58 protein-coding genes (1 of these 58 only partly in view) are annotated in these 56,001 nt (G+C 67.3%); 25 read left to right on the top strand and 33 right to left on the bottom strand.

Going from position 1 to position 56,001, the window contains the following annotated elements:
* Nucleotides 1-194: 194 nt before the first annotated feature.
* A complete protein-coding gene (locus ACFXKN_RS17095; RefSeq protein ID WP_378940580.1) occupies nucleotides 195-485 on the top strand; it encodes a hypothetical protein in 291 nt (96 codons plus the stop codon).
* Here ACFXKN_RS17095 and ACFXKN_RS17090 read toward each other — a convergent pair.
* On the bottom strand, nucleotides 482-805 hold the full coding sequence (locus ACFXKN_RS17090) for a hypothetical protein (protein WP_378940579.1): 324 nt from the start codon (nucleotides 803-805) through the stop codon (nucleotides 482-484). The genes ACFXKN_RS17095 and ACFXKN_RS17090 overlap by 4 nt on opposite strands.
* A 19-nt stretch (nucleotides 806-824) precedes the next feature.
* Complete coding sequence (locus tag ACFXKN_RS17085; RefSeq protein WP_378940578.1) at nucleotides 825-1,310, bottom strand: MarR family winged helix-turn-helix transcriptional regulator; 486 nt, start codon at nucleotides 1,308-1,310, stop codon at nucleotides 825-827.
* Nucleotides 1,311-1,378: 68 nt separating this feature from the next.
* Between ACFXKN_RS17085 and ACFXKN_RS17080 the strand changes: the two genes are divergently transcribed.
* Entirely contained in the window at nucleotides 1,379-2,815 is a 1,437-nt protein-coding gene (locus ACFXKN_RS17080; RefSeq protein WP_378943062.1) for an MFS transporter, read from the top strand.
* On the opposite strand, the gene ACFXKN_RS17075 is transcribed toward ACFXKN_RS17080, so the two are convergent.
* On the bottom strand, nucleotides 2,812-3,552 hold the full coding sequence (locus ACFXKN_RS17075) for a helix-turn-helix domain-containing protein (protein WP_379433347.1): 741 nt from the start codon (nucleotides 3,550-3,552) through the stop codon (nucleotides 2,812-2,814). The two genes, ACFXKN_RS17080 and ACFXKN_RS17075, sit on opposite strands and share 4 nt — an antisense overlap.
* 395 nt (nucleotides 3,553-3,947) lie before the next feature.
* Between ACFXKN_RS17075 and ACFXKN_RS17070 the strand changes: the two genes are divergently transcribed.
* From ACFXKN_RS17070 to ACFXKN_RS17060, 3 genes are all read left to right on the top strand, one after another.
* Entirely contained in the window at nucleotides 3,948-4,532 is a 585-nt protein-coding gene (locus tag ACFXKN_RS17070; protein WP_378940576.1) for a CHAP domain-containing protein, read from the top strand.
* A 188-nt stretch (nucleotides 4,533-4,720) separates the two neighbouring features.
* Nucleotides 4,721-5,869 carry a hypothetical protein gene (locus ACFXKN_RS17065; RefSeq protein ID WP_378940575.1) on the top strand — a complete coding sequence of 383 codons (1,149 nt, stop codon included), beginning with the start codon at nucleotides 4,721-4,723 and terminating at the stop codon, nucleotides 5,867-5,869.
* A 162-nt stretch (nucleotides 5,870-6,031) separates the two neighbouring features.
* Complete coding sequence (locus ACFXKN_RS17060) at nucleotides 6,032-6,742, top strand: DUF1906 domain-containing protein (RefSeq protein WP_378940574.1); 711 nt, start codon at nucleotides 6,032-6,034, stop codon at nucleotides 6,740-6,742.
* A gap of 1 nt (nucleotide 6,743) precedes the next feature.
* On the opposite strand, the gene ACFXKN_RS17055 is transcribed toward ACFXKN_RS17060, so the two are convergent.
* On the bottom strand, nucleotides 6,744-7,094 hold the full coding sequence (locus tag ACFXKN_RS17055) for a hypothetical protein (protein ID WP_378940573.1): 351 nt from the start codon (nucleotides 7,092-7,094) through the stop codon (nucleotides 6,744-6,746).
* A gap of 99 nt (nucleotides 7,095-7,193) precedes the next feature.
* On the bottom strand, nucleotides 7,194-7,913 hold the full coding sequence (locus ACFXKN_RS17050) for a hypothetical protein (RefSeq protein ID WP_378940572.1): 720 nt from the start codon (nucleotides 7,911-7,913) through the stop codon (nucleotides 7,194-7,196).
* Between the two features lie 324 nt (nucleotides 7,914-8,237).
* On the opposite strand from ACFXKN_RS17050, the gene ACFXKN_RS17045 reads away from it, so the two are divergent.
* A complete protein-coding gene (locus ACFXKN_RS17045; RefSeq protein WP_378940571.1) occupies nucleotides 8,238-9,494 on the top strand; it encodes a mannosyltransferase in 1,257 nt (418 codons plus the stop codon).
* A 3-nt stretch (nucleotides 9,495-9,497) separates the two neighbouring features.
* Here the strand turns inward: ACFXKN_RS17045 and ACFXKN_RS17040 are convergent, their stop codons facing one another.
* Both ACFXKN_RS17040 and ACFXKN_RS17035 read right to left on the bottom strand, forming a co-directional pair.
* Nucleotides 9,498-9,785 (bottom strand): 4a-hydroxytetrahydrobiopterin dehydratase, encoded by a 288-nt coding sequence (locus ACFXKN_RS17040; protein ID WP_378940570.1) that lies wholly within the window; start codon nucleotides 9,783-9,785, stop codon nucleotides 9,498-9,500.
* A gap of 20 nt (nucleotides 9,786-9,805) precedes the next feature.
* Complete coding sequence (locus ACFXKN_RS17035; protein WP_378940569.1) at nucleotides 9,806-9,982, bottom strand: hypothetical protein; 177 nt, start codon at nucleotides 9,980-9,982, stop codon at nucleotides 9,806-9,808.
* Nucleotides 9,983-10,107: 125 nt separating this feature from the next.
* Between ACFXKN_RS17035 and typA the strand changes: the two genes are divergently transcribed.
* The 4 genes from typA (at nucleotide 10,108) to ACFXKN_RS17015 (ending at nucleotide 15,336) form a co-directional block, all read left to right on the top strand.
* Entirely contained in the window at nucleotides 10,108-12,009 is a 1,902-nt protein-coding gene (typA, locus tag ACFXKN_RS17030; protein ID WP_378940568.1) for a translational GTPase TypA, read from the top strand.
* Between the two features lie 229 nt (nucleotides 12,010-12,238).
* Nucleotides 12,239-13,972, top strand: coding sequence for an ABC transporter family substrate-binding protein (locus ACFXKN_RS17025; protein ID WP_378943055.1), 1,734 nt, complete (start codon nucleotides 12,239-12,241; stop codon nucleotides 13,970-13,972).
* A complete protein-coding gene (gene mshB / locus ACFXKN_RS17020; protein ID WP_379433346.1) occupies nucleotides 13,969-14,850 on the top strand; it encodes an N-acetyl-1-D-myo-inositol-2-amino-2-deoxy-alpha-D-glucopyranoside deacetylase in 882 nt (293 codons plus the stop codon). Before ACFXKN_RS17025 ends, mshB begins: the two co-directional genes overlap by 4 nt.
* Nucleotides 14,851-14,916: 66 nt before the next feature.
* Entirely contained in the window at nucleotides 14,917-15,336 is a 420-nt protein-coding gene (locus ACFXKN_RS17015) for a hypothetical protein (protein ID WP_379433345.1), read from the top strand.
* On the opposite strand, the gene ACFXKN_RS17010 is transcribed toward ACFXKN_RS17015, so the two are convergent.
* Nucleotides 15,326-15,679: a DUF1622 domain-containing protein gene (locus tag ACFXKN_RS17010; RefSeq protein ID WP_379433344.1), complete on the bottom strand. Its 354-nt coding sequence runs from the start codon at nucleotides 15,677-15,679 to the stop codon at nucleotides 15,326-15,328. The two genes, ACFXKN_RS17015 and ACFXKN_RS17010, sit on opposite strands and share 11 nt — an antisense overlap.
* 69 nt (nucleotides 15,680-15,748) lie before the next feature.
* Nucleotides 15,749-16,489, bottom strand: a complete 741-nt coding sequence (locus tag ACFXKN_RS17005) for a TetR/AcrR family transcriptional regulator (protein ID WP_379433343.1) — start codon at nucleotides 16,487-16,489, stop codon at nucleotides 15,749-15,751.
* 165 nt (nucleotides 16,490-16,654) lie between these two features.
* Here ACFXKN_RS17005 and ACFXKN_RS17000 point away from each other — a divergent pair, with 165 nt between their 5' ends.
* On the top strand, nucleotides 16,655-18,172 hold the full coding sequence (locus tag ACFXKN_RS17000) for an MFS transporter (protein ID WP_379433342.1): 1,518 nt from the start codon (nucleotides 16,655-16,657) through the stop codon (nucleotides 18,170-18,172).
* Nucleotides 18,173-18,217: 45 nt separating this feature from the next.
* Here the strand turns inward: ACFXKN_RS17000 and ACFXKN_RS16995 are convergent, their stop codons facing one another.
* Nucleotides 18,218-20,047 carry a PH domain-containing protein gene (locus ACFXKN_RS16995; protein WP_379433341.1) on the bottom strand — a complete coding sequence of 610 codons (1,830 nt, stop codon included), beginning with the start codon at nucleotides 20,045-20,047 and terminating at the stop codon, nucleotides 18,218-18,220.
* Entirely contained in the window at nucleotides 20,044-20,544 is a 501-nt protein-coding gene (locus ACFXKN_RS16990; RefSeq protein ID WP_379433340.1) for a PH domain-containing protein, read from the bottom strand. Before ACFXKN_RS16990 ends, ACFXKN_RS16995 begins: the two co-directional genes overlap by 4 nt.
* 149 nt (nucleotides 20,545-20,693) lie before the next feature.
* On the opposite strand from ACFXKN_RS16990, the gene ACFXKN_RS16985 reads away from it, so the two are divergent.
* Nucleotides 20,694-23,294, top strand: a complete 2,601-nt coding sequence (locus ACFXKN_RS16985) for a bifunctional FO biosynthesis protein CofGH (protein WP_379433339.1) — start codon at nucleotides 20,694-20,696, stop codon at nucleotides 23,292-23,294.
* A gap of 2 nt (nucleotides 23,295-23,296) precedes the next feature.
* On the opposite strand, the gene ACFXKN_RS16980 is transcribed toward ACFXKN_RS16985, so the two are convergent.
* From ACFXKN_RS16980 to ACFXKN_RS16970, 3 genes are read right to left on the bottom strand one after another with little or no spacing between them, the layout of a single operon-like run.
* Complete coding sequence (locus ACFXKN_RS16980; protein ID WP_379433338.1) at nucleotides 23,297-23,641, bottom strand: thiocyanate hydrolase; 345 nt, start codon at nucleotides 23,639-23,641, stop codon at nucleotides 23,297-23,299.
* Nucleotides 23,642-23,648: 7 nt separating this feature from the next.
* Nucleotides 23,649-24,356: a thiocyanate hydrolase subunit gamma gene (gene scnC, locus ACFXKN_RS16975; protein WP_378940558.1), complete on the bottom strand. Its 708-nt coding sequence runs from the start codon at nucleotides 24,354-24,356 to the stop codon at nucleotides 23,649-23,651.
* Nucleotides 24,357-24,385: 29 nt separating this feature from the next.
* Nucleotides 24,386-25,225, bottom strand: coding sequence for an SH3-like domain-containing protein (locus tag ACFXKN_RS16970; RefSeq protein WP_378940557.1), 840 nt, complete (start codon nucleotides 25,223-25,225; stop codon nucleotides 24,386-24,388).
* 282 nt (nucleotides 25,226-25,507) lie between these two features.
* On the opposite strand from ACFXKN_RS16970, the gene fdxA reads away from it, so the two are divergent.
* From fdxA to ACFXKN_RS16955, 3 genes are all read left to right on the top strand, one after another.
* The gene (gene fdxA / locus ACFXKN_RS16965; protein WP_056813450.1) at nucleotides 25,508-25,831 is read left to right on the top strand and encodes a ferredoxin; all 324 of its coding nucleotides are present in this window, start codon (nucleotides 25,508-25,510) and stop codon (nucleotides 25,829-25,831) included.
* A gap of 26 nt (nucleotides 25,832-25,857) precedes the next feature.
* Nucleotides 25,858-26,943 (top strand): succinyldiaminopimelate transaminase, encoded by a 1,086-nt coding sequence (gene dapC / locus ACFXKN_RS16960; RefSeq protein ID WP_378940556.1) that lies wholly within the window; start codon nucleotides 25,858-25,860, stop codon nucleotides 26,941-26,943.
* Between the two features lie 197 nt (nucleotides 26,944-27,140).
* Nucleotides 27,141-28,718 (top strand): serine/threonine-protein kinase, encoded by a 1,578-nt coding sequence (locus ACFXKN_RS16955; protein ID WP_378940555.1) that lies wholly within the window; start codon nucleotides 27,141-27,143, stop codon nucleotides 28,716-28,718.
* Nucleotides 28,719-28,738: 20 nt separating this feature from the next.
* Here the strand turns inward: ACFXKN_RS16955 and ACFXKN_RS16950 are convergent, their stop codons facing one another.
* Entirely contained in the window at nucleotides 28,739-29,449 is a 711-nt protein-coding gene (locus ACFXKN_RS16950; RefSeq protein ID WP_378940554.1) for a hypothetical protein, read from the bottom strand.
* 345 nt (nucleotides 29,450-29,794) lie between these two features.
* On the opposite strand from ACFXKN_RS16950, the gene ACFXKN_RS16945 reads away from it, so the two are divergent.
* The gene (locus tag ACFXKN_RS16945) at nucleotides 29,795-31,345 is read left to right on the top strand and encodes a GMC oxidoreductase (protein ID WP_378943050.1); all 1,551 of its coding nucleotides are present in this window, start codon (nucleotides 29,795-29,797) and stop codon (nucleotides 31,343-31,345) included.
* A gap of 50 nt (nucleotides 31,346-31,395) precedes the next feature.
* On the opposite strand, the gene ACFXKN_RS16940 is transcribed toward ACFXKN_RS16945, so the two are convergent.
* Nucleotides 31,396-32,247 carry an oxygenase MpaB family protein gene (locus tag ACFXKN_RS16940; protein WP_378940553.1) on the bottom strand — a complete coding sequence of 284 codons (852 nt, stop codon included), beginning with the start codon at nucleotides 32,245-32,247 and terminating at the stop codon, nucleotides 31,396-31,398.
* A gap of 125 nt (nucleotides 32,248-32,372) precedes the next feature.
* Here ACFXKN_RS16940 and ACFXKN_RS16935 point away from each other — a divergent pair, with 125 nt between their 5' ends.
* Entirely contained in the window at nucleotides 32,373-33,800 is a 1,428-nt protein-coding gene (locus ACFXKN_RS16935) for an acyl-CoA synthetase (protein WP_379433337.1), read from the top strand.
* A 45-nt stretch (nucleotides 33,801-33,845) separates the two neighbouring features.
* Here ACFXKN_RS16935 and ACFXKN_RS16930 read toward each other — a convergent pair whose 3' ends face one another.
* The 7 genes from ACFXKN_RS16930 to dapD form a co-directional block, all read right to left on the bottom strand.
* Nucleotides 33,846-34,517: a molybdopterin-dependent oxidoreductase gene (locus ACFXKN_RS16930; RefSeq protein WP_378940551.1), complete on the bottom strand. Its 672-nt coding sequence runs from the start codon at nucleotides 34,515-34,517 to the stop codon at nucleotides 33,846-33,848.
* A 143-nt stretch (nucleotides 34,518-34,660) separates the two neighbouring features.
* Nucleotides 34,661-35,548: an RNA polymerase sigma-70 factor gene (locus tag ACFXKN_RS16925; protein WP_379433336.1), complete on the bottom strand. Its 888-nt coding sequence runs from the start codon at nucleotides 35,546-35,548 to the stop codon at nucleotides 34,661-34,663.
* On the bottom strand, nucleotides 35,545-36,624 hold the full coding sequence (locus tag ACFXKN_RS16920; RefSeq protein WP_379433335.1) for an NAD(P)/FAD-dependent oxidoreductase: 1,080 nt from the start codon (nucleotides 36,622-36,624) through the stop codon (nucleotides 35,545-35,547). The genes ACFXKN_RS16925 and ACFXKN_RS16920 overlap by 4 nt, the downstream gene beginning before the upstream one ends.
* A 129-nt stretch (nucleotides 36,625-36,753) precedes the next feature.
* A complete protein-coding gene (locus ACFXKN_RS16915; protein ID WP_378940548.1) occupies nucleotides 36,754-37,410 on the bottom strand; it encodes a hypothetical protein in 657 nt (218 codons plus the stop codon).
* Nucleotides 37,407-38,042, bottom strand: coding sequence for a hypothetical protein (locus ACFXKN_RS16910; protein WP_378940547.1), 636 nt, complete (start codon nucleotides 38,040-38,042; stop codon nucleotides 37,407-37,409). The genes ACFXKN_RS16915 and ACFXKN_RS16910 overlap by 4 nt, the downstream gene beginning before the upstream one ends.
* A 401-nt stretch (nucleotides 38,043-38,443) precedes the next feature.
* Entirely contained in the window at nucleotides 38,444-39,022 is a 579-nt protein-coding gene (locus ACFXKN_RS16905) for a hypothetical protein (protein WP_378940546.1), read from the bottom strand.
* 112 nt (nucleotides 39,023-39,134) lie between these two features.
* Nucleotides 39,135-40,085, bottom strand: a complete 951-nt coding sequence (gene dapD, locus ACFXKN_RS16900; protein ID WP_378940545.1) for a 2,3,4,5-tetrahydropyridine-2,6-dicarboxylate N-succinyltransferase — start codon at nucleotides 40,083-40,085, stop codon at nucleotides 39,135-39,137.
* Between the two features lie 118 nt (nucleotides 40,086-40,203).
* On the opposite strand from dapD, the gene dapE reads away from it, so the two are divergent.
* The 7 genes from dapE (at nucleotide 40,204) to ACFXKN_RS16865 (ending at nucleotide 47,625) form a co-directional block, all read left to right on the top strand.
* The gene (gene dapE, locus ACFXKN_RS16895; RefSeq protein WP_378940544.1) at nucleotides 40,204-41,298 is read left to right on the top strand and encodes a succinyl-diaminopimelate desuccinylase; all 1,095 of its coding nucleotides are present in this window, start codon (nucleotides 40,204-40,206) and stop codon (nucleotides 41,296-41,298) included.
* Between the two features lie 237 nt (nucleotides 41,299-41,535).
* The gene (locus tag ACFXKN_RS16890) at nucleotides 41,536-42,357 is read left to right on the top strand and encodes a TIGR02452 family protein (RefSeq protein ID WP_378940543.1); all 822 of its coding nucleotides are present in this window, start codon (nucleotides 41,536-41,538) and stop codon (nucleotides 42,355-42,357) included.
* A 107-nt stretch (nucleotides 42,358-42,464) separates the two neighbouring features.
* Nucleotides 42,465-43,256 (top strand): TIGR00730 family Rossman fold protein, encoded by a 792-nt coding sequence (locus ACFXKN_RS16885; RefSeq protein ID WP_378940542.1) that lies wholly within the window; start codon nucleotides 42,465-42,467, stop codon nucleotides 43,254-43,256.
* Complete coding sequence (locus ACFXKN_RS16880) at nucleotides 43,253-43,804, top strand: TIGR00730 family Rossman fold protein (protein ID WP_378940541.1); 552 nt, start codon at nucleotides 43,253-43,255, stop codon at nucleotides 43,802-43,804. The genes ACFXKN_RS16885 and ACFXKN_RS16880 overlap by 4 nt, the downstream gene beginning before the upstream one ends.
* An 11-nt stretch (nucleotides 43,805-43,815) precedes the next feature.
* On the top strand, nucleotides 43,816-45,582 hold the full coding sequence (locus ACFXKN_RS16875) for a long-chain-acyl-CoA synthetase (protein WP_378940540.1): 1,767 nt from the start codon (nucleotides 43,816-43,818) through the stop codon (nucleotides 45,580-45,582).
* A gap of 139 nt (nucleotides 45,583-45,721) precedes the next feature.
* The gene (folP, locus tag ACFXKN_RS16870; RefSeq protein WP_378940539.1) at nucleotides 45,722-46,690 is read left to right on the top strand and encodes a dihydropteroate synthase; all 969 of its coding nucleotides are present in this window, start codon (nucleotides 45,722-45,724) and stop codon (nucleotides 46,688-46,690) included.
* Nucleotides 46,687-47,625: a glucosyl-3-phosphoglycerate synthase gene (locus tag ACFXKN_RS16865; RefSeq protein WP_378940538.1), complete on the top strand. Its 939-nt coding sequence runs from the start codon at nucleotides 46,687-46,689 to the stop codon at nucleotides 47,623-47,625. Before folP ends, ACFXKN_RS16865 begins: the two co-directional genes overlap by 4 nt.
* 52 nt (nucleotides 47,626-47,677) lie before the next feature.
* Here ACFXKN_RS16865 and ACFXKN_RS16860 read toward each other — a convergent pair whose 3' ends face one another.
* From ACFXKN_RS16860 to sigE, 9 genes are all read right to left on the bottom strand, one after another.
* On the bottom strand, nucleotides 47,678-48,130 hold the full coding sequence (locus ACFXKN_RS16860; RefSeq protein ID WP_378940537.1) for a DUF6640 family protein: 453 nt from the start codon (nucleotides 48,128-48,130) through the stop codon (nucleotides 47,678-47,680).
* Between the two features lies 1 nt (nucleotide 48,131).
* A complete protein-coding gene (locus tag ACFXKN_RS16855) occupies nucleotides 48,132-48,725 on the bottom strand; it encodes a TetR/AcrR family transcriptional regulator (RefSeq protein WP_378940536.1) in 594 nt (197 codons plus the stop codon).
* Nucleotides 48,726-48,877: 152 nt separating this feature from the next.
* Nucleotides 48,878-49,969 (bottom strand): XdhC family protein, encoded by a 1,092-nt coding sequence (locus tag ACFXKN_RS16850; RefSeq protein WP_378940535.1) that lies wholly within the window; start codon nucleotides 49,967-49,969, stop codon nucleotides 48,878-48,880.
* Nucleotides 49,970-50,060: 91 nt separating this feature from the next.
* The gene (locus ACFXKN_RS16845) at nucleotides 50,061-50,627 is read right to left on the bottom strand and encodes a hypothetical protein (RefSeq protein ID WP_378940534.1); all 567 of its coding nucleotides are present in this window, start codon (nucleotides 50,625-50,627) and stop codon (nucleotides 50,061-50,063) included.
* Between the two features lie 116 nt (nucleotides 50,628-50,743).
* On the bottom strand, nucleotides 50,744-51,601 hold the full coding sequence (locus ACFXKN_RS16840; RefSeq protein WP_056813397.1) for a hypothetical protein: 858 nt from the start codon (nucleotides 51,599-51,601) through the stop codon (nucleotides 50,744-50,746).
* Nucleotides 51,602-51,783: 182 nt separating this feature from the next.
* Nucleotides 51,784-52,203 (bottom strand): Sec-independent protein translocase protein TatB, encoded by a 420-nt coding sequence (tatB, locus tag ACFXKN_RS16835; RefSeq protein ID WP_378940533.1) that lies wholly within the window; start codon nucleotides 52,201-52,203, stop codon nucleotides 51,784-51,786.
* Nucleotides 52,204-52,236: 33 nt separating this feature from the next.
* Complete coding sequence (locus tag ACFXKN_RS16830) at nucleotides 52,237-53,769, bottom strand: trypsin-like peptidase domain-containing protein (RefSeq protein WP_378940532.1); 1,533 nt, start codon at nucleotides 53,767-53,769, stop codon at nucleotides 52,237-52,239.
* Nucleotides 53,770-53,779: 10 nt separating this feature from the next.
* On the bottom strand, nucleotides 53,780-54,148 hold the full coding sequence (locus ACFXKN_RS16825) for a hypothetical protein (protein WP_378940531.1): 369 nt from the start codon (nucleotides 54,146-54,148) through the stop codon (nucleotides 53,780-53,782).
* 139 nt (nucleotides 54,149-54,287) lie between these two features.
* Nucleotides 54,288-54,950 (bottom strand): RNA polymerase sigma factor SigE, encoded by a 663-nt coding sequence (gene sigE / locus ACFXKN_RS16820; RefSeq protein WP_378940530.1) that lies wholly within the window; start codon nucleotides 54,948-54,950, stop codon nucleotides 54,288-54,290.
* Nucleotides 54,951-55,326: 376 nt separating this feature from the next.
* On the opposite strand from sigE, the gene ACFXKN_RS16815 reads away from it, so the two are divergent.
* The gene (locus ACFXKN_RS16815; RefSeq protein ID WP_378940529.1) at nucleotides 55,327-55,959 is read left to right on the top strand and encodes an O-methyltransferase; all 633 of its coding nucleotides are present in this window, start codon (nucleotides 55,327-55,329) and stop codon (nucleotides 55,957-55,959) included.
* 19 nt (nucleotides 55,960-55,978) lie between these two features.
* Here the strand turns inward: ACFXKN_RS16815 and glgC are convergent, their stop codons facing one another.
* A protein-coding gene (gene glgC / locus ACFXKN_RS16810) for a glucose-1-phosphate adenylyltransferase (protein WP_378940528.1) crosses the window boundary here: on the bottom strand, nucleotides 55,979-56,001 show its final stretch. It continues 1,195 nt past the right edge of the window; only the last 23 of its 1,218 coding nucleotides appear in the window; the start codon falls outside the window, past its right edge; the stop codon is at nucleotides 55,979-55,981.

The following is a 56,001-nucleotide window of genomic DNA, read 5'->3' as shown; positions in this document are numbered from 1 at the left end:
CGCGGATGCCCCGACAATCGTGGTCTGGTGCGCCGATCTGGTTGTGGCGCACCATAGACACGGGGTCGGGCAAACCGACGGACTCACCGCGCAGGCCGATATTCGGAGCAATCCGGGCGAATTCGGTTTGGCGGTGAGTTCTGGTGTGAATACTGGGCATTCGCAATATATTTCGACAGAGTGGGATCCATCTGATGTTGTCCGGTCGTGAAACGTCCAAGCCGTATGCCGTTCGAGTAGCAGTGGTGGGAGCGGCGGTGCTGGTCGGACTGCTCGGTTCAGCGGGAACCGCCGCGGCACTTCCGGGTTCGGGCTCGGCATCGGGTTCGGCCAGTGGCTCCGCGGACCTGGCATCGGGTTCGGCGTCCGGTTCGGCGTCGGTCGGTCCGGCGACGGCGGCCGGTGCCTACCTCACGTGGCAGTCGGCGCAGTTCATCCACAACACCCTGCGCATGCTGCTGTCTGTCCCGATGCGCAACATCTAGTTCCAGGTCTTTTCCCAGCGCTCGGCCGCCCAGTCGCGCACCTCGCCGCTGAGCAGAATCGCGGGAAGCAGTAGCGCGAAGCCGATCAGCAGGATCGCCAGCCGCACCCACACGCTGAGTTCGCCGAGCGCGCGCAGCAGCGCGGGCAAGACGCAGACCACGGCGAGCACGACGAGGACGATCGCCGCGAGATTGTGTCCGGGCCCGGCGATCAGCGCGGCGCAGATGCCGAAGCACAGACCGAGGACCAGTCCGCCGACGCCGACGAAGTAGTTGTCCCAGGAAAGCCAGCTCGGGCGGGTAGACCGGTGAGTGACCACGCCGCGCAGCCTAGCGCGATCAGCCTTCGCTGTGCGGCGGTCTGGGCCACGGGTTTTGCTCCAGCTGTTCGACCGACCGATTGAACTTGCGCATCAGCCTGCTGAGCTCGGTGACATCGCCATCGTCCCAGTCGGCGACGACCTTGCCGATGTCGCTGCTGCGGTGCCGCCGGTCCGCCGCGAGCGCGGCCTTGCCGTCGGCGGTGGTCTGGATCTTGCGCGCGACGCCGCCGTCCGGATCGGGCACCCGTTGCACCAGTTCCTGTTTCAGCATCGCGCCGACCTGCCGGTTGATGGTGGAGATGTCGAGCTGGAACGACTCCGACAGCTCGCGCAGGCTCAGCGGTTCGCCGAGATCGAGCCGGGTCAGGATGAGAAACGCCGAACGGTCGAGCAGGAAACCGGGGCGCCTGCGGGTGGTCGTGGGGAAGTACCGCGAGATCAGGTTCAGCTCGAACACCAGGCGGGTGAACGGGGTGTCGTCGGCGGCGCCGGAATCGGACATGTGCCAACTATGTCGCGTGGGTCACCCCGGAGCCAAATTGTGTACTATGCACATGCTGTGTACCGTCCATATTCGTGTCTGTCACTGCCGCCGACGTCTCCCCGGCCACCCCCGAAACCCGCCGCCCGGCCCCCGCCGTGCTGATCGCGGTGCTCAGCACGGTCGGCATCGTCGTCTCGCTCATGCAGACGCTGGTCATCCCGATCATTCCGTCGCTGCCGACCCTGCTGAACACCTCGGCGTCCAATGCCTCCTGGGTGGTCACCGCCACCCTGCTGGCGGGTGCGGTCTCGACGCCGATCGCCGGACGACTCGGCGACATGTTCGGCAAACGGCGCATCCTCGTCATCAATCTCGGCTTCATGATCGTCGGCTCGGTGGTCTGCGCGCTCGCGAACTCGCTGCTGCCCGAGGTGATCGGCCGGTCGCTGCAGGGCGTCGCGGTGGGCGCGATCCCGCTGGGGATCAGCATCATGCGCGACGAACTACGGCCCGAGAAGGTCGGCGGCGCGATGGCCGTGATGAGTGCGACCCTCGGTGTCGGCGGTGCCATCGGCCTGCCGTTCTCGGCGCTGATCGCGCAGAACGCGAACTGGCACGTGCTGTTCTGGACCGCGGCCGGGCTCGGCGTGCTGTGCGCGGTGCTGGTGTTGGTGTTCGTGCCGGAGTCGCCGGTGCGCACGCCGTCGCGCTTCGATTTCGGTGGTGCGGTCGGGTTGTCGATCGCCCTGCTCACCTTGCTGATCGGCATCACCAAGGGCGCCGACTGGGGCTGGGCGAGTGGCTCGATCCTCGCGCTGTTCGGTCTGTCGCTGGTGAGTTTCCTCGGCTGGGGCGCCTATGAACTGCGCCGGTCCTCGCCACTGGTCGACCTGCGCGTGTCGGCTCGCCCGCGCGTGCTGTTCACCAATATGGCCTCGATCGCGGTCGGCTTCTCGCTCTACGGCATGTCCCTGACCTTCCCGCAGTTGCTGATGGCGCCCGAGGAAACCGGCTACGGTTTCGGGCTGTCGATGGTGGTCGCGGGCCTGGCGATGGCGCCGACCGGTCTGGTGATGATGCTGCTGTCCCCGGTCTCGGCGCGGCTGTCGGCGAAGAAGGGGCCGAAGTTCACGCTGGCGCTCGGCTCGGCGGTGATCGCGCTCGGCTACCTGTGCGCGGTCGTCATGATGGACACCGTGTGGCAGATCGTGCTGTCGGCGGTCATCGTCGCGGGCGGTGTCGGCCTGGCATACGCGGCCATGCCCGCGCTGATCATGGGTGCGGTGCCGCTGAGCGAGACCGGCGCCGCCAACGGCCTCAACTCGCTGATGCGTTCCATCGGCACCTCGACGTCGGCGGCCGTGATGGGTGTGGTGCTCGCGCACATGACGATCAACCTCGGCCCGCACGTGCTGCCGTCGCGAGAGGGTTTCCACACCGCCTTCTTCATCGCGATGGCCGGTGCGGTGGCCGCGATCGTGCTGACCGCCTGCATTCCGCTGGGCAAGGCCGACAAGAACTAGATCTCCTCGGTCGCCGGGCAGAACGTGATCAGCGACCACTCCCGGCGCGGGTGCGCGAACTCGAAATTGAGCATGGACATGAGGGTCGGCGCCCCGGTGCCGGGATCGCGCAGCGTCAGGACCGGGCTGTCGATGTCGTGCGGTTGTTGCGGCTCGGTAGTCCACAGGTGCTCCCACTCCGGTGCTGCCGAGCACGCCGCGACGAGCTCGTCGATCCGCTGCTGCGGCACCACGCCCGGGCTCATCACCCGGAACCCGTAGACACTCAGATGGATCTGCTTGGCCCACTCGATGACCACCGTGCGGGAGATCGGGTCGAGCAGCATCCATTCGAGCAAGGTGGTGCCGGGGACCAGCCCGGGAAAGAACCGCTCCCACGCCGCGTTCACGGCGAGCACATCGAAGGTCGGGTACACCTGGACGCTGGCTGGGTGGGGCAGGCTGTGCAGCAGAACCAGATCCGCCGCGGGCAGGTCGTTGAGCTGGGTGGGCGCCGGTTCGTCGTAGCGATGCGACAGCGACAGCGCGACGAGGTGGTTGCGGAACACGTCGGGCACGTCCAGCGCGTCGAACAGCGCGGTCAGCGCCTCCAAAGTCGGTACGCGCGTGCCCTGTTCGATCTTCTGGATGAGCGCGGGCGAGATGCCTGCCGCCTCGCTCAGCGCCGCCCTGGTCAGTCCCGACGATTCGCGGCGTTCACGCAGATACCGCGCAATCGGCGCGTGCGGGTCTTCCACGTGGTGTTCCTCTTTTCGGTTGCCGGTACAAATTGGGACAGTCGCCCAGCTTGACCGAGGGTAAAGGTTTCGCAAAACTCATCACAGCCGGGCGGGACAGCGCGTGGTTGTTCGACCAACGCGCACCGGCCGATTTTCGGTTCAGTGCTGGTCGGGCCAGTGTGTTCCGGAGCGGATAGTGTTCGATTCCACCTCTGCGCGGACGAATTATCGCCGGAGGGGACGGCGCGCGCTCGGTTGTGCGCGCCGAGAGCGATTGCCGGGCTGAAAACCCGGGTGGCGCAGGGGTCCATCCGGTCCTCGCCCCGTCCGCTTCGGAAAACACTCGTGATCGGGAACCGAAAGCGCTCGTGATTCGTCCAATAGGTCAGAAGGATGAACGAGAGTGGGGGGCGATGACGCAGATTCAAGCCGAACGACCTGGACGACGCACGTCCTGGATCGCCGGAATCTCCGGGCTGCTGGCGGCGGCGACAGTGGTGGCCGTCGGGCTGGTGTGGTGGCAGCACGATTGGGGCGATCAGTTCCCCGCACTCGACAGCGAACACCTCGACGAACAGCAGATCGTGCTCGTCGACGTCTTGCGCCGCGAGCACGAGCAGCCCGGTGACGGCCCGAAGTACGCCGAGGGTGTTCAGGAGGCCTGGTGCGCCGACTTCGTCAGCTGGACGATGCGCGAGGCGGGCAGGCCGCTGGCCAACCCGAACTCCGGTTCCTGGCGCATTCCCGGCGTCTACACGCTGCAGGAGTACTACCAGCAGGTGGGCCGCTTCACCCGACCCGACGTCGGCTACCGGCCGCGCACCGGCGACGTGGTGCTCTACGGGCCCGACAGCCCGCTCGGTCAGCACACCAACATCGTGTTGAAGGCCGAGGGCGACACGATCACCACCATCGGCGGCAACGAGATGGGCGGGGTTCGGGTTCGCACGATCACACCGGCTGAGACCGCCGATCTGGTCGGTTATGGAAGATTCTGAAATCGATTGGCGCTCAAGACAACTGCGGTGATCCTGGACGGCGGTACCACGCCGATACCCGTACGATGGATGTCGCGGCGCCCGGCAGCGCCGTTGCCGGCTCCTCCGTCCTGCTTCCCCCTCATCGGCAGGACGGGGGAGTTGTGCCACCAGCAGGGGGTTCGCGGTCGTCACGTACCGTGTTCGATGTGCGTGTGAAGGTGGGCGAGAAGCCACGTCGTGACCCGATGTGGATCGAGTACGCCGATTTCGGTGAACGGTTCGTCACCTACGCGGTGACCGAGGAGCGCATCACCGCCGCGGTGTCGGGGATGACCGGGCGTGGCGTGAAGATCGGGCCGTTCTCCCTCGGGCCCGCCGGACTGGCCGGTTTCGTCGCCGAGGGCACGCTCGGAACCCCCGTGGTCACCCGCACGCCCGGCGACGCGCTGAGCTTCGGCGTGCGGATCCCGCTGACCCTGGCCGTGAACCTCGTCCTCGGTGGACGCAAACTGCGCCTGGCCGCCGTGGTGGAGATCGGGCTCACGCTGCATGCCCGCACCGCCGCGCCGCTGCTGGTCGTGATCGATGTCGCACCGGTGATGGCCAAGGATGTCAGCTTCACGCTGCGCGCCGAGGCCATCGACAGTGCGTGGGAGATGCTGCTCGACCCGATCGCGGGCCTGGTGCAGCGCGAGGTCGCCAACCGGGTCAACGCCATCGTCGGCGATCCGAAGGTTCGCTCGGAGCGGGTCTTCGATATCGAGGCGATCCTGGACGGCTACCGCTCGCCGCACCGCAACGACACCGTCTTCGAGTGGATCGACTACCGCGAATTCGGTCTGCGCTTCTTCACCACCATCGTCACCAGGGATCGCGTGCACGGTGTGGTCGGCCAGCTGGCGGGCAGTGCGATCGAGATCGGACCGCTGGCCGAGGGTCCGCGCGGCGCGGCCACGGTGACCGTGCGCGGCGCGATCGAGCAGCCGCGCGTGGTCGATCGCGGCCTCGGCGCGCCGGGTGACCCGCGGATCTTCGACATGACATTGCCGGTCGGGCTCGACATCACCGTCGACGTGCTCAAAGCCAACCACTACCGCGCCGACCTGGAGATTCCGCTGGTCCTCACGGCCAGGGCCGCCGAGCCGTTGCAGATCGTGATCGAGGTGCCGCCACCCGCGATCGAGGACATCTCGATGGAATTCAGCGCGAAGGGCCTGCGCGCGGCGACCCTGGCCCGGCTGGCCGGGATCAAGCGGCAGATCGTCGGGCAGGTTGTCGCGGTGGTCAGCACCGAGTTGGCCGATCCGACCGGTCGCACCATCGACGTGGGCGCGGCGATCGACGGCGCGACCTGAGTCTGTGACTCGTGGGGCGAATGTTGCCGTTGGTTCTGGCGGTTCCCCTGGGGTTGTGGTGCAATGAATCGCACGTTCTAGACTCCCGGCGCGCGATTTTCGGGGAAGGCGCGCCGGGTTCGCTTGCCGGTTGAAGGTCGGGTTGCGCGAAGGAGTCCTGCGATGCGTTCTGTTCCGGTGACCAGGCGGAAGTTCTTCGGCTTCGCCGCCGCCGCGGCCACGATCGGGGCCGGCCTCGCCGCCGCGCCCGCCCGCGCCCAATCCTTCGGCACCATGGTCGACTACGCCGCGGGGGTTCCCTCCGCCGCGTCGATCGCCTCCGAAGGCCACATCGGCGTCATCCGCTACGTCTCCGAGCGCAGGCCGGGCGCGGAGTGGATGGCGGGTAAACCGCTGTTGGCCGCCGAGGTCGAAGACCTGTGGGCCAACGGTCTGTCGATCGTGTCGAACTACCAGTTCGGCAAGGGCCCGACGGCCGACTGGCGCGGGGGCCTCGAAGCGGGCAAGGAACACGCCGAGCGCGGCTGGGCCATCCATGTCGCCGCGGGCGGACCCGACACCGCGCCGATCTACGCCTCCATCGACGACAACCCTTCGGTCGAGGAGTTCGACGAGATGATCGCGCCCTATATCGAGGGCTGGCAGTCGGTGCTCGGACCCGAACTCGTCGGCATCTACGCCAACGCGCCGACCATCGACCGCGCACTCGACGCGGGCCTCGGTTCCTGGTTCTGGCAACACAACTGGGGTACCGAGCGAGGTTTCGTGCACGGCTCCGCGCACCTGCACCAATTCGAGATCGACAAGCGCGCGATCGACGGCATCGGCGTCGACCTGAACCGGGTACTGGCCGAGGACTACGGCCAGTGGTGAACTAGGTCTGGCAGTGGCAGGTCGCTCCGCAGCGAATATCTGGCTCGTCGTCGGGCATCACGCGCAGCGCGGGCCTCATCTCGGGTTCGGCGAGCACCCCGCGCCACGACATCAGCGACCACCGCGACAGACCCGACAGCGCCGACCCGATACTGGCGAACGACAGCGACGAGATCGCCGACCCGAACGACCCGATCGACCCGACGGACAGCACCGACCCGACACTGCCGATGGACAGCACCGAATAGGCCGATCCGATCGACAGGATCGACCCTTCGGACCGATAAGACAGGATCGACCGGCTGCTCCGAATCGACCGAACGTTCCGGGAAGAACCATGCGTGGTCGCCATCGTCTCGGTTTACCACATCGCGATGCCCGCGGGAACAGCCGAAAATAACTGAGCCCGATCCGTTCTCGAGGAACGAATCGGGCTCAGTGTGCGTCGTGCTCAGACGGTGAAGAAGCCCAGGGTCGGCAAGAACGTGCAGGTGCGCGGTGCGGCGCCCTCGGCGGCGGTGGTGAGCGAACCCGAGATCACCGCGACGACGCGGCCGTGACCGGTGTTCGCGACGGCCGACAGGGTGGCCGGACCACCGGGGTTGATCTTGGCCTCGTCGGTCAGCGTCTGGATCGCGGACTGGCGGGTGTCGAGGTTGAGCCACTGCACCGTCATCGGCGGGTTCTGCTCGCCGGTCGGCGCCTTGGTGCCGAGTGCGGTGAACACGAAACCGGCCTGCCCGGCGGCGGGGCCGGGCGGGGGCAGCTGCGCCGGACCGGCGACCGCGAGCGCGGTGCCGACCGAATCGGCGCCGTCGCCGATGCAGCCCTTGCCGATCGTCGGGTAGAGGAACTGCGCGATGGCCGGGCCGTCCTGCGGGAGTTCGGGACCGCCGCCGCCGCTGCCGTCGAGGAAGGTGATGATCCGCTCGAGGGTGGCCTTGATGGCGGGCGGCAGGTTCAGCGTGGCCAGCAGTACGCGCGCCTGATCGAGCAGGGCGGTCTGCGGGCTGGCGATGTCGGCCGGGCCCGCGACCAGTCCGGCCACCGCGGGGGCGAAGGCGGCTAGCGCGTCGACCGGGACGCCTTCGGGCACCATCGGGACACTGATCGGCGCCGCCTGCGGGGCGGGCGCGGGCGCGGCGACGGTCGATGCCGGCGCAGCCAGCATGGCGCCTGCCGCAAGGGCGAGAGCGGTCGTTACGATCCGCGATCCTCGGCTACGAAGCACTTGTCCAGCCGTCCTTACCTCGATGGAGCGATGGGCGAGGGTTGTCGAGCCCAGCATGTCGGGGGTCACTCTAAGGACAACGCCGCCGTGTTGTACAGCCGCCGGGCCCAACGCGGCGCACCAGCCGAAACCATGTTCATCGACGTTAGTCCCGCATGCTGTTACACCTGGGGATGTTGATGTAAATGTTACCCATGGTGTCGTCGTGGCCGGTGGTCGCGGGGGACCGGTCGGCGCCTGGTTAAAGTAGCGGAGCACCGCGAAATGGCGCGCGACGCCTCCCATCCGACCGAAAGCCTGGCCTTGAACAGACACCTCCGATGGGCTCTCGCGCTGCTCGGACTGTCCGTGCTCGCCCGGCTGGCCTGGATGCTCTTCGCCCCGAACGGGCTCAATGTGGTCGATCTGCACGTCTACGTGGACGGCTCGGCCGCGCTGCTCACCGATCGGCTCTACGACTTCACCTACTCGGAGGTGACGCCGGACTTCCCGCTGCCGTTCACCTATCCCCCCTTCGCCGCGCTCGTGTTCTTCCCGCTGCACTATCTGCCGTTCACCCTCGTGGCGGTCGGCTGGATGCTGGCCACGGTCGCCGCCCTCTACGGCGTGATCCGGATCAGCTTCGAACTGCTGCTCGGCGCGGAGAAGGCCAAGCGGACGCCGTGGATCACCGCGGCCGTCGGCTGGACCGCGCTCGGCGTGTGGCTCGAGCCGGTGCGAACCACGATCGACTACGGCCAGGTCAATGTGTTCCTGGTGCTCGGCGCGATGCTGGCCGTGCGCAGTGCGCGCTGGTGGATCTCGGGCACCCTCGTCGGCGTGATCGCCGGGATCAAGCTGACCCCGGCCATCACCGGCCTGTATTTCGTGGCGCGGCGGCGCTGGGCGACGGTGCTGTGGTCGGCGGCGGCCTTCGGGCTGACCGTCGCTGTGAGCTTTCTCATCAATGCCCACGAGGCGAAGCGCTATTTCGGCACCTTGCTCGGCGATGCCGACCGGATCGGCCCGGTGGGCTCGGTGTGGAACCAGTCGCTGCGCGGTGCGCTGAGCCGCATCCTCGGTCACGACGTGCAGTCGGGGCCGTGGTGGCTCGCCGCGGTCGCGGTCACGGCCGTGCTGGCGTTGTGCGCGTGGCGCACCCTCGACTCCGACGACCGGCTCGGCACCCTGGTGCTGGTGCAGCTGTTCGGGCTGATGATCTCGCCGATCTCCTGGTCGCACCACTGGGTATGGCTGATCCCGACCGCGCTGTGGCTGCTCTACGGCCCGCTGCGGGCCGAGCGGGTCGCGCGGATCATCGCCGGGTTCTGGGTGTTGACGATGCTGGTCGGCGTGCCGTGGGTGCTCTCGTTCGCGCAGCCGACGATCTGGACCATCCCGCGCCCGTGGCCGCTGGCCTGGCTCGGCGCGGTCGATGTGATCGGCGTGTTCGTCCTGTTCGGCTGGCTGATCTGGCACGGCCGCGACACCCTGCGCGCGCAACTCCCCGGCCGTCGCACGGCCGAGGTGCCCGCTGGCTGAGGCTCAGCCGACGATGTCGTCGATGGTGTGCGCCATCGCCGTATCGAGCGAGGTCAGCCCGCCCGCCGAATGCGTACTCAGCGTGAAACGCAGTGTGCGCCAACGGATATCGATATCGGGATGATGATCGGCCGCCTCGGCCGCCGTGGCGACCTTGCGCACCGTCTCGATTCCGGCGAGGAAGCTCGGTGCCTGCACCGTGCGGGTGATCGCGTCACCGTCGCGCGACCACTCCGGCAGGGTAGCCAGCGCGATGGTGAGTTCGGGAGCGGAGAGCAACGAAGTACCCATACTTCGGTTGTACGCCTCACTCACTTCGCGCGCGCCGACTTCAAGGCCTTTTTGAGATCTTTACCGCACGTTCCGGCGGCCTCGGCCTTCTTCATTCGCATGATGACGACGGGGCATTTGAAGCAGCGCGTCTTCTTCCTGCAGCACTTTTTCTTCGGCTTCAGGCTCGAGACCTTCTTTGCCTTCACCTTGCCCATGGGAGTTAGCGTAGCCTAAGTACAAAGCCTGACACGAGACTGCCACTGGAGTACCGGTAGGATGTAACAGGCCGCGATGCCAGATGAATGCGCGCCAAATACCCCAACAGCAGGAGGATCCAGGCGTGTCGTCTTCACGCGATTTTCGCAACGTCGCCATCGTGGCCCACGTCGACCACGGCAAGACGACGCTGGTGGACGCCATGCTTCGTCAGTCGGGCGCGTTCGCTGAGCGAGCCGAACTGGTCGACCGAGTCATGGACTCCGGTGATCTGGAGCGCGAGAAGGGCATCACCATTCTCGCAAAGAACACCGCGGTTCATCGCCATAATGCCGACGGTTCGCTCACCGTCATCAATGTGATCGATACCCCCGGCCACGCCGACTTCGGTGGCGAGGTCGAGCGCGGCCTGTCCATGGTCGACGGTGTCGTGCTGCTCGTCGACGCGTCCGAGGGCCCGCTGCCCCAGACCCGCTTCGTGCTGCGCAAGGCCCTCGCGGCCAAGCTGCCGGTCATCCTGGTCGTCAACAAGACCGACCGCCCCGACGCTCGCATCGCCGAGGTCGTCTCCGAGTCGCACGACTTGCTGCTCGACCTGGCCTCCGACCTCGACGACGAGGCCGCCGAAGCCGCCGAGCTGGCGCTGGACCTGCCGGTCCTCTACGCCTCGGGCCGTGAGGGCAAGGCGTCCAAGGAGCAGCCGGAAAACGGTTCCGCTCCCGACGCCGAGAACCTCGACGCCCTGTTCGAGGTGCTGATGGACTACATCCCGGCACCGAAGAGCAACAAGGACGCGCCGCTGCAGGCCCACGTCACCAACCTCGACGCGTCGGCGTTCCTCGGCCGTCTGGCCCTGGTCCGCATCTACGCGGGCGAGCTGCGCAAGGGTCAGAACGTCACCTGGATCAACGCCGACGGCGCCAAGACGGTCAAGATCACCGAGCTGCTGCAGACGATCGGTGTCGAGCGTCAGCCCGGCGAGGTCGCCGAGGCCGGCGACATCGTCGCCATCGCCGGTATCCCCGACATCATGATCGGCGACACCCTCGCCGATCCGGAGAACCCGGTCGCGCTGCCGCGCATCACCGTCGACGAGCCCGCCATCTCGGTGGTCATCGGCACCAACACCTCGCCGCTGGTCGGCCGGGTGCAGGGCCACAAGCTCACCGCCCGCATGCTCAAGTCGCGCCTGGATTCCGAGCTCATCGGTAACGTGTCGCTGCGCGTGCTCGACATCGGCCGTCCCGACGCCTGGGAGGTGCAGGGTCGTGGTGAGCTGGCGCTGGCCATCCTGGTCGAGCAGATGCGTCGCGAAGGCTTCGAGCTGACCGTCGGCAAGCCGCAGGTGGTTACCAAGCAGGTCGACGGCAAGACCCACGAGCCGTTCGAAGAGCTGACCATCGACTGCCCCGATGAGTACCTGGGCGCGATCACCCAGCTGCTGGCCGCCCGCAAGGGCAAGATGGTGCAGATGAGCAACCACGCCGCCGGTTGGGTGCGCATGGAGTTCATCGTCCCGTCGCGTGGCCTGATCGGCTTCCGCACCGTGTTCCTCACCGAGACCCGCGGCACCGGCATCGCCAACGCCGTCTCCCACGGTTACGCGCCGTGGGCCGGTGAGATCCGCGCTCGCCACACCGGTTCGCTGGTGTCCGACCGCGCGGGCAGCGTCACCCCGTTCGCGATGATCCAGCTGGCCGACCGTGGTCAGTTCTTCGTCGAGCCGGGTGCCGACACCTACGAGGGCATGGTCGTCGGCATCAACCCGCGTGCCGAGGATCTCGATATCAACGTGACCCGCGAGAAGAAGCTGACCAACATGCGCAGCGCCAACGCGGACACCTTCGAGACCATGGCCAAGCCGTTGCAGCTCGACCTCGAGCTGGCGATGGAGTTCTGCACCGAAGACGAGTGCGTCGAGGTCACCCCCGAGGTGGTTCGCGTGCGCAAGCTGGTGCTCGGCGCCAACGAGCGGGCCCGCGACCTGTCGCGTCGCAAGGCCCGTGACAAGGCCGCCGCGAACTAAGGCGTAGACGAAAAGTGGGGCGGTGCTACGGCACCGCCCCACTTCGCGTTTGTCAGCGCCCAGCGGGGGTTGGCCCGCCTCGGTCTGGACTGAGTAGAGGGTGCGACGAAGGAGTACCCGGAGGGAGGGAAGACCGAGGTTACGAGGGCCCAACCCAGCGGCGCCAGCCGCGAATTGACGCGGTAGAGTGCGCAGAGTGAGTTCGGGGCGGCGCGCAGGGTGGCGGGCGATGGTGCTGGCGATGATTGCCTCGACGGCGGTCGTGGCCGGTTGCACGGCGAATCCGCCACCACCGATCGAGTCTTCCGATTCTCCCAAGACCACCCAGGCCAAGCCGGGCAAGAACACTGTGGTCGTCGCGATCGACGACATCGGGATCGGTTTCAATCCGCATCTGCGCTCGGATCAGTCGCCGGTGACCAGTGCGGTGAGTTCGATGGTGCTGCCGAGTCCGTTCCGCGCCGCGCCGAGCCCCGTGCATCCCGGCCTGGTCGACTGGGTGCCGGATTCCTCGCTGATCGTGTCGGCCGATGTGACGGCGCAGGAGCCCTTCACCATCACCTACACCCTGCGCAACCAGGCCAACTGGTCCGATGGCGCCCCGATCGCGGCCGAGGACTTCCGGTTCCTCTGGCAGCAGATGATCAGCCAGCCCGGTGTGGTCGATCCGGCCGGCTACCGGCTCATCTCGGATGTGGCGTCCTCGGGTGGCGGCAAAACGGTCACGGTCACCATGACCCAGCCCTATCCCGCCTGGCGTGAACTGTTCTCGAACCTGTTGCCCTCGCATCTGGTGAAGGATTCGCCGGGTGGGTTCACCAGCGGCCTGGTCGACAAGATCCCGGTCTCGGGCGGCAGTTTCACCATCAAATCGGTCGATCGCGGACGCGACGAGATCCTGCTCGAACGCAACGACCGCTTCTGGGGCACGCCCGCCTCACCCGATCAGATCCAGTTCCGTCGTGGCGGCACGCCCTCGCAGCTGGCCGAATCGCTGCGCACCGGCGACGCCCAGATGGCGCTCGTGCACGGCGGCGTGGCGACGCAGGCGCAACTGGCCGCGATCCCGTCGGTGCGGACCACGATCATGCCGCAGGCCCGGGAACTGCAACTCGCGCTCAACGGCCGCTCCGGCGACCTCGCCGATGCCAGGGTCCGCAAGGCGGTGCTCGCGCTGCTCGACCCCGCCCTGTTGGCAACCGTCGGCGCGCAAACCGGCGGCTGGGTGGAACCGGCACGCGCACAAGTGCTTTCGCCGTCGAGCCCCAGCTACGTGCCGACCGCGCCGCCGCGGATGACCGCCGACGAAGCGTTCGCATTGCTGGCCGAGGCCGGTTACGGCCGCGCACCGGAGACGCCACAGACCGGCTCGCCCACCTCGCCCGCGCCGCGTCCGCGCTCGGTGGCGCGCAACGGTAAGGGGCTGTCGGTGCGGATCGGCGCCGTCACCGAGGACGCGACGGCGCTGGCTGTCGCCAACACCGCAGCCGACCAATTGCGCAGTGCCGGAATCGATGCCAGTGTTCGCGGCTTGGCCGCCGACGAGCTGTACGGCAAGGACCTGATCGAATCCTCGATCGACGCCATCGTCGGCTGGGAGATGGCAGGCGGCGACCCGGCCACCGCGCTGGCCTCGCGCTACGGCTGCGCGCCGGTCGCACCGGCCGGTGCCGAAGGTCCGGTACTGGCCGCGGCCGAGGCTTATCGCCAGGCACCGAGCAACATCGGCGGGGTGTGCGACCCGACCATCCAGCCGTCGATCGATGAAGCCCTGCGTGGGTTCGAGGTGCCGCGGATCCTGGCCGAAGCCGAGCCCCGGCTGTGGGAACTGGCGACTGTGTTGCCGATCGTGCAGGACAACGTCGTCGCGGCGGCCGGTCCGCGCGTCGACGGTGTGTCGCTCTCGGGTGCCATCCAGGTCGGCATCTTCGGCGATACGGCCCAGTGGCGGAGGATCCCGTGACCGATACCGGCGGACTGCTCCTCGTCCACGCGCATCCTGACGACGAAACCCTCACTACGGGCGGCACAATCGCGCATTATCGCCGCCGTGGCATCCCGGTGACCGTGGTGACCTGCACGCTCGGCGAGGAGGGCGAGGTCATCGGCGAACGGTGGTCGCGCCTGATCGCCGCCGAAGCCGACCAGCTCGGCGGTTATCGCATCGCCGAACTCACCGCCGCGTTGTCGGCCCTGGACGTGGGCGAGCCGTGGTTCCTCGGCGGCCCCGGCCGGTGGCGCGATTCCGGTATGGCGGGCACGCCGTCGGCCGCGAATCCACGCGCCTTCGTGAATTCCGGTGACGCCGCCGTCGACGAGCTCGTCGCGGTGATCCTCGAACTACGGCCCCGCGTGGTCGTCACCTACGACCCGCGCGGCGGCTACGGCCATCCCGACCACATTCGCGCGCACGAGATCACCACCGCGGCCGTCGCGGCCGCCGCGGAACAGGGCTGGGATGTCCCGAAGTTCTACTGGACCGTCACCGATGGCGACCTGCTGCGCCAGCACACCGCCGCGCTGGCTCGCCGCACCGTCGACGAACTGCCGGGCGCGCTGCCCGCGGGGTGGCGTCTGCCGATCGAGCCCGAACTGGCCGCCATGTCCACGAGCGGGGTGACCACCGTGGTCGACGTCTCCGATATGGTCTCGGCCAAGCGAGCCGCCATGCGCGCGCACGCCACGCAGGTCACCGTCGCGCCGAGTGGCCGGGAATTCGCGCTGTCGAACAACATCGCGCTGCCGGTGCTGCCGGAGGAACACTTCACGTTGGTGCGCGGCACGCGTGGGCAGGTGGGTGCCGACGGGTTCGAGCACGACCTGTTCGCCGGTCTCGATTGAATAGCCGATCGCGGGCGATCAACTCGGTGCGGCTGCCGGTGGGCTCGGCCGAATAGACTCACGCCCATGGTGACCGATCACGATCAGCCCACCGCCGTGCTGCGGTCCTCGCGCCTTCCCGGTCTGCCGGATCCGCTGATCTCGGGACTCATCGTCGTGCTGCTGTTCGTCGCAGCGCTGATCACCTTGGCCGTCGAAGTGCTTTTCCTGCCCCTGTATATCGGCTCACTGGCCTTTCCGGTGGTGGCGCTGCTGGCCGCACCGATCAACATCGCCCTGGTCTACGGCATGGAATCGGTGACGGATCGGGTCGGCTTCACCTTCGCCCCGATTGTGGTGTGGGTCTTCGGGTTCCTGGTGTGCGCCTCACGCGGTCCCGGCGGCGACATCATGCTCGGCAGCGACGGCCGCACCCTGCTGCTGTTCGCGTGCGGTGTGCTCGCACCCGCGGGGTACATGTATTACCGCTCGAACGTCAGTCGCTAGATTTCGTCCGCTGCCACGGCCACTGCCCGGTCAATTCGAGTTCGAGCGAGTAGCTGAGGAACGTTCGTACTCCCACGATCAGCGCAAGCACGCCGACACTGGTGAATGTCGGTGAGATCGCGACCGTGCGGATGATGTCGGCCGCGACCAGGAATTCCAGTCCGAGCAGGATCGCCCGGCCGAGCCCGCGCCGGTAGGTGCGATAGGCGAGGTCGAACTCTTGGTGCGCGGCCAACTGCCGCAGGAACCGGATCGTGCCGACCAACCCGCCGATGACGATGGCCGCGACACCCGCCGCGTCCAGCCCCTGGCCTGCGGTCTCGACAACCTCGGTGAACTGCACGCACAACCCCTAGCGTCAGCGGCACGGCGATCGAATCGAACGCTACCCGCGTCGACCTCGCCTGCGCTGCTATCGGGCGTGGCGGGTTTCCGCGCCGTCCAGGATCAGGTCGATGGCGTGGGTGAATCGGCTGATCACGCCGTTGGCCGCTTCCTCGACCACCTGCGGACGCTGCTCGACATAGCGCCGGTGCAGGCGCGGATACTGCTGTGAGGCGGCCTCGCTCGCCGCCATCACCTGGTCCACCCACTGCTGTGTCGACAGGCCGCTGCGCGCGACCGTCATCATCATCGCGGCCTCGTTGCCGCACGAGCCGGCAATGAACTGGAATACGGCGTTGGTCGCGATATCGACTACCTCGTCGTCGAAGCCGCCTGCTTCCACGATGGCGACCATCGAGTCGGTCAGCCGCATCATGTTGGGCCCGAGGTAGGTCAGCGCCGCGCTGCTCAGCACCACGGTGATCCATGGGTGCGCCAGGATCGTCGCGCGCAATCCATTCGCCTGTTCGTGCATCACCGCGCGCCAGCGTTCGGGATCGGGCGCCGGCGTCGGCGTTTCGCCGATGACCTGGTCGACGACGAGTTCGAGCAGTTCGTCCTTGTTCGCCACATGGGTGTACAGCGAGGTCGCGCCCGCGCCGAGGCGGGCGCCGAGCTTGCGCATGCTCAATGCGTCGAAGCCTTCGGCGTCGAGCAGGGCGATGGCCTCGGCGACGATCTGGTCGCGGCTCAGCGTGGGTTGGTCGCGCCGTTCCCGCGCGGGCCTGGTCCACACCGAGGTGATCTCCGTCGAGCCGGTGCTCGTCATCCGCTGCCTCCTCGCGTCTACGACTTCGCCGATCAGCACAGCATAGCCCCGCTTGAACACTGTACGGAGGCCGAACGCCGCTCCTATTGCGAACAGTGTGCGGTGACCGTACAGTGTTCGACATGACCGCACAACGTGCGGATGGCGCTTCGAAAGGGGAGCAAGATGCTCACAACGACTCCGCCGGATCAGACGGTCCGCAACCCACGCCGGTGGCTGATCCTGATCGTGCTGTGCCTGAGTTCGCTGGTGCTGGTAGTGGACAACATGGTCCTCACCGTGGCCATCCCGCAGATCGCCACCGATCTGGGTGCGGGCGCGCAGGACATCCAATGGATCATCGACGCCTACCTGCTGGTCTTCGCCGGCCTGCTGCTCACCTCGGGCAGCCTCTCGGACCGGTTCGGCCGCAGGCTGGTGATGGTGATCGGCCTGGTCGTCTTCGGCGCCGCGTCGCTGCTGGCCGCCTACGCGGGTAGCGCGGAGATGCTCATCGCCGGGCGCGTGCTGATGGGCATCGGTGGGGTGCTGATCATGCCGAGCACCCTGTCGATCCTGATCACCGTCTTCGACGACGACGAACGGCCCAAGGCGATCGGCGCGTGGAGTGCGGTGGCGACCGTCGGCATGGTCGGCGGCCCGGTGGTCGGTGGTGTACTGCTCGAGCATTTCTGGTGGGGCGCGGTGTTCGTGCTGAACGTGCCGATCGTGGTGGTCGCCATCGTGGCGGCGCTGGTGCTGATGCCCGAATCCAAGGGCCCGTGGCGCAAGCCCGACTTCCCCGGCATGCTCACCTCGATCATCGGCATGACCGCGCTGGTGTGGACCATCATCTCGGTGCCGCACGCGGGCTGGACCGACGCCGGTGTGCTGGGTGGTTTCGCCGTGACGGTGATCGCCTTGTCCGCCTTCGTGCTTCGTGAACTGCGCACCGACTCACCGATGGTGCCGCTGCAGTTGTTCCGCGACCGCACCTTCACCGGCTCCAGTTTCTCCCTGGTCCTGGTCACCTTCGCCAACGGTGGTTTGGTCCTCGTGCTCACCCAGTACCTGCAGTTCGTCCTCGAGTACTCGCCGATCAGCACCGCGCTGGCCTTCACTCCGATGGCGGTCACGCTGCTGATCGCCAATGGCATCGGCGCGGTGCTCGTCGGCAAACTCGGGCCCCGCATCGTCACCATCGCGGGTCTGATCGTGATCGCCGCAGGCTTCGCGGTACTGGCCACCCTCGACGCGGGCGCCGGGTTCACCCTGCCCGCCGTCGCGATGGCACTGCTCGGGGCCGGTGCCGGTCTGGCCATGCCCGCCGCGATCGGTGCGTTGATGAGTGCGGTTCCCGGCGAGCACGCCGGCGTCGGCTCCGCGCTCAACGACACCATTCAGCAGGCGGGCGCGGCACTGGGCGTCGCGGTGCTCGGCGCGATCCTGGCGGGCACCTTCGCGGGGGCGATGCCGGATTCGGTGCCGTCGGCGGCGCGGGAGTCCATCACGGGGGCGCTCGGTACCGGCGAGGCGACGGTCATCGGGCTGGCGCGGGATGCGTTCTGTACCGGAATGCAGGTGACGTTCGGGGTGGGTGCGCTGTGCGCGCTGGCCGCCGCGGTGTTGGCGGTGGTGCTGATGCGTGATGCGAAAACCGTTGTGGGCGAGGCTGATCTGGCGAAGGAATCGGTAAACGCCTAAGCTGACGACGCGGAATGGCCGGGAGTCCAAGGGCGCCCGGCCATTTCAGCGTTCACCTAGCCGGCCCGGGGTCACTGCCTCGATCAGCGCGGCGGCCTGATCGATCGGGATATCGACCACCAGGTATGCCTTCTTGCCCGCCGCGGTGGCCGCGACGACGGTAGCGAGTCCGGCTCGGCGCTGCCAGAAGGTCTGTCGCACAGTCCATCCGATGATGCCCGGCGCTTCGAGGCAGTCGCGATTGCGGTCGAGGCTGCCACGGCGGGTGATCAGCCAGGTCGGGCCGGTGGTGCCGGGGAGTACACGGTGGCCCAGGCCGCGGTACCGGTCTTCGGCGAGGATGGCCATCACGAGGGCGAGGACCACCGGTATCGTCCAGGTCCACGGTGGTAGGTGACCGCCCGTGAGCACGATGGCGAGCATCGCGACGACCACGGCACCGACGGGCCACGCGGCCCGGGTATAGCGGCGACGGCGGGCGGCGGGTCCGTGTCTGTGCAGCTCGACGGCGCCGAGTGCGGAACCGGTGATCGGTTGCGGCGCAATCGAATCCGCGAGCACGGCGTTCGACCCACCTTTGGTGAGGGAGGTCGCGACCGGGCGCTCGGTGTCGCCGGTTTCGGTGAAGGCGGACGCCGAGCTCGATTCGTCGCGTCGGGCCCAGGTCGAGTCCGGTGCGGGGGCGGTCGATTCGTCGTGCCGGGCCAGGGTCGAGTCCGGTGCGGGGACGGTCGGTTCGTTGTGGCGGGGCACGGTCGAGTCCGGTGCAGGGACGGTCGGTTCGTCGTGGCGGGCCCAGGCCGAGTCACCTACGGGGACTGTCGATGCGTCGGCGTGTGGGCGTCGGCGGGTGCGGAGGAGTTCGTCGAGGGTGCGTTCGACGGCGGTGCGTGGGGCCTGCGGGAGGATCTTCTGGCGTGGGTTCTCGCCCGTCATGATCATTTCGAGCTGGGCGGCTTTGGCGGCGCGCAGCAGGAGTGGTTCGCTGAGGGTGGCGCCGCGGAACCGCGCCAGGTCCAGGGTGATCTGCCGGGCGGTGAACAGGCCGTGGCGCAGGTGCAGGGTGGCGCCGTTGTCGAGCACCCGCAGGCCGAACCAGGTGGCGAGGTACTGGGCGCACGCGGCCAGACTCACCAGCACCAGCGACAACACGGTCAACCCGGTGATGACGATGACGACGATCATCGCGGTGTCATCGTCGAGATGTTGCACGACAGCACTTTCCGACAGCACATCGATGAGCCCGTACTGCGCGCCGAGCCCGGCGATCGGCGCGACGACGGCCAGCCCGGTCAGCGACAACGGCGCGTACCGCACCCACGCCGCCTGCCAGTGCCCGATCTCGACCCCGGAATCCGCGTGGGCATCGGGTTGCGAGACATGCGGCGCCCCCGCGCTATCGAGGTGGGCGGGTGCGTGTTGACCGGTGTGCGCGAGCAATTCGGCACGCAACGCCGGGATCTGACTCGTGTCGAGGGCGTCGAGCTTGAATTCCTCACCCTTGTCGGTCTGCTTGCCGGTTCCGATGGCCAGCACCGCCAGGCCGAGCGCCCGGTGCAGCAGATCGGCTTCCACGTCCACCGATCGAATCCGTGGGCGCGGCACCGATAACGTCCGGCGCGCCACGATCCCGCTGCGCAGCTGCACGTGATCGGCATCGATCCGATACGACGTGGTGAACCACCGCGCGACGCCGAACGCCGCGACGAGCGTCACCGGAATCAAACTCCACAGCGGATTGCCACTGGTCGTGCCGACGATGATCGAACCGAGCAGCACCGGAATGTATTTCATGATCTCGTTGACCGGATACACCAGCAGCATGCGCGGGTCAAGGCGCTGCCAGTCATTTTCGGTCCGCGCGGGTGCGGTCATGTGGCGTCTCCGCGATGCTGCGCGGCGATGGCGGTCAATCGCAGCACTGTTTCCTCGGCGACCGGCAGGTCCAGTGCACTGATCTTCACCGCCCCCGCCGACGACGCGGTGGTGACGGTGACCGTCGCCAGTCCCAGGATCCGTTCCAGCGGCCCACGCTCGGTGTCCACGGTCTGCACCCGCGAAATCGGCGCGACCCGAGACTCCTGGTCCAGCCACCCCACCCGCGTGTACACGGCATCATCGGTGACCTCCCACCGATGCACCGCGTACCGCCACACGGGAATCACCACGACCGCGACCACCGCGAGCACCACGAGCACCAACCCGGTGAGCACCTGCCAGCCACGACGGTCCCCGTCGAACACCGCCCACACCGCGAGCGCCACGAACAACACGACCACCCCGATCGCGTTCTCCGAAGCCCACAGCAGCTTGGCCTTGGCACTCGGACGCCAGGCAGGTTCGGCCAGGATGGTGGAGCGTGGCAGCGACATGCTGCCCATGGTTCCATGCGCGTGCGACGAGTTCACCCCGTCGGGAATATGCGCGGTCGGCAGGGAGGTTGTCGTCGACAAGGACGACCGAACCGCGCCCGCCGAGGGCTCGTGACCAGCCGACCACACGTCCGGGGAAGAAGTAGCGCATGATCGACGGGGTGACCGACCTTCCGAAGCCGAGCGTTCCGATGCCGCCGCCGAGTCCCGCCGCGATGCGCCGGGCCCTGCGCCGAGCCCGCGACGGCGTCACGTTGAACGTCGACGAGGCCACCGTCCTGCTGCATGCCACCGGCGACGACCTCATCGATCTGTGTGCCAGCGCCGCCCGAGTCCGTGATGCGGGTCTGGAATCGGCGGGGCGCCCACGCACGATCAGCTACTCGCGCAATGTGTTCATCCCGCTCACCAAACTGTGCCGGGACAAGTGTCACTACTGCACGTTCGTCACCGTGCCCGGCAAGCTGCGCGCCGAGGGCAAGGGGATGTTCCTCGAACCCGACGAGGTGTTGGAAATCGCCCGCCAGGGTGCCGCCCTCGGGTGCAAGGAAGCGCTGTTCACCCTCGGTGACCGGCCGGAGGACCGCTGGCCCGAGGCCGCGCAGTGGCTCGACGAACGCGGCTACGACTCCACCCTCGACTACCTGCGCGCCGTCTCCATCCTCGTACTCGAGGAGACCGGCCTGCTGCCGCACCTGAACCCCGGCGTGATGAGCTGGAACGAGATCTCCCGCCTCAAGCCCGTCGCCCAGTCCATGGGCATGATGCTCGAAACCACCGCCACCAGGTTGTTCACCGACAAGGGCGAGTGCCATTACGGCAGCCCCGACAAGGATCCCGCCGTCCGGCTGCGCTCGATCACCGACGCGGGCAGGCTCTCGGTGCCCTACACCACCGGCATCCTGGTCGGCATCGGCGAGAACCTCACCGAACGCGCCGAGTCGATCATGGCGATTCGTCAGCAGCACCGGGAATTCGGGCACATCCAGGAAGTGATCGTGCAGAACTTCCGGGCCAAGGACGACACCGCCATGCGCGATGTTCCCGATGCGGGCGTGGCGGAGTTCCTGGCAGCCGTCGCGGTGACGAGATTGCTTCTCGGACCTGATGTTCCGGTGCAGGCGCCCCCGAACCTGGTGTCACACAGTGATTGCCGGGCGCTGATCGACGCGGGTATCGACGACTGGGGCGGGGTGTCGCCGGTGACGGTCGACCACGTGAACCCCGAACGGCCGTGGCCGAACCTGGATACCCTGCGCGAGATCACCGAGGCGGCCGGGTTCACCCTCGTCGAACGCACCTCCGCGCACCCGAAATACGTTCGCGCGGGCCATCCTTGGATCGATCCGCGCATCGGCGCGCATGTCGACGCGCTCACCGATCCCGCGACCGGGCTGGCCAGGCCCGACGCCATACCGGTCGGCCTGCCCTGGCAGGAGCCGGACGAGTCATGGGATTCGGTCGGCCGCGTCGACCTGAATACCGCCATCGACACCGAGGGACGAAACACCGACAGTCGCAGTGATTCCGGGCTCGGCCAGGTTGTCGTCGGCGCGTTCGGTGACTGGGAGACGATCCGCGAACACGCCCGCGACCTGGCCGTCGTCGCACCCGAGCGCCTCGATTCCGAGGTACTCGACGCCCTGCGCGCCGCCGAGAAGGACCCGGCGGGTCTCACCGACGACCAGTACCTGGCCCTGGCCACCGCCGACGGTGCGAATATGGAAGCCGTTGCCGCACTAGCTGATTCGCTGCGACGCGAGGTCTCCGGCGACGAGGTCACCTACGTGGTGAACCGCAATATCAACTTCACCAATATCTGCTACACCGGCTGCCGCTTCTGCGCCTTCGCCCAGCGCAAGGGTGACGCCGACGCCTTCACCCTCAGCACCGACGAGGTCGCCGATCGCGCGTGGGAAGCCCACGTCGACGGCGCCACCGAAGTCTGCATGCAGGGCGGCATCGACCCCGAACTCCCCGTCACCGGGTACGCCGATCTGGTCCGCGCCATCAAGGCCCGCGTCCCGTCGATGCACGTCCACGCGTTCAGCCCGATGGAGATCGTCAACGGCGCCTCGCGCGGCGGCCAGAGCATCCACGACTGGCTTTCGGCGCTGAAAGAGGCCGGATTGGGCTCGATCCCCGGAACGGCCGCCGAAATCCTCGACGACGAGGTCCGCTGGGTCCTCACCAAGGGCAAACTCCCCACATCCGCCTGGATCGAGGTCATTACCACCGCCCACAAGCTGGGCATCCCGTCGAGCTCGACGATGATGTACGGCCATGTGGACAACCCGAAGCACTGGGTGGGCCACCTGCGTGTGCTGCGCGGTATCCAGGACGAGACGGGCGGCTTCACCGAGTTCGTTCCGCTGCCGTTCGTCCACCAGAGCGCGCCGCTGTACCTCGCGGGCGCGGCGCGACCCGGACCGACCAACCGCGACAATCGCGCGGTCCACGCCCTGGCCCGCATCATGCTGCACGGCCGCATCCACAACATCCAGACCAGCTGGGTGAAACTGGGCACCCTCGGCACCCAGGCCATGCTCACCGGCGGCGCCAACGACCTCGGCGGCACGCTGATGGAGGAAACCATTTCCCGGATGGCGGGCTCCCAGCACGGTTCAGCCAAGACCGTCGCCGAGCTCACCGAGATCGCGGCGGGTATCGCTCGCCCGGTGCGTGAACGCACCACGATCTACGGTCGGGTGGAATCCAAACCGGCGCCGCTGCCGCTCTCGATCGGCTGAGTTCAGGATTCCAGCCGGGCCCGAACGCTGGTGAGCCGTTCCTGAAGTTCCTTCTCGCTGATGATGCCGCGCGTCACGAGGGAATGCGCCAGGGCGACGAGCTGGTTCTCGGGGTAGGGCAGGCTGGCATAGACGGTTGCCGACAGCGAATCCTCGTCGTCGCGCCGGTTCTGGAAATCCGGGATCGGCGCTGCGCAGCGCGCGTGATCGAGCGCGTCGCAGAGGCCGTCCAGGCTGGTCTTCCACGGTGGCACGGGATTGCTCACGCCGTACGTGGCGGCCATCCTCGGCCACACCTGGTCGCGGTCGACGATGGCCCGCAGCGCGGCGATCTCGGGTGTGCCCATAGCGCTCCTAGGTAGCCGGGTGGATGGCAGGCCGGGTGTGGGTGACCACATTCGTGGTGACGCCCGGTGTGGGTAGCGCGACGCCGATCAAACAATCGCGGGTGATGATCTCCGCGAGCTGATCCTCGTTCCAGCCGTCGGTGCCCGCCGGTCGCAGTGGCAGCACCATGAATCGGTGCTTCTGGTTCGAGTCCTGCACGCGCACCGCCACATTCGCGGGCAGGTCGAGTCCGAATTCGGAGAGCACCTGGCGTGGCCAGCGCACCATCCGCCGCCGGTAATTCGGGGTGCGATACCACTCGGGGGAGTTGCCGAGAATCGGTCGCGGGTAGCACGAACACAACGCGCACACGATCACGTTGTGCAGCGTCGGGGTGTCCTCGAGAATGGAGAAGGCGGTGAAGTCGCTCGGTGTGCCGAAACCGGTCGGCTCCAGCCAATCCACCCCGACCGCATTGCTCGCGGTCATCGGTTCGGCGAGCGCGAGCGCCTTGAAGTCGGGATCGAGCCAGGCTCTGGCCACGAGGTGGACAGCGGGAGTCGGGCCGATCTGTTCGGCGAATTCGGTGAACCGCCGGTGTTCGGCGGCGGTGAAGATTCCCTTCTCGATACACAGCTCACGCAACGCGATCTCGAGCACTTCGAAATCGGTGATCTCGTCGACCATCGGGGCCACCGTGCGTTCATGGTCGTGATCGTGGTCGTGCCCGGTCATGGAATCCCTTTCCTGGCAGGATGATCGGTCTAGGTGGTCGGCTCGAGCCAGCGTTCGGGGATCTCCGTGCGCAACATGTCCGCGCTGGGTCCGGTGTAGCCGTGCCACAGCGTCGCGAGGTTGAACTCGACGACGTAGAACCACTCGGGCACCGCGTCCGGCCGGTCCCACGTCTCGTCCTCCGGTGCCGGGCTCTCGTAGGCGAGCGCGGCGATCCGCCCGACCGCGCCGCGCACATACTCCGGGGTGCGGGTGTAGAACAGCGCGGGCAGTTCCCGGACCCGCACGGGATCACCGACCTCGAACCGCGCCTGGCCTGCCTTGCCGGCGAACACTTGCGGATCGCCCTTGCCGACCGCCGCGAGGTGATGACGATTGCGCGCGACCCGCGAGCCGTCGCCTTCGAACTTCGGCTCGGCGGCCAGGGTCTTCCCGGCCAGGCCGCCTTCGTAGCGCGCCGTGACCTCCATCATGCGTTCACTCAGCTCGGTCAGGCCGATGTGGTGCTTCTCGGCCAGCACGCGCGCGACGGCGAGCAGCCATCTGCCGTAATACGGCAGTCCCAGGTACATCGCGCGCCCGAGATCGACATTGCCGATCCGGCGCCGTTCCTCGGAGAGCCAGATCCCACGCCAGGCGAGCACCTCGCAGATCACATACGTGTTGTGCTCCCACAGCTCGTACTGCTTGTTCTCGTACGCGATCGGGGCGTCGGGCTCACCGCCCACATCGTGATCGGTTTTCAAATACGCCCAGAGGCGATCGTGATCGAGCAGATCCGGGGTGGGCGCGTTCGGCAGCTCGGGATAGGACGACTTCAGCCGGGCTACCAGGTCCAGCGCGGCCGCACGCTCTTGCGCCGTACTCATAACGGTTCCCTTCGTCGCGCGGTCTCCGTGACGCGAGGGGATCCGCTGTGTGCAACGATTTCCGAGAACAAATCTAAGCCTCGATGTTGCGCAGGTAAAGGGCGCAACGCGGTCCCCGCCGCCGACGATCGGTTGAGCGGGCGACCCGGCAGGGTCGGCAGCGGCGGCAACGTCATGACCGGCAGTAGTTAGGGCAGGCTGACCTGGGCCTGGGCCCAGGATCACGCTAGGGTTGCGTGGGCGGAGTACCACCGCAGGTGAGGACAGACTAGGAGAACGGCAGTGCCGTACATCATCGCTGAACCGTGCGTTGACGTGAAGGACAAGGCGTGCATCGAGGAATGCCCCGTAGATTGCATCTACGAGGGCGGTCGCATGCTCTACATCCAACCCGACGAGTGCGTGGACTGTGGTGCGTGTGAGCCGGTCTGCCCCGTGGAGGCGATCTTCTACGAGGACGACACTCCGGATCAGTGGAGCGGTTACATCAACGCCAACGTCGACTTCTTCAACGAACTGGGTTCCCCCGGTGGCGCGACCAAGGTCGGTGTGGTCGATTTCGACCCCGCCTTCATCAAGGCGCTGCCCCCGATGGCCGAAGAGTGAGCACAGGGGTGCCAACCCGTGGGCGTGTGAGCAGCCTGCTGCCTGACTTCCCCTGGGACACCATCGCCGCGGTCAAACAGAAGGCGGCCACCCATCCGGGCGGTCTCGTCGACCTGTCCGTCGGCACCCCGGTGGACCCGGTCGATCCGCTGATCCAGGCGGCCTTGGGTTCGGTGGCGGCTGTTCCCGGCTATCCGACCACGCACGGCACCCCGGAGCTGCGCTCCGCCGTCGTCGCCGCGTTGGCGCGCAGGTTCGGCGTCACCGGGGTCGATCCGGCGGCGGTGCTGCCGGTGCTCGGTACGAAAGAGCTGATCGCCGGGCTGCCGCGGCTACTCGGTGCCGGCTCCGACGATCTGGTGGTGATCCCCGAGATCGCCTACCCGACCTACGAGGTCGGCGCGCTGCTGGCGGGCGCGAAGCCTTGGCGCGCAGACGGTCTCACCCAGATCGGCCCGCAGAATCCGGCGCTGATCTTCGTGAACTCGCCCTCGAACCCCACCGGCAAGGTGCTGCCCGTCGAGCACCTGCGCAAGGTGGTCGCGTTCGCGCGCGAGCGCGGTGCGATCGTCGCCTCCGACGAGTGCTACCTGGGCCTGACCTGGGAGGGCGAGGCGATCTCGATCCTCGACCCCCGCGTCTGCGATGGCGACCACACCGGCCTGCTGGCCATCCACTCCCTGTCGAAGACGTCGAACCTGGCCAGCTACCGAGCCGGTTTCGTCGCCGGTGACCCGGAACTGGTTGCCGAACTGCTCGAGGTGCGCAAGCACTCCGGCATGATCATGCCGTTCCCGATCCAGGCCGCGATGACCGCCGCGCTCAGCGACGACGGGCACGAGGCGCAGCAGCGCGAGCGTTACCGCGCCCGCCGCGAGATCCTGCGAAACGCCTTGCAGCAGGCGGGTTTCCGCATCGATTTCTCCGAGGCAGGTCTGTACCTGTGGGCCACCCGCGGCGAACCGTGCCGCATCACCCTCGACTGGCTCGCCGAACGCGGAATCCTCGCCGCCCCCGGCGATTTCTACGGTCCCCGTTCGCCCGAACACGTACGCATCGCACTGACCGCTACCGACGAGCGCATCGCCGAAGCGGCCGCACGCCTGTCCTGAGTACTACGCACCCCGGGCATGATCGTGCCCGGGGTTGCTTCTGTCCGCAACGCATCTCGCGCGTCGGCGGCGTGATCGGTTGGGCACACCTGCGACTTCGCTCCGGCCATGCGCGAATAGACTGACGAACGCACCGCGCCTGGGCCCAGCAGGGTCCGGGCGATCGGCGCGGTACCGGATCGAAAGGCTCGCAACGAATGCACGGGGTGGAGTTCGAGGCGGGCACGGTGTTCGCGGAGTATCGCATCGATCGGCTGCTCGGCCGGGGTGGAATGGGCACCGTGTATCTGGCGGCGCATCCTCGACTGCCCCGGCAGGTCGCGCTGAAACTACTGAATCGCGAACTGTATTCCGATCACGAGGTCCGCGGCCGGTTCGAGCGCGAGGCCGATGTCTCGGCCCATCTCGACCACCCTGGCATCGTGTCGGTGCTCGACCGTGGGGTCGAGGACGGGCTGATGTGGATTTCCATGCAGTATGTCGACGGCCGCGATGCTTCGGTGTTCCGCGGTGAGCCACTGGATCCGGTTCGGGCGATCGGCATCATCACCCAAACCGCCGAAGCACTGGACTACGCCCATGATCGCGGCGTACTGCACCGAGATGTGAAGCCGGCCAACATCTTGCTAGCTCCCGGCCGCGCCGGTGACCGCGTCCTGCTCACCGACTTCGGCATCGCGCGACTGCGCGGCGACGCCCGCCAGCTCACCCGCACCGGAGCTTTCCTCGCGACCCTCGCCTACGCGTCCCCCGAACAACTCTCGGGTGCCCTGGTCGATCACCGTTCCGACCAGTATTCGCTTGGCTGCACCCTGTTCACTCTGCTCACGGGCGAAAGTCCTTTCCCCGCAGATAATCCCGGCGCGGTGGTCGCCGCTCACCTGACCAAGCCGGTGCCTCGCGCGTCCGCGTTGGTCGGCGGCCTGCCAGCCGGAATCGACGCGGTCATCGCCAGGGCGATGGCGAAGGAACCTGCCGAAAGATTCGACAGCTGCGAGGAATTTGCGCGTGCGGCGACAGCGGCGCTGGCCGCCGCGGGCCCCGCATCGCAGCCCCGTGCCGGAGAAGGCCCCCGTGCGGCGAGCGTTTCGCCTGGAGTGCCTTTCGGTCGTGAACACCGGCCGCCGAATGCCGACGAGGGTTCGCAGAACCCGACCCTCGTGAGTTCGCCGTCGTACTCCGCTGTGCGGCCCGCCGCGCGACAACCTCAGCGGGCGGTTTCGTCGCGATGGCGGGTGCTGGCGGTGAGCCTGCTCGTGCTGGCGATGGTCGCCGGGGTCGGCGCCGTCGGCGTCGGTGCGATCTATTGGAAGTTCGTGCGCCCGAACCGAGTTCCGCCGCCGCCCACCTGGGGTGCGCATGCGTCGGTTGCCTCGGGATTCACCGACTTGATCCCGTCGGGGCCGACCGGGCGCGGCTGGCGTGCGGCGAATTGCTCGGCGACCCCGTCGCTGGTTGTGTTGCCGGGCGATCCGGCGCCGCTGCGGCAGATCACCTGCACCGACACCGACGGACTCACTGCCTGGTACACCGAGTACCCGAGCGCCACCGATGTCGATGCCTACCTCCTGCGGCACACCACGGAGGACACCACGCGGGAACTGCACCACACCAGCCTCGCCGCCTACCGTCCGCGTGACCCGGCCGCACCGTTCACGCTCGCGGCCAGGGAACGCGGCAATGTGTTCAGCGCGAACTCGGTGGTCGAGGTGTCGTGGCCGGGTCGCTCCTTCGAGGAGACCCGCGACAACTGGTGGCAGCAAGCCCCCTTCTGACCAGCTACCGCACCATGGGATCAGTACGCGCCGGCCAGGCGCAGGATCAGTGCGGGCAGGGCGTCGAGCACATCCGCGGACTGGTCTGCCGGGGTGCCGTAGGTGTGCGCGGCGACCGAGAAGCTGGGTCCGAAGGACGCGGAGGCCACCTCGGGGGCGCCGAGATCGGACCACCCCCACTTGCTGCCCTGCACGCCGGGAAGCTGGGCGGTGCCCCAGTTCTGGGGAGTGCCGTCGGCGGCGGTATTGCTCGCACCCGCCATCCACTCGAAGATCGGCGAACCGGCATCGGTGCGCTGCTTGGCGGCCAGGAAGTCGGTGATGTCGGCGGTGCTGGTGCTCGACCGGCCCCAGTCGGCGGTGCCGTGGGTCTCGCGCAGTCCGTATTCGCTCGCGGTCGCGTCGATCGCCTGCGGGTATTTGCCTGCCAGCTGAGTGGCGGCGCCGTCGTCGGAGTCCCGGATCATCCGTTCCGACAGCGCGCGGTCTTCCGGCGATCCGTCGCCGTGGCGCAGCGCGTAGTCGACGATATAGAGCTTGGACATCGACAGCGCCGACCGCGATTCGTGCTCATTGGCTGTGCCCCAGGCGAATCCGCCCGGCATCCGCAGCGAAATGGCGGTTCGTGGCGGTACCGTTGTCGGGTCCTCGTCGGCGTGGGCGGCGGGCGCTGCCACCATGAGGCCGACGGCGGCCGCCGCCACACACCAGGTCACTGTTCGAATGCTCACGAGCGTCCTCCGATTCGTACGACGACGTTGCGGTCGTGGGAATGAAACCCGAATGCCGCAGGTCGGCGGGTGAGGCGCGCGGTAATGCCGATCAGATCAGCGGCTCGATGATCGGCACAGTGGTTGCCCGAGCGCTATTTTCGCGCTAACCCGGTCAGGTCCGCGCGTGCGATCTGGTTTGTTCGAAACATGTTCGTTTCACTGAAATCCTCGGTATAACAGGTTCTCATTGCCGTCTCGATGAGGAGCTGCACGGTGCGTGAATTCTTGTATGAAAAGCCCGGTAGAAGCCAGTATTCCGGCGGGCTATCCCGCCGTCGATTTCTAGCTGCAACAGGTATCAGCCTGGGTGCGGTGGCGCTGGCCGGTCGGGCCGTGGCCGCCGCCGCTCCGCTGGCCGACGGCGACAAGGTTCCCGCCCTGGTCATCGGTAGTGGGTACGGCGGTTCGGTCGCCGCGTTGCGCTTGGCACAGGCCGGTGTCGATGTGACCGTCGTCGAGATGGGCATGTCCTGGACCACCCCGGGTGCCGACGGCAAGATCTTCTGTCCGGTCCTGAAGCCGGACGGGCGGTCCTACTGGCTGCGCGATCGCACCGATCAGCCGGTCGGTTACTTCGCGGGCAGCTCCTACAACAAGGACATCGACAAGTACACGGGCGTCCTGGATTCCGAGGATTTCGGTGGCATCCGCGTCTATCAGGGGCGCGGTGTCGGTGGCGGTTCGCTGGTGAACGGCGGCATGGCCGTGACGCCGAAACGGGAGAACTTCGGGGCGATCCTGCCCTCGGTGAACGCCGACGAGATGTACAGCACCTACTACCCGCGCGCGAACACCGGTCTCGGGGTCAATCACATCGACAAGAGCTGGTTCGAGTCGGCCGAGTGCTATCAGTTCGCGCGCGTCGGTCGCAAGCACGCCGAAAGATCTGGCTTCGGTTGGACTTTCGTGCCGAACGTCTACGACTTCGAGTACATGAAGAAGGAGCAGGCGAACACGGTCACCCGGTCCGCACTGGCGGGTGAGGTGATCTACGGCAACAACAACGGCAAGCGTTCGCTGGACAAGTCCTATCTCGCCGCGGCCACCGCCACCGGCAAGGTGCGGATCACCCCGATGCACAAGGTCACCACGGTGACGCCCGCCGAGGGCGGGTACCGCGTGGAGATGGCCCAGATCGATACCTCGGGCAACACCGTCGCCACGAAATCGGTGATCGCGCAACGGGTCTTCTTCGCGGCGGGCAGTATCGGCACGAGCAAGCTGCTGGTGGCCATGAAGGCCAAGGGCAAACTCACCGACCTGTCCGACGCCGTCGGGCAGAAGTGGGGCAATAACGGCAATGTGATGGTCGGTCGGGCCAATCACATGTGGGACGGCACGGGCAGCCTGCAATCGTCGATGCCGTGCCTGGGCATCGACAACTGGGCCGACGCGGGCGGTCCGTCGTTCGCCGAGGTCGCGCCCTTCCCATCCGGGCTGGAAACCTACGTGAGCCTGTATCTGTCGATCACGAAGAACCCCAACCGTGGGCGGTTCACCTTCGATTCCGGGAGTGGCACAGTCGGTTTGAACTGGCAGAAGGCCTGGAACCAGTCCTCGATCGATGCGGCGAAGCGGGTCTTCGACAAGATCAACAGCAAGGAGGGGACGATCTACCGGACCGATCTGTTCGGCGTTTACAAGACTTGGGGTGACGACTTCACCTATCACCCGCTCGGCGGCTGTGTGCTGAACGAGGCCACCGACAACTACGGGCGCCTGCACGGCTATCAGGGGCTCTACGTGATCGACGGCGCGCTCATTCCCGGCAACACCAGCGTCAACCCGTTCGTCACGATCACCGCGCTGGCCGAGCGCAATATCGAGCGGATCATCGCCGACGATCTGCGCTGACCTCGTGCTCCGACTGCCGGATCAGCCGGCAGTCGGAGTGGCGCGGTGGGTCAGATCAGCGGCTTGCCTCGCCGGTTGCGGCGGCGCATATCGGCGAGGGTGACGTTGAAGGGGAAGGCTCGGACGAAGCGGGGCATGCGGCCCGTTACCTTGCCGGTGGTGCGCAGCAGACGGTTGAGTTTGCGCTCGTCGGCGGCGGTCCAGGAAAGGTCGAGTTCGTCTCGGAGATGTTGGGGGAGTAGGCCCGTGGTGAACCAGCGGTGGAAGCGAGCGAAGGGCAGGCGCAACAGCGGGTTGATCATCTTCAGGTCGAGTAGGCCGTCGAAGTAGGCCTTGATCGTGGGGTCGACGCTGGTGCGCTGCAAATGCTCGGACCAGTAGGCATCGAACGCGGCGCGGTCGGCGGGCCACATCTCGCGAGGCACCTGGAGGGTGGTGCCGAGGTAGTGGGCGTAGTCGTAGAAGGTGTCGGCGGCGGTGTCGTCCGCGGGACCGTGGAGGCGGTCCATCACGTCGACCGCGCCCGCGTACAGGCACGCGGCCACCCACAGCTGCAGGTTCTTGTCGAAGGCGTTGTACTTCACCGGGCTGTCGGCGGTGGAGTGGACGTGGCGGTGCGCGCCGTTGACGGCAGTGCGGTAGGCCGCGCGGTCGGCGTCGGTGCCCATCAGCGCCACGGACAGGTACGTGAAGGTGGTCCGGGTGCGCTTCACCGGGTGCACCATGATGCTGCCGCTGTGCACCTTCGATTCCGCGACGCCGTAGCCGACGGGGGCCAGGCTGAGCTGCATGATCACGTTGGCGGTCGCGCCGTAGAAGGCGGCGGAGCCGTCGACGTAGTCGCGGATGTCGAATTGTGCCGGTTCGGACCGCTGCGAACGCGAGCGCGACAGGATGGTCATCGTTGACCCCGTTTTCATCGAAGAGAGCGTGAGAGAATTATACGTTGAATGTCTCATCACGTCGCCGGGGTGTCAACGACAGCGGCGGCGGCAAGCCCCGAATCACGTCGCGTTAGCGTTGACAGATGCCCTATGGTCCGCCGCTGCTGCTCGCTTCGCTGAATCCGGCCGCCGTCGCCGCCGGGGATGACATTCCCGACGCCGTCACCATCGATGATGCCACCGTCTCACGCAGTGATCTGCTGGGTTCGGCAACATCGGTAGCGGAACGAATCGCCCGTGCCGACCGCGTCGCGGTACTGGCCGAACCGACCTTGCGCACCGTGATCGCCGTGGTCGGTTGCCTGATCGCCGGCGTGACCGTCGTTCCGGTGCCGCCGGACTCCGGGACCGCCGAACGCGAGCACATCCTGCGCGATTCGGGTGCGCAGGCCTGGCTCGGCCCGGCGCCGGAGGGCACGGATCTGCCGGTGGTGCCGGTGCGGCTGCACGCACGGTCCTGGCATACCTATCCCGAACCCGATCCGGCGGCGATCGCCTTCATCCTCTACACCTCGGGAACAACGGGGGCGCCCAAGGGAGTGATGCTCAGCCGCGGCGCGATCGCCGCCGGGCTCGACGCGCTCGCCGAGGCGTGGGCATGGACGTGGAAAGACACACTGGTGCACGGGCTTCCGCTGTTCCACGTGCACGGGCTGATCCTCGGGCTGCTCGGGCCGTTGCGGGTCGGTAGTCCGGTGATCCACACCGGCAAGCCGACACCGCAGGCGTATGCGGCAGCGGCAGGCAGCCTGTATTTCGGGGTGCCGACGGTCTGGTCGCGCGTGGTCGAAAAGCCCGAACTGGCAAAGGAACTGAGTAAGGCACGGCTGCTCGTCTCGGGTAGTGCGCCGCTGCCGGTTCCGGTGTTCGAGAAGCTGGCCGAACTCACCGGGCAAGCACCGGTGGAGCGGTACGGGATGAGCGAAACCATGATCACACTGTCCACCCGGGCCGACGGTGAGCGCAGGCCCGGCTGGGTCGGCACCCCGGTGCGCGGCGTCGAGACGAGGTTGCGTGATGAAGCGGGCGAGCCCGTTCCGCAGGACGGTGTGAGCATCGGTGGTCTGCAGGTTCGTGGGCCGATGCTGTTCGACGGGTACCGGAATCGGCCCGAGGCCACCGCGCGGGACTGGACCGAGGACGGGTGGTTCCGCACCGGTGACGTCGCGGTGATCGATGCCGACGGGTTCCATCGGATCGTCGGGCGCGAGTCGATCGACCTCATCAAATCCGGCGGCTACCGCATCGGCGCGGGGGAGATCGAGACCGCGCTGCTCGGGCATCCGGCGGTCGCCGAGGTCGCCGTGGTCGGGCTGCCCGATGACGATCTCGGTCAGCGGATCGTGGCCTTCGTCGTCGCGCGCGAGGCGAGTTCCGACGCGCTCGGTGTCGAGCTGACTGCCTATGTGGGCGAACAGCTTTCGGCCCATAAGCGCCCGCGTGAGGTTCGTTTCGTCGACTCGCTCCCGCGTAACGCGATGGGCAAGGTGCAGAAGAAGTTGCTGGACTGACGTGTTGTCGTGGCGCCGGTGAATCGGTCTGTCCGGCAACAGGATTCAGGCAGTTCGTTCGGTGCTCCCGCGCGCGCTCATCCTGCGGATCGGCCCGATCAGCGCGTGGTAGATCGGGCGAACCACGCGTCCCGGCAGGTAGCGATGGCGCTCCTCCTGCCAGACGCGGGCCCGGTGGTGTGCCGCGAGCGGTGACCACTTATCCGGGTCGACGGGCGCGGAAGTGTGGAATTCGATGCGGCACAGGTGCTTTGTGTTGACGAACCCGTACTGGCCGGGGCTCACCAACCGAACCGGAGCGCCGTGATCGCTGGTGAGTGGCTGCCCGTCGAGTCGGTCGGCGATGAGTACGTCATCGGCCAGCGCGTCCTCGAGCAACGCGACCGACAGATACCCGTCGAGACCTTCGAAAACGACATGGCTGATCGAAACACCCGGCGCGAGTAGCGGTTCGACGCGTGTGCGATAGAGCGTGGCGAACGGGACGCCCTCCCAGTGCAGGTCGGTGGCAGACCACCCGGCCACACAGTGGAAGTCGGCCCGCACCTCCGATCGCGGCAGCTGGGCGAGGTCGGTCATGGCGAGAGTGAACGATTGCGTCATCGCCCCGTCGACCTCGATCACCGGGTTCGCGGGAACCGGCGGCGGTGGGTGATGGAGGTGTGTGCCGAAACGCGGGAAGCCGTCGACGGCGCGTTGACCAGGGGGAAGTGTCATGTCGAACCTCCAGTTATACGGTTCCGTATAGCTTGGAGCCTAGCGCGCGGGCGGCGCGAGGTCGAGAGGTGGCACGCAACGCGCGGCTGTGCGCTCGCCCACGTGGGCACGTGGGCACGTGCCCACGCGCCCACGGTCAGGCTTCATGTCGGAACGCGCACGGTCCTGAGCTTGTCGGGATTGCGAACGCTGTACAGCGCGGTGATGACACCACCTGTGACTTCGATGGAGGTCACCTGATCGAGCATGCCGTCGACGGTCGCCACGATCGAGGGCATCGCGTTGTAGACGCCGAAGTGCATACCCATCGTGCCCATTCGCTGGCCCTTGGCGAGCAGGCCGATGACCAGCCGAGCGACCTTGTCCTGGCCGAGTACGGGCCGTCGCACCGCGTTCACCACACCGCCGCCGTCGCCGAGGAACACCACTTCGGGGGCGAGCACGTCCATCAGTGCTTGCACATTGCCGGTAGCGGCGGCGATCGCGAACCGCTCGACCACCGATCGGGCCTCGGCGGGCGTGGCGATCGCGGTATGTCGCTGCGCGTGCACGCGATCGCGGGCGCGTTGATTGAGTTGCCGCACAGCCGCTTCGGATTTGTCCACCGCGGCCGCGATCTCCGAATAGTCGAACGCGAACACCTCGCGCAGCACGAACACCGCGCGCTGTACCGGCGTCAGCTTCTCCAGCACGAGCAGCATCGCAGTGGTCACCGCCTCGCCGGTCAGCACGTGTTCGACCCCGTCGGCTGCCTCGGTGGCAAGCGGTTCGGGCAGCCATGGCCCGATGTACTCCTCGCGCCTGCGGGCCGTGGACCGCAGTACGCCCAGCGCCTGCCGGGTGATGATCTGGGCGAGGTAGGCGCGCGGATTGTCGATCAGCGCGAGATCGATCTCGCGCCAGCGCAGGTAGCTGTCGTGCAGGACGTCCTCAGTGTCGGCGACCGTGCCGAGGATCTCGTAGGCGATCGAGAACAGCAACCGCCGGTTATCGGTGAAGATGCCCTCGAGTGTCGCAGCCTCGTGGGTCACTGCGCCGGGCCGCTCAACCACACGCTGTTGCCGGTGCGAGAGGCGTACGCGGCGTAGCGGTTGACGCGTTCCTTGGCGAAGGCCGTGATACGCCCGCCCAAGAACAGCCGACCGGCGTTGTCCGCGCGGTCAGTCGTCTGCATCAGTCCGTCGCGCCTGCCCAGACTCAGCCCAACGCCGCCGTAGCCCATCGAAAACGGCCGCAGCGCACGTCCTTTGATCATGTCGGCCAGCGTATCGGCCGCGTGCGCGCCCTGCGGTGCGGCGGTGGCGCAGGCCATCCGCATTCCGGGGACCGCGGCGCAGTCGCCGACGACGAAGATGCGCGGATCGGTGCGGCTGCGCAAGTTGGCATCGACCAGGGCTCGGCCGTCGGCGTCCACCGCGAGTCCGCTGCGGGCGGCCAGTTCGGGTACCGCGGAGATGATCGCCCAGAGAGTCAGGTCGGAATCGAGTTCGGTGCCAGAGCCAAGACGCAGGGTCGTCCCATCGATTTCGGTGATCTGGTCGGCCACGATCTCCACGTTCAATCGCGCGAGCGTGTGCCGGATATGCCGCTGCGCACCAGCCGAGAGCGCGGGCGCGACGGTATCGCTCACCAGGCGTACCCGCAGGTCGGGCCGAGCTTCGGCGATCTCGGCCGTGATTTCGATCCCGGTCGGCCCACCACCGATCACCGTGACGATCCCGTTCGCGGGCAGCGCCTCGAGCGCGGCGCGTGCCTGCTCGGCGCCTTCCCACACGCCGACCGGGATCGCACCGGGTAGCGGATCCGCGATGCTGCCCGCCGCGAGAATCGCGTGGTCGAAGGTCAGGATCCGGCCGTTGTCGAGGGTGACATCGCCGTCGCCGATCTTGTCCACACTCGCGGTCTCGAGCGCGATTCCCGCTGTGAGCATCTCGGTGAGCGGCCGGGCCGCGGTACCGCTGCCCGCGACCTGCTCGTGCAATCGCACCCGCTCGATGAAGTCACCCCGCGGATTGACCACGGTGATCCGCGCGTCAGGAACCTTCTTGTGCAGCCGATTCGCCGCGACAGTCCCTGCGTAGCCTGCCCCGATAACCACGATGTTCATCTGTGCCTCCTGCCATGGGAACTGTGTGTTCGACCATGGGATGCGGCGCGGGGATTCGCTGTGACGGTGATGTGCACCACAGCAAAAGGCCTCGCACTCCGAAGAGTGCGAGGCTTCTGTTTTGGCAGCTTACGCAGGCGGGGCCGGCGGGGCGGTGAAGTGGGCGATGCCCGCATCGATCAGGGGTTGACCGCCGACCACGAGGAAGCCGATCCCGGCCCCGATCGCAGGGAACAGGAATATCGGGATGATGAGGATCCCGATGAACAGACCGGGGATGAGTCCGATTCCCGCTCCGATCATGGCGCCCATCGTCGCGCGCTGCACCGCGGCATTCCACCGCTCTTCCGTGGCACTGACGGTGCCCGCCGCGACTGGCAGGCCCACTGGGCGGAGCGTCATCGACGTGCCACCGTTGGCGATTTCAGGGTGTAATGCCACCTCGCGGTCTCCGATGCGCAGTTCGAGTGCCACCGAGTCGACGATCTCCCCAGCGGGACCGCGGACGTCGACGCCGTCACCGGCTGCAGACAAGGAGAAGATGCCCGCATCAAGGGTGGTGGTGAGGCCGGAGCCGTCGACGGTCGGCTGTGCGCTGTATCCGATGCCGGACGCTGTGCCCTTGACCGGGGACAGCGCGGTCTCGTGTGAACCTGGTGGCGTCGGCACGGTTTGCTCGGCATTGGCCGTGCCGGTTGCTATGCCGACAGCGGCGATAGTCGGGATAGCCGCCGCCAAGATTCTGCGTGACAATCGGGTCTGGATCCGCCGTGCTGAGTCAGTCACTGCAGACCTCCGGCGCCCGCACCGATCAGCCCGCCAGCGGCAAGCCCCACCGCTCCCCAGGCCACACAATTGAGCGGCGCCAGTGGTGCGGCGACAACGGTGGCTGTCGCTAGCGCGGCAGGCACGACACAGCCGATCGCGGCACCGCGAATGGCTCCTCCGACGGCGCCAGCGGCGATTTTGTCCGCTCTACTCGGTGCGACACCGACCGACCTGGCGAACTGCGAGATCTGCGCCTCGGGACCGGCGCCCATCGCATTGAACTGATCGACCATTCCCTGGTCGAGGAACTCTGGTGCAGGCGTGATGAGATCACCCGCCCGCAGCACTCGCGGAACCGGAACGATCGGCGCGACCGGTCGCTCGGGTTCGGGCGCATGCAGTTCTTCCAACTGCAGCGGTGCGACGTACTCCCGCTGCGGGACCTGGCGCGTGGGAAGGTAATCCGTCTCGGGGGCGACACCGCGCGCGTCCGCTTCGGGCGAGACATACTCCATGGGTGGCGGTTCCGCCGCGGGCCGAGCCGGCGTGGTCACGCCGGGCTGCGTCGGCGGCACGACCACGCCGGGTTGTTGCGGCGCGATGAATTCAGCCGGAGCCGCATGCACACTTCCCGCGTAGCTGACAGCCACAGCCAGCGGTATACCCGCGACTGATGCGCGTAGAGCGCTGCGTCTGACTTTTCTGTGTCGACCCGCCATGCGATGCGACCCCACCCTTCAATTCAATACTCACACCGGCATGCATCCGGTCGACCAATGTCGCCGAAATGCCCCCGGCCGAATTCAACGACGCCACAGTAGATCGAAGATCGCGGAATGATATCAAGATGTGATGATCGATGGTGATGCAGATCACCTAACAGTCGCGACTATTCGGCGTGGGTGGTCTGGAATGGTGCGGTCGCCCTGGCTTGATCGTCATGAGTTCGCAATATTTGCTGAATTGTTTCTGATGTCGAGAATTGTCGGTGCGCAACAGCGCGAAGGCCCCGCACTTCGAAGAGTGCGAGGCCTTTGGACGCGAGATCGGATCAGGGCTGACCGGTCAGGTACGCGACCACGGCTTCGCGGAACTCCTCGCCGCCCATCACGTAACCGCCGAGGAACATGCCGGCGGGGATGGTGACGAACCACAGGAACGGGAAGAGCACGCCGATCAGGCCACCGACCACGATCCCGGGCATATTCTTCTGGGTCTGGTACATGAAGCGGTCGTAGGCGCTGATGTCCTTCAGTTCCGCGACATCGCTCAGCTTCGCGGAATCCTGCGGCGTCATCGACGCGGCCAGCTTGACGGTGCGGCCGTCCTGGCTGATCTCGGGGGTGACTGCGATCGGCAGGCCCGCGACCTCCTGACGCAGCGACACCTGGTCCACCGTGGCACCGTCGGCACCCTTGAGTAGCACCGCGGCACCGTCGGCGGCGATCTCGAACTTGCCGCCGTCGACGGCCCAGGTGATGGCTTTGTCCACCGGGGAAACCGTCACGCCGTCCAGAGCCGCCGTGGACTGCTCGGCGGCGACGGCGGGCGAACCATGTGCTGTCGCCGCGGTGATCCCCACCGCGGCGACCGCCATGAATACAGCAGCAGTGATCTTTCCGAACTTCATCTTCGTGAATCCCTCCGCATTCGCTGTCCCCGATCGGGACGGCGCACGAAGCGTAACGAAAACATAAACTACCGCGGCAATTCAAGACGTACCGTCAAGAATTCGCGATATTTCAATCGTTGGCGTGCAGTGCGGCGTTGAGTTCGACGCCGGTGCCCTTGCGCGGAACGACCTCGACAGCGCCGGTGGTGGAATTGCGGCGGAACAGCAGGTTGTCCTGACCGGACAGGCTCGCGGCCTTGGCTACGGTGCCGTCGGGTCCGGTGACCTTGGTGCCCGCGGTGACGTAGAGACCCGCCTCGATCACGCAGTCGTTGCCCAGGGAGATGCCGAGGCCCGAATTGGCGCCGAGCAGCGAACGCTCGCCGACCGAGATGACCTGGGTACCGCCGCCGGACAGGGTGCCCATGATGGAAGCGCCGCCGCCCACATCGGAACCGTCGCCGACCACGACACTGGCCGAGATACGACCTTCGACCATCGAGTTGCCGAGGGTGCCCGCGTTGAAGTTGACGAAGCCCTCGTGCATGACCGTGGTGCCCGCGGCGAGGTGCGCGCCGAGGCGGACCCGGTCGGCGTCACCGATGCGCACGCCGGAGGGGACCACGTAGTCGACCAGGCGGGGGAACTTGTCGACGCTGAGCACCGTCACCGGGCCGCGGGCGCGCAGCTTCAGCCGGGTCTGCTCGAAGCCGTCGACCGCGCACGGGCCGTGGTTGGTCCACACGACATTGCTGAGCAGGCCGAACTGGCCGTCGAGGTTCAGGCCGTGCGGCTGGACGAGACGGTGCGAGAGCAGGTGCAGGCGCAGGTAGACCTCGTGCGCGTCGATCGGGGCGGCCGACAGGTCCGCGATCGTGGTGCGCACCGCGACGACCTCGACCCCACGCGCCGCGTCCACGCCGAGCAGCTCGGCGAACTCGGGCACCTCAGCGGCGTCGAGGCGCTGGGAGCCGGTTTCGGTGAACTCGCCCAGCGCGGGGCTGGGGTACCAGGTATCGAGGACGGTCCCGTCCGAGGTCACATTGGCGATACCGACTGCAGTTGCTCCCTGAATACTCACGGACGCCATTTTGCCCGTTCCAGCCGTTGCGGTGTGCCGCGGGCCCTGTGCGTTGGACCACGCGGTCTGCTTCGCCCGGATCCGTGGATCGGTGGCTCGCCCGTACTAGTGTCGAGATGTGACCCTCGATTTGCGTGCCGATCCCATCCAGCTGACCGCCGACCTCGTCGACGTGCCGAGCGTTTCGCGCGACGAGGCCAAGATCGCGGACCTGGTCGAGCAGGCGATCCGGGAGCAGACCACCGGGTTCGAAGTGGTGCGGCACGGCAATGTGGTGCTGGCGCGGACACAGCGCGGACTGCCGACGCGGGTAATTCTGGCGGGACATCTCGATACTGTGCCGATCGCGGACAATGTGCCGAGCCGACCGGCTGAAGTCGACGGCGAAGCGGTGCTGTTCGGTTGTGGCACAGTCGATATGAAGTCCGGCGACGCGGTATTCCTGCACCTGGCCGCCACGATCGCCGATCCGGCCCACGATTTGACGCTGATCTTCTACGACGGCGAGGAGATCGCCGCGGAGTTCAACGGCCTCGGACGTATCGAGCGCGAATTGCCGGAATGGCTCGAAGGAGATTTGGCGATTCTCGGTGAACCGTCGGCCGGTTGGATCGAGGCCGGGTGCCAGGGCACCTTGCGGGTGCGATTGACCACCTCGGGTGTACGCGCGCATTCGGCGCGAGCATGGCTGGGGGAGAACGCGATTCACGGTCTCGCGCCGGTGCTGGCGCGGTTGTCGGCCTATGCGGCACGCGAGGTCGATATCGACGGTTGTGTGTACCGCGAGGGTCTGTCGGCCGTTCGGGTCTCGGGTGGGGTCGCGGGCAATGTGGTGCCCGATATCGCCGAGGTGGATGTGAACTTCCGTTTCGCCCCCGACCGCACCGTCGAGCAAGCCATCGCGCATGTCCGCGAGGTCTTCGACGGACTCGACATCGCCTTCGAAGTCACCGACTCCTCTCCCGGCGCGCTCCCCGGCCTGACCGCTCCGGCCGCCCGCACCCTCATCGACTCGGTCAACGCCCACGGCGGTGGCGGCGTACGCGCCAAATACGGCTGGACCGACGTCTCCCGCTTCGCCGCCCGCGGCATCCCCGCCGTCAACTTCGGCCCCGGCGACCCCAACCTCGCCCACAAACGCGACGAACACGTCCCGCTGAGCCAGATCACCGCCGTCACCGCAATGCTGCGGACCTACCTCTCGCGCGCGTGATGTGCGCAAGCGCGGAGGGTCGTTCGGACTTTTGCGCAGGGCTGGAGCACCTGCGTGATGAGCGACCCGCGCGGCTCAGCTGAAGCAGTCGACGGAGTCATAGTTCGTGGGTACCGAAATCCCGGAGTCTCTGCAGTGGGTTGCGAAATACATTCTCGGAGCGGGTGATCGGCACGAGGGTGACGAGACCGCGATGCGGTGGCTGGGCTGGCGGTTGTCTCGAGCCATGAGAGCATTGTGGGCGTGTCCGAACGCTTCCGAGCCATCGCCGCCGACAACGAGCAGATCATCGCAGCTGGCGGTTACCTGGCGCCCGGCGGAGACTATGTCTCGTTGACATCGAGGGTGCAAGCCGCCGTTCAGGGAACCCGGATGTACGGTCCCGACCCGGTCCCGGTCATCACCCGCGGCGAGGCCACCACCGTCATCACAGTGACCGGGGAGAGCAGCCTCGCCGCGGCGCTCCGGATGCACGATACCGATCCGGAGCCGGTCGCCGTCCTGAATTTCGCGTCCGCCCGCAATCCCGGCGGCCACTACCTCGCCGGCGCCCGCACCCAAGAAGAAGCCCTGTGTAGAGCGTCGGCGCTGTACACCACCCTGCTGGCCGTGCCGCAATACTACGAGCACCACCGACGCACACCGGACCCTTTCTACAGCGACCGCGTGATCCTGTCTCCCGCCGTGCCTGTCTTCCGCGACGACACGGGCGTCCTGCTCGACAGCCCCTATATGGTCGGCTTCCTCACTTGCCCGGCGCCCCGGACCAACGTGATCATGCAGGAGCTGGCGAGCCAGGCGCATCGAATACCCGCGGTGCTGGCCACCCGCGCCGAGCGCATTCTCGAAACAGCGGTCGGCTACCGGCGTTTGGTACTGGGCGCCTGGGGTTGCGGCGCCTACGGCAACGACCCAGGCATGGTGGCCGGTGCCTTCCATGCACTGCTAGCCGATGGTGGGCGGTTCAATGGGCACTTTGATGAGATCACCTTCGCAATACTGGACCGGACCCCTGGCGAGACCATCCTCACTACCTTCCGAACCGTCTTCGCGGCATAGTAGATCCGAGTGCGTGTAGGGGTTCCGGCAGAGCGCCGAGAGGGTTGCGGACGACCGATCGAGAAGTGCGCGCCCGTGCCCGGAATCCGACACAGTAAGTTGGGGTCATGTCCGCTGATGAGCAGGTTGGGAAGGTCAGACCGAAGTTTCGTGGTCCGGTGATGTTCCGCCGGGAGCGCAAGCCCGGCGTGCGGACCGAGGACCGGAACCTGCTCGATACGCGGCAGGACAGCGATTGGGTGCATACCGATCCGTGGCGGGTGCTGCGGATCCAGGCCGAGTTCGTCGAGGGTTTCGGCGCGCTCGCCGAGATCCCGCCCGCGGTGACGGTGTTCGGGTCGGCGCGTACGGGCCCCGACCATCCCGAGTACGTGGCAGGCAAGGCGATCGGCACCGCGCTCACCGAGGCCGGTTTCGCGGTGATCACCGGCGGTGGGCCCGGTGCGATGGAAGCGGCCAACCGTGGTTGCTCGGAGGCGGGCGGCTACTCGATCGGGCTCGGGATCGAGCTGCCGTTCGAGCAGGGGCTCAACGAGTGGGTGGATCTGGGGATCAACTTCCGGTACTTCTTCGTCCGCAAGACGATGTTCGTGAAGTACTCCCAGGCCTTCGTCTGCCTGCCCGGTGGCTTCGGCACCCTCGACGAACTGTTCGAGGCGCTCACCCTGGTGCAGACCCGCAAGATCACCCGGTTCCCGATCATCCTGTTCGGCACCGACTACTGGTCCGGTCTGGTCGACTGGATGCGCAGCTCGCTGGCGGGTTCGGGCAAGATCTCGCCCACCGATCTCGATCTGATCCAGCTCACCGACAGCGTCGACGAGGTCGTGCGGATCATCCAGGGCGAAACCGGCGACCACGCCAACATCGAGCGTCTCGGCACCGAGGATCAGTGGTGAGCTACTCCATTTGCGTTTACTGCTCCGCCAGCACCACCGATCCCGACCTGATCAGCCTCGCCGCGCGCGTCGGCACCGAAATCGCCCGGCGCGGTTGGCAATTGGTTTCCGGTGGTGGTCATGTGTCGATGATGGGCGCGGTCGCCACCGCTGCCAGGGCCGGTGGCGCGCACACCATCGGGGTGATCCCGAAACATCTGGTGCACAAGGAAGTCGCTGATGTCGGCGCCGACGAACTGCTCGTCACCGACACGATGCGCCAGCGCAAACAGCTGATGGAACAGCGGGCCGACGCGTTTCTCACCCTGCCGGGCGGCATCGGGACACTCGAGGAACTGTTCGAGACCTGGACCGGCGGCTACCTCGGTGAACACACCAAACCGGTTGTGCTGCTGAACGCGAACGGCTTCTACGACGGCCTGTTCCGCTGGATCGACGAACTGTCCGAGCGCACAATTGTGCCGAGGCAGGCACGTGACCGGCTCATCGTGGCCACCGACCTGCCCGCAGCGTTCGCCGCGCTGGAACCGGCCGCGGCCGCACAGTAGGAGAGATCGACGTGAGCAAAGACGCCCGCGACACGGTAAGCGTGTTCGACCTGGCCAAGGCCCTGCCCGGAATGGCACTCGACGCTCCCGGCATGCTGCGCAACGCGCGCGGAATGCTGGTGGGGCCCAAGGACAAAGCCTCCATCGGGCTGTATTTCCAGCGGGTCGCGCACCGCAGGCCCGACCGGGTGTTCCTGCGTTTCGAAGGCCGCTCCTACACCTACCGCGCCGCCAACAGCGAGGTGAACCGGTACGCCGCGGTGCTTTCCGTGCGCGGGGTGCAGCGCGGTGATGTGGTCGGTGTGCTGATGACCAACCGGCCCGAAACCCTGTTCACGGTACTGGCCGTGCTCAAGCTCGGCGCCACGGTCGGCCTGCTCAACTACAACCAGCGAGATCAGGTGCTGGCACACAGCATCGGCTTGCTGGGCAGCGTGCTCACTGTCGTCGGCGAGGAGTGCTCGGAGGCGCTGGATTCGCTGCCCGAGCCCGCGGCGAATGTGTTCACCGCCGAGGAACTGGACGAATCCGCTCGCACCGCAACCGATTCCGACCCCGCCGTGTGCGAGCAGGTCCTGGCAGGGGAGCGGGCGTTCCTCATCTTCACCTCCGGCACGACCGGTCTGCCCAAGGCCAGCGTGATGACCCATCAGCGCTGGACCAAGAGCATGTCCGGGCTCGGCGGGCTCGGCATCCGGTTGCGTGCCGACGACGCCCTGTACTGCTGCCTGCCGCTCTATCACAACAACGCGCTCACGGTCGCGCTGTCGGCCGTGCTCGCGGGCGAATCGACCTATGTGCTCAGCCGCAAGTTCTCGGCGTCGGGGTTCTGGGGCGAGATCGCACGCGAGCGGGCGACCGCGTTCATCTACATCGGTGAGCTGTGCAGGTACCTGATCAACCAGCCGGTGCGGCCCGGTGAGCAGGGCAACCGGGTCCGGCTGGCCGTCGGCAACGGGCTGCGGCCCGAGCTGTGGGACGAGTTCCGTCGCCGGTTCGGGATCGGCCGGGTGGTCGAGTTCTACGGGTCGAGCGAGGCGCCGCTGGCGTTCGTCAACGCGTTCGGTATCGACCGGACCGTCGGCCTGTGCCCGCTGCCCTACGCGGTCGTCGAGTACGACGACGAGACCGGCCATGCTCGCCGCGGTAGCGATGGGAAGCTGCGCCGGGTGCGGTCCGGCGGGGTCGGGCTGCTGCTGGCGAAGGTGAACAACCGCCAGCCGTTCGACGGCTACACCGACGAGAAGGCGTCGGAATCCAAGCTGGTGCGTGACGGCTTCAAGAAGGGCGACTGCTGGTTCGACACCGGCGACCTCGTCCGCGATCAGCATTTCTGGCACATCGCGTTCGTCGACCGGCTCGGCGACACCTTCCGCTGGAAGGGCGAGAACGTGGCGACCACCGAGGTCGAGGGCGCACTCGGGCACGACGCGAGCATCGAGCAAGCCGTTGTCTACGGTGTCGACATTCCCGGCACCGACGGCAAGGCAGGCATGGCAGCGATCACGTTGTCCGCCGAGGCCACCTTCGACGGGAAGACCCTGGCGACGACCGCCTACGGGCGGCTGCCGCTGTACGCGGTCCCGCTGTACGTGCGCGTGGTCGCCGAATTGGAGCAGACCTCGACGTTCAAGAGCCGGAAGGTGGAATTGCGCAAGCAGGGTTACGCGCCCGACCCCGACAGTCAGCTGTACGTGCTGTCCGGTCCGAAAGACGGCTACATCCCCGCTTACGACGAATACGCCGAAGACGTCGCGTCCGGTCGCGCCCCGCGCTAGCAAGGTAACTTCTGATTTCGCATGAACATGGGTAACTTGTCGGGGACGGGCAGACTTTGCCGACGCCTGTCCGCAGGTCGCCAACGCGAATTCCGACCACTCGAGTCTGGCCATAAGTCGCGGAGGGGCGGGAATGCACATGGGTAACTCGTCGGGCACGCCCGGACCCCGACCAGAGAACGAACCGCCTGCCCGGAGCACAAGCAGTCGCGGTCCCGAGTTGTCGGCAGAAGTCTCGGGGAGGCGGAACGAGACTTTTTGTGGGCGTGAAGTGGCGACCGATCGCGCGTTGGTGATGGCGATCGTGAATCGCACGCCGGACTCGTTCTACGACCGTGGTGCCACGTTCAGCGACGAGGCCGCGATGGAACGGGTTTCGCGTGCGGTGGACGAGGGCGCCGATCTGGTCGACATCGGCGGCGTGAAGGCGGGGCCGGGGGTCACCGTCGACGCGGCCGAGGAAACGCAGCGGGTGGTGCCGTTCGTCGCGGCGATCCGGGCGAAGTATCCGGACCTGTTGATCAGTGTGGATACCTGGCGCGGTGAGGTCGCGCGGGCGGCGGTCGCCGTCGGTGCCGACCTGATCAACGACACCTGGGCCGGTGCCGACCCCGACCTCGTGCACGTCGCCGCCGATACGGGTGCCGGCATCGTTTGCAGCCACACCGGTGGCGCCGTGCCGCGCACCCGTCCGCATCGTGTTCGGTATGCCGATGTGGTGGCCGAGGTGACCGCCACCGTCGTCGCCACGGCCGAAAATGCTGCGGCCTCGGGCGTGCGAGCCGATGGGATCGTGATCGATCCCACCCATGATTTCGGAAAAAACACCTATCACGGGCTCGAGTTGTTGCGCGGAATCGACGGTCTTGTAAAAACCGGATGGCCAGTACTGATGGCACTGAGCAACAAGGATTTTATCGGGGAGACTCTAGGGGTAGGTCTTACCGAAAGGGTCGAGGGCACACTGGCGGCAACCGCATGGTCGGCCGCCGCGGGCGCTCGGATCTTCCGGGTTCACGAAGTCGCCGAAACCCGGCGGGTCGTGGACATGATCGCCGCGATCCAGGGCATCCGTCCCCCCGCACGAACTCTGCGAGGTCTGGCATGAAAATCCAACACCGCGAGCCCGCCTGGGCCACCACCCACACCTGGGACACCCCTGACTGGACGGTCGGCGAACTCGTCGCCGCCAAGGCGGGCCGCACCGTTTCGGTGGTGCTGCCCGCGCTGAACGAACAGGACACCGTCGCCGATGTCGTGGCCAGTATCCGGCCGCTGCTCGGCACGCTCGTCGACGAACTGATCGTGCTGGACTCCGGGTCCACCGACGCCACCGCCGAACGCGCACGCGCGGCGGGCGCCGAGGTGATCTCGCGCGAGGAAGCCGTTCCCGAGCTCGAGCCGGTCCCCGGCAAGGGCGAGGTGCTGTGGCGATCGCTGGCGGCCACCACCGGCGACCTGATCGCCTTCGTCGACTCCGACCTGATCGACCCCGACCCCGACTTCGTGCCCAAGCTCCTCGGCCCGCTGCTGACCATGGAGGGCACGCACCTGTCCAAGGCCTACTACCGCCGCCCGCTGCGCCAAGGCGAGTCCGTCGACGCGAACGGCGGCGGCCGCGTCACCGAACTCGTCGCCCGCCCCCTGCTGGCGGCCCTGCGTCCCGAACTGGCCCAGGTCCTCCAGCCGCTCGGCGGCGAATACGCGGGCACCCGCGAACTGCTCACCGCGGTCCCGTTCGCGCCCGGCTACGGCGTGGAGATCGGCCTGCTCCTCGACACCTACGACCACATGGGCCTGGATGCCATCACCCAGGTCAACCTGGGCGTGCGCACCCACCGCAACCGCCCGCTGTCCGACCTGGGCGTGATGAGCCGCCAGATCCTCGGCACCGCGCTACGCCGCAGCGGCGTCCCCGACTCCGGCGCTCCGCTGACCCAGTTCCCCTTGATCGAAGGCGAATTCATCGCCCACACCACCACGGTCTCGCTCGAAGACCGACCCCCGATGAAAACCCTTCGACCGGAACAGGTCGCGGCGTAGCCGAATTACTTCGAGCGCCGCATCGCCGTAGACCGGTGCGGCGCTTGTCGTCTCAGCCCCGCGGTTGCGAACGGGTGGTGAGCAGGCCTGCGGTGAGTAGGAGGATCAGCAGGATCGCGGCCAGCAGGACCTGGGGGTGGAGGCCGAGGATAGTCGGATTGTCGAATCCGGGGTCCTCGATGGCGGTGCCGGGGAACAGGAACGCGGCCAGTAGACCCAGCCAAGGGGTGGCGAGGAGGGCGCAGGACGTCCAGATCCGGGATCGGGTGATGTTGCCGCGACCGATCAGCAGGATCAGTGCGAGGGCACCGAGCAGGATGGACATGACGATGTATTGGGCATCGTGGAATTTCGCGTGCGGCGGCCAGTCGTCGTTGCGTAGGTGCTGGACAGCGCCGCCCGGGATGACGAAATCGGCCAGCAGGGCACCGAATGCGGTGATGACCGCAACGAGCACGGCGAGAGCGCGTGGAGCGGACAGACTTCTGGAGACGATGGTCGTCATGTCACGAGGTTCCTTGCTGGTGTGGGGTTTTCGAGGCGCGGCTGCGCAGGAAGTCGTCGATGACGTCGCGCACATAGTCGACGTCGAAGGTCCGATGGGAGACCAGTCGCCGGAAGAACAGCGGACCATGCAGCTGATCGACGGCTAGATCGATATCGAGTTCGGCCGGCAGTTCGGCACGGGTAACGGCCTGGGCCAGAATCGCGCGCACCGCCCGGGTTCCCGACCGGTACAGCGCCTCCTTGACCTCGGCGAATTTCGGGTCGACAGCGGCCCTTTCGATCATCACGCGCATCCCCTGCTCGGTCACCGGGTCGTGCAGCATCGCGCGGGTGGCTGACAGCTCGGTCAGCAGATCGGCACGCAGATCTCCGGTCGGCTGCGACTGCGCGAGGGTGATGTGCCTGGTCAATGTGGCGCGGACCAGATCGGTCGGCTCCGGCCAGAGCCGGTACAGCGTGGCCCGGCTGATTCCACTGTGGGCCGCGACCGCGCCATGCGTCAGACCGGCCACTCCCTGCTCGACCAATAGCTCTCTGGCCGAGGCGAGCGCAGCATCGAGACTGCGCACCGTTCGTGGGTCGGGTGGTCGCACGGCGCTCCTTTCGAACACTCTGTTCCAGAACTTCGATACAAACTGTATCGAAGTGTGTAGTAGATGAACAGTCGGTGCGTGCCACTGCCTACATCGGGTTGATGGTTTGCCCCGATGGCGTCCACGCCATCCGCCCCGCATGCCACGAGTCTCTAGGTTTTGGCACTTTCTCCGGGGCCGTGGATCGGACCATCCAGCGTTGCTAGGGGTTTCGCTGTGGCGCCGCTCCGTTCGGCGAGAATTTGGCCGAGGATGGAAATCGCGGTTTCCTCGGGGGTGTTGGCGTTGAGATCGAGGCCGAGAGGGCTTCGGATGCGGGCGATTTCGGTGTCAGCGAGGCCGGATTCGTGGAGGCGGGTGGTGCGGTCGGTGTGGGCTCGGCGGGAGCCGAGGGCACCGATGAAACCGACTGTTGGTAGGCGTAGGGCCGAAGTCAGGAGAGGGACGTCGAATTTGGGATCGTGGGTGAGGACGCAGATGACGGTGCGGTTGTCGATGCGGCCCGCATCCTGTTCGGCTTCCACATAGCGGTGCGGCCAGTCGACCACCACCTCGTCGGCCGCCGGGAAACGGGCTGGGGTGGTGAAGGTTTCACGGGCGTCCACGACGGTGACGTGGTAGCCGAGGTTCGCCGCGGCGACGGTCATGGCACGGGTGTAGTCGTTGGCGCCGGCCAGGATCATCCGGGCGGGGGAGCGGAAGACCTGAACGAACGTGCGGGGGCGTTCGGCCAGGGCGGGCGTGCAGTCCTGGGCGCCGATGAGTCCGTTGTGGCCTGCGGCGAGGAGGGCGGCGGCGTCGTGGTCGAGGCCGCGCCAGGGGGCGCAATCGCCGGGGCGCAAGAGTTTTCGGTCGGGGGTCGGTTCGAGGGTGGTGGCGTAGGCGACCGGGTGGTGGACGTCGAGTGCGGTGTGGAGTGCGCGCAAGGCGGGCAGATCGTTGTGGTCGAGGCGTTCGACGAAGACTTCGATCTCGCCTCCGCACGGGAGGCCGACGTTGAGTTGGTCGGCGGCCGCGAACCGCTCGCGGCTCGCGTGGCCGTCGAGGAGAACCTGGCCTGCGGTGGTGAGCACCGCCGATTCGACGCAGCCACCGGACAGTGAGCCGAGCACGCGGCCGTCGTCGGTCACCGCCATCGCGGCCCCGGTCTCGCGTGGACCCGCACCTGTCCGATCGACGATCCTGGCCAGCGCCACGGCCTGATCGGGGAGCAGTTCGAGCAGCTGTCCGAGGAGATCACGCATGACGCACCGGCCTCTCACAGTCACCGTCGAGGCGTTGTGACCTGCTGACCAGCCTAGCTATCGTCGAGCATTCGCGCGCGGCGAGAAGCGCTCAGTCGAGGATCTCGCGGTGCTGCAGACCGGCGGAAACCGTACCGGCGTGGAAGAAGTCGCGGAAGATCGCCACCGCGTTGTCGGCGGTGAACACCTCTTCGGGGTAGACGTAGGTGTCCTCGTCGCCGTGCGGGAGGTACACCGTCGGCAGGCCGAGTCGGCCGCCGGGTAGTCCGAGGGTGAAGCGCCGGGTGACGTGGTCGACCCTCGTGCGCAGTTGCAGGGTCATGGCATCCGCCGAACCGGCGCAGCCGAGCGCGAGATCGCCGCGCGCCGAACTCACCGTCGTGGTGACCTCGGTGGCGGGCACCGGCTCGGACAGCACGGTCAGATCGAGCGCGTAGCGCTGGCGACCATCCATCCGCCGCAACGGGCGCAGGAAGCTGTCCACGTCCTCGTGCGGGCCGATGAAGACCTTCAGGCGGTCGCTATAGGTCACGCGATGGGTGGTGACGATGACGTCGCCGGTAGCCGGCTCCGCCTCGAAGGGCGGAACGGGCCGTGGGTGACCTGCCGCGCGTACCGGCAGAACCCGGCATGCGCTGGCCTCTGGAGACGAGAACATGTGATGCTCACCTACTCACACTCGGTTACTCGCTAGCAATCTAACCATCGCGGACGACTTGTGATCCATAACAGTACAGTGATGCAGATCACTAAGCACGGAGAGTTTAGATCAGCCTAGGGACGAACCCGGGTCGTAGCCAACTTGGGGTCTGTTTCATGGCGGTATACCGGGGTGAGTAGATCCGCATCAACCGGTTCACCGGTAGCGCGGTCGTACCGGACTGCGATGAGAACCGAGAACAAATGACTGCTCGCACGCTCGTGCAGGGTCGCCAATCGGGTCGCCAGCAATCGGATCGCACCCAGCGAGCCGGGCGGATGCAGGCCATCGATCAACATGATGCTGCCGCGGCGGTCGGGCCGGGGGAGCCGGGCCAGGTAGGCGATGTCGTGCGGTTCGGTGCCACCGGGGCGGTAGACACGGCGCGCGGCCCTGTCCTCGATGCCGCGCCGGGTATCGCCCGCTCTGGTGACGGTCCGGCGCAGGCGCGGATCGGCCACCACGAGCTGGCGCAGACTGGGCGAGAGCTCGGGGCCGCCGAGGATCACCAGCCCGTCGCGATTGAGGTCGATCGGCCTGCCCGGCATGAACGTCTCGACGTTGGCGGCGAAGCCGAGTTGGCGCAGCAGCTCGGCCAGGCGCTGAGCGGCTTGCGGGTCGGGTGCGCCGAGTAGCCTGCCCGAGCGGACCTCGGGGGCGAGCACGGTCAGTGTGCCGTGGCCGAAGAACAATCCTTCGGGAACTGGGCCCTGGGTGCTCACCTGGTGGATGCGCGCACGCGACAATCCGGCGGCGGCGCCGATCCGGGCGAACGTCCAGCCGTCGGCATGGAGTTCTCGGATCACGGCCCGCCGGATCCTGGTTAGTTCGTTGATGGTCTGCTGAGCAGCCGCCACCCCGTCGGTGGCTGCTTTGAGTCTCTCGACCTTGTCCTCGATCGCGAAAACTCGTGCCACGTCATCGGCCGACATGTGCGAAGTCTAGACAGCTCGACAGCATTGTGTGTCTATAACCGTTGACATCGAACTGTCTTGCGAGACAACACCCTCGGATGCGGATTTATCGGCAAATCACAGAGAAGCGAGGTCGTCGCCGCAGAGTCCGACCGGCGCGATCTCGTAGCAAATGCCGACCGTGCGGTGTGTTCGGTGGTCTAGGTCGCGTCGTAGTCGACCGGGGGGCGCTCGTTGTGCTCGAGCGACTTCTGCGGCGCGGGTGTCGACGGGGCACCGGGCATGCCGCTGCTGGTGCCGAACAGTTGCTTCTTGTCGGGCACCGCGCTCTCCAGATCGCGCAGCACCGAATCGTCGCCGCCCAGCAGGTGTTTGGTGACCACGGCCCGCGGGCTCATCCCGCGCAGCTCGTTGAGCTCCGCGAGCGGCTTGCGCAGGTCGTCGAACTCCGGTCCGAGTTCCTGCTTCAGCTGGGAGGTGGCGCCGCTGGCGTAGTCGCGTGCCTGGCGCAGCGCGCCGGTGGTCCAGCGGACAGCGCCGGGCAGTCGCTCCGGGCCGAGGATCACGAGGGCGGCGACGAGCAGGATCATCATCTCGCTCCACCCGATGTTGCTGAACACGAATCCAGGTTACCCGGCGCGCGCGCCCGCAGGTCAGTCGGATTCGAGGGTGACAGGCACGTCCACCTGCCTGCCATCGCGGATCAACTGCACGTTCACCGTCTCGCCGATCTTGCGCGACTGCACCGCGACCACCAGCTCGTCGGGCCCGGTGACCTCGCGGTCGCCGACCCGCACCACCACGTCGCCCTCGACGATGCCCGCCTTGTCGGCGGGGCTGCCCGGCGCCACATCGGCGACGGCCGCACCGCTCATCACCTCGTTGGCGACGGTCTTGGTGCGCGCGCTCAGGCCGATCACCGGGTGGTGCATCTGGCCGTCGCGGATCAGGGTCTGGGTGACCGTGGTCATCACGTCGACCGGGATGGCGAAGCCGAGGCCAACCGAACCGCCGGTCTCACTGCGGATGGCGGTGTTGATGCCGATCACCCGGCCCTGCATGTCGACCAGCGCGCCACCGGAGTTACCCGGGTTGATCGCGGCGTCGGTCTGCACGGCGTCGATGACCGCGTTGGTATCGCTGCCCTCGCCCGCGAGCTTCACGGGGCGGTGCAGGGCGCTGACGATGCCGGACGTGACGGTCTTGCTCAGGCCGAGCGGTGAGCCGATCGCGAGCACATCGTCGCCGACCTGCACGTCGGCGGATTTGCCGAGATTGGCCACCGTCAGGTTCTTCGCCTCGACCTTGAGCACCGCGAGGTCGGTCTTGGGATCGCGCCCGACGATCTGCGCGGGCACCCGGGTGCCGTCGGAGAACTGCACCTGGATGGCGGCCCGGTTGGACTTGTCGGTCGCGGCCATCGAGATCACGTGATTGTTGGTGACGACGTAACCCCCGCCGTCGATCACCACACCGGAACCGGTCGCGCCGTTGTCGCCGACCGTGGCCCGGATCGAGACCACCGAGGGCAGTACGGCATTGGCGACGGCGGCGATCTGGCTGTGCGGTGTCTCGACACCCGCGCTCTGATCCAGCGTCACCTTGCGTGAGGTGAGCGTGGACGCGGTCTCGGCGGTGACCCGGCCGACGAGCCCGCCGACGACGGCGATGCCGAGTGCCAGCGCGGCCAGCATCGCCAATGCCTTGGGCGCCACCCGCGAACCGAACAGCACCTCGCGCGCGCTCAGCTTGTCCGCGACAGGCAGCCGGACGGGCGGGGGAGTGTCCACCGCGGGAGCGCCGAGCCGGGCCGCCGCGTCGGGATCGCGCCACGGGTCGACCGGACCCGCGATGACCGTCTTCGGCTCGTCGGCGCCGGGCTCGCGCTGCAACAGCTCCGAGGAGCCCTCGGGCCGGGCGAACGCCTCGGCGAGCACACCGTCCGGCGGGCGCTGCACGAGTCCTTCGTCGGCGCCTCTACCGGCCGCGCGCTGTGGATCGTGCGGTGCGAACGAACCGGCTTGGCCGTTCGGGCGGCGGAACGCACGCGCGGTGTGGCTGTCGATGTGCGGCCGGTAGACCGGGCGCGGACCGAGGCTCGGTGCGTCGGAAGGGCGCAGCGTGCCCCGCTTGTCTCCTGAATCCGAGTGCTCGGCCGATCCGGAATTCGTCGATTCGCCTGTCACGTCGCAGACTCTACTTGCGCCGCCACGTTGTCCACCGGGTCGCGGTGAAGGAATCTGTGATGAATCCGAGAAATGCCTCGTTACGGCGTTGCGGTTCGGGTGCGTTGCCGGGGAGATCGGCCAGCGGGATGCGCGAGAGGCTGTCGTGCAGGCTGCGCGGAATCGCCACCTCGGCGGCCCGGCGCAGCGCGATCCGCGCCTGCTGCTGGGCATCGACCTCGGCCGCGCATTCGGGGCAGACCGAAAGATGCTGGGCGGCACGCAGATAGGCGTTCATTCGCAGTTCGCCGTCGACGAAGGCCGCGACAGCCTCGCTGGCCAGATGCTCGGTGGGCTGAAAGCGCGGCGGGCGACCTGCGGCACTGGGATCCACGCTCATGCCCGCACCTCATCGGCGCTCGGTTCCGGCATGACCGGGGTCACGGCGTGGTTCCTCTGCCGCTCGCTTCGCTCACTCACGCGGAGTTCTTCCTTCCGACCGACATCAACCGAGAGGCCCCGGTGACGTCGAACGCCCGTCACACCGATGGGGCTTGCGCGGAGTACCGCTGCTCACTTCCATTATGCGCGAGGTACTCGCGCAATGCCTGACGCCCGCGATGGATCCGGCTGCGCACGGTGCCCAGTTTCACACCGAGCGTGGCGCCGATCTCCTCGTAGGACAGACCCTCGATGTCACACAGCACGACCGCGGCGCGGAACTCCGGCGCCAGCGAATCGAGTGCTTTCTGCAGGTCGGGGTCGAGGCGGGAGTCGTGGTAGGCGTCTTCGGGGGTGGGGCCTTCGGCGGGTACCCGGTCGTAGTCCTCGGGCAGCGCTTCCATCCGGATGCGGTTGCGGCGGCGGACCATGTCGAGGAACAGGTTGGTGGTGATGCGGTGCAGCCAGCCCTCGAACGTGCCGGGCTGGTAGTTCTGCAGCGAGCGGAATACCCGGATGAAGGTGTCCTGGGTGAGGTCTTCGGCATCCTGGGCGTCGCCGGAGAGGCGGTAGGCCAGGCGGTAGACCCGGTCGGCGTGCTCGCGGACCAGCTCGTCCCACGACGGCATGGCGGCGCGATCGCCGGTCGCGTCGAAAGCGGCGGTGCCGGTGAGTTCGGCGTCGAGTTCTTCGGCTTCTGCCGCGGTGAGTTCGGCGGGCAGAGTCTGGTCGGTGGCGTCTTGACGTGCCGTGTCTACCATCGGGATGGGACACCTCCTACTCGGGACCGCTGGCACGAAACCTGGCTGGTCCGGGTCAGCGAACCTTGCTTATCGACAATCAACCAGCAACTGTGTGCGGTTGTTCCCGAGTCTCGTGCCCGCCGCGATCGGCTGGCCTTGCGTAGGGCAACTATTTCCTGCCCTGATATGGGTCAGATGTGGAGATCCTGAGTGTGACCTGAGAATTCTGGTCAGAATCAACCCTAGTCCCGTCGGCAACGAAGAACTAGCAGTTCCGGGACCGTTGTGACCGATCCGCAAATCTTCGGCAATTGTCCGGGATCTGCGCGACACAGTGCCGGATCCGTCCCTTTGCTGAATACACAGACCCCTCCGGTGGCCTAGCCTCATAGCTGTGGCATCGAACGTGGAGCGGAATCTGGCCTATGTGGAGGAGTCCGTCGTCGAGGACGAGGTTCTTCTCGAAGCGCGCGAGCGGGCCACCGAATTGGGTGCCGCGCCGGTGCCGGCGGCGGTCGGTGCACTGCTGAGCATGTACGCGCAGATGCTGGGCGCGCGCTCGGTCGTCGAGGTGGGTACCGGGGCAGGCGTCAGTGGGCTGTGGCTGCTCGACGGGATGCGCGAGGACGGGACCCTGACGACGATCGACTCCGAACCCGAGCATCAGCGCGCGGCCAAGGAGGCGTTCCGGACCGCCGAGATCACGCCGTCGCGCACGCGACTGATCAACGGGCGCGCGCTGGACGTGCTGCCCCGGCTGGCCGATGGCTCCTATGACCTGGTCTTCATCGACGCGGCGCCGATGGAACACCCCCATTACGTCGAACAAGGCGTGCGGTTGTTGCGTGAGGGCGGCGCGTTCATCCTCAACAACGCGCTGCTCGGTGGGCGCGTTCCTGATCAGTCTCAGCGCGACCCGGCCACGCAGGCGGTGCGCGCGGCGACCCGCGCGATCGCGGAGAATCCGGAGCTCACCAGCGTCTTGATCCCGATCGGTGACGGTCTGCTCTGCGCGTCACGGGGATGAGGTGTTGGCGGGCGGCCGCCTAACTGACCCAGATTCCTTTGC

The organism is Nocardia sp. NPDC059195 (assembly GCF_042754695.1).
In the GTDB taxonomy this organism is placed as follows: Bacteria; Actinomycetota; Actinomycetes; order Mycobacteriales; family Mycobacteriaceae; genus Nocardia.
This window is presented reverse-complemented; position numbering and strand designations above follow the sequence as displayed.

Bases quoted from the DNA above. Each gene is read 5' to 3' on its own strand.
- ACFXKN_RS17025 (WP_378943055.1), top strand. From the start codon at position 12,239: ATGGTGCTGGCGATGATTGCCTCGACGGCGGTCGTGGCCGGTTGCACG.
- ACFXKN_RS17015 (WP_379433345.1), top strand. From the start codon at position 14,917: ATGGTGACCGATCACGATCAGCCCACCGCCGTGCTGCGGTCCTCGCGC.
- ACFXKN_RS17050 (WP_378940572.1), bottom strand. From the start codon at position 7,913: ATGCTGGCTGCGCCGGCATCGACCGTCGCCGCGCCCGCGCCCGCCCCG.
- ACFXKN_RS16840 (WP_056813397.1), bottom strand. From the start codon at position 51,601: ATGTCGGCCGATGACGTGGCACGAGTTTTCGCGATCGAGGACAAGGTC.
- ACFXKN_RS17035 (WP_378940569.1), bottom strand. From the start codon at position 9,982: ATGGGCAAGGTGAAGGCAAAGAAGGTCTCGAGCCTGAAGCCGAAGAAA.
- ACFXKN_RS17000 (WP_379433342.1), top strand. From the start codon at position 16,655: ATGCTCACAACGACTCCGCCGGATCAGACGGTCCGCAACCCACGCCGG.
- ACFXKN_RS17095 (WP_378940580.1), top strand. From the start codon at position 195: ATGTTGTCCGGTCGTGAAACGTCCAAGCCGTATGCCGTTCGAGTAGCA.
- ACFXKN_RS16905 (WP_378940546.1), bottom strand. From the start codon at position 39,022: ATGAAGTTCGGAAAGATCACTGCTGCTGTATTCATGGCGGTCGCCGCG.
- ACFXKN_RS16860 (WP_378940537.1), bottom strand. From the start codon at position 48,130: ATGACGACCATCGTCTCCAGAAGTCTGTCCGCTCCACGCGCTCTCGCC.
- ACFXKN_RS16955 (WP_378940555.1), top strand. From the start codon at position 27,141: ATGCACGGGGTGGAGTTCGAGGCGGGCACGGTGTTCGCGGAGTATCGC.
- ACFXKN_RS16970 (WP_378940557.1), bottom strand. From the start codon at position 25,225: ATGAGTACGGCGCAAGAGCGTGCGGCCGCGCTGGACCTGGTAGCCCGG.
- ACFXKN_RS16885 (WP_378940542.1), top strand. From the start codon at position 42,465: ATGTCCGCTGATGAGCAGGTTGGGAAGGTCAGACCGAAGTTTCGTGGT.
- ACFXKN_RS16990 (WP_379433340.1), bottom strand. From the start codon at position 20,544: ATGTCGCTGCCACGCTCCACCATCCTGGCCGAACCTGCCTGGCGTCCG.
- ACFXKN_RS16825 (WP_378940531.1), bottom strand. From the start codon at position 54,148: ATGAGCGTGGATCCCAGTGCCGCAGGTCGCCCGCCGCGCTTTCAGCCC.
- ACFXKN_RS16995 (WP_379433341.1), bottom strand. From the start codon at position 20,047: ATGACCGCACCCGCGCGGACCGAAAATGACTGGCAGCGCCTTGACCCG.
- ACFXKN_RS16845 (WP_378940534.1), bottom strand. From the start codon at position 50,627: ATGTTCTCGTCTCCAGAGGCCAGCGCATGCCGGGTTCTGCCGGTACGC.
- ACFXKN_RS16850 (WP_378940535.1), bottom strand. From the start codon at position 49,969: ATGCGTGATCTCCTCGGACAGCTGCTCGAACTGCTCCCCGATCAGGCC.
- ACFXKN_RS17005 (WP_379433343.1), bottom strand. From the start codon at position 16,489: ATGACGAGCACCGGCTCGACGGAGATCACCTCGGTGTGGACCAGGCCC.
- folP (WP_378940539.1), top strand. From the start codon at position 45,722: ATGGGTAACTCGTCGGGCACGCCCGGACCCCGACCAGAGAACGAACCG.
- ACFXKN_RS16865 (WP_378940538.1), top strand. From the start codon at position 46,687: ATGAAAATCCAACACCGCGAGCCCGCCTGGGCCACCACCCACACCTGG.
- ACFXKN_RS16985 (WP_379433339.1), top strand. From the start codon at position 20,694: ATGATCGACGGGGTGACCGACCTTCCGAAGCCGAGCGTTCCGATGCCG.
- ACFXKN_RS16930 (WP_378940551.1), bottom strand. From the start codon at position 34,517: ATGACACTTCCCCCTGGTCAACGCGCCGTCGACGGCTTCCCGCGTTTC.
- ACFXKN_RS16920 (WP_379433335.1), bottom strand. From the start codon at position 36,624: ATGAACATCGTGGTTATCGGGGCAGGCTACGCAGGGACTGTCGCGGCG.
- scnC (WP_378940558.1), bottom strand. From the start codon at position 24,356: ATGACCGGGCACGACCACGATCACGACCATGAACGCACGGTGGCCCCG.
- ACFXKN_RS17070 (WP_378940576.1), top strand. From the start codon at position 3,948: ATGACGCAGATTCAAGCCGAACGACCTGGACGACGCACGTCCTGGATC.
- ACFXKN_RS17045 (WP_378940571.1), top strand. From the start codon at position 8,238: ATGGCGCGCGACGCCTCCCATCCGACCGAAAGCCTGGCCTTGAACAGA.
- ACFXKN_RS17085 (WP_378940578.1), bottom strand. From the start codon at position 1,310: ATGTCCGATTCCGGCGCCGCCGACGACACCCCGTTCACCCGCCTGGTG.
- sigE (WP_378940530.1), bottom strand. From the start codon at position 54,950: ATGGTAGACACGGCACGTCAAGACGCCACCGACCAGACTCTGCCCGCC.
- ACFXKN_RS16940 (WP_378940553.1), bottom strand. From the start codon at position 32,247: ATGACCATCCTGTCGCGCTCGCGTTCGCAGCGGTCCGAACCGGCACAA.
- ACFXKN_RS16935 (WP_379433337.1), top strand. From the start codon at position 32,373: ATGCCCTATGGTCCGCCGCTGCTGCTCGCTTCGCTGAATCCGGCCGCC.
- ACFXKN_RS16980 (WP_379433338.1), bottom strand. From the start codon at position 23,641: ATGGGCACACCCGAGATCGCCGCGCTGCGGGCCATCGTCGACCGCGAC.
- ACFXKN_RS17060 (WP_378940574.1), top strand. From the start codon at position 6,032: ATGCGTTCTGTTCCGGTGACCAGGCGGAAGTTCTTCGGCTTCGCCGCC.
- ACFXKN_RS17055 (WP_378940573.1), bottom strand. From the start codon at position 7,094: ATGGCGACCACGCATGGTTCTTCCCGGAACGTTCGGTCGATTCGGAGC.
- ACFXKN_RS17040 (WP_378940570.1), bottom strand. From the start codon at position 9,785: ATGGGTACTTCGTTGCTCTCCGCTCCCGAACTCACCATCGCGCTGGCT.